The organism is Cognatishimia activa (assembly GCF_001458335.1).
Classification (GTDB): domain Bacteria; phylum Pseudomonadota; class Alphaproteobacteria; order Rhodobacterales; family Rhodobacteraceae; genus Cognatishimia; species Cognatishimia activa.
Genome location: NZ_CYTO01000024.1, coordinates 619,254 through 676,414 on the forward strand (window position 1 = coordinate 619,254; position 57,161 = coordinate 676,414).

A 57,161-nucleotide genomic window follows, 5' to 3' on the forward strand; every position below is an offset into this window, starting at 1 on the left:
GATCGCGTTTTGTTGGCGGTGCCCGGTGGTACAACGCCGGGGCCTATCTTTGATGACCTCTGTGCAGCGGATTTGGATTGGTCTCGGGTCGACATTATTCTGACCGACGAACGTTGGGTGCCCGGCGATCACGAACGCAGCAACACAAAGCTCTTAAAAGAACGGCTGCTGGTGAACCGCGCCACGGATGCGACTTTGCTGCCGCTTTATGTGGCGACAGATGAGCCGGAAGAGGGGTTGCCTCAGCTCATTCCTGGCATTGAAGCGCGTTTGCCGATTGCGGTTGCCGTCCTTGGCATGGGCGCGGATATGCATACGGCGTCTCTGTTCCCGGACTCAGCAGAGTTAGATGCGGCGCTTGCGCATAATGCACCCGCTTTGATCCCGGTGCGCCCGGAGAGCCAACCAGAAGCACGGATCACCCTTGCGGCCCATGTGTTGAACGGTGCGCTTCACAAACATGTTGTCTTTAAGGGGCAAGATAAGCGCGACGCGCTAGACAAGGCGATGACGCTCCCGCCACAAGACGCCCCCATCCGCGCTGTTCTGGACGGGGCAACAGTACATTATTCGGAGAATTAACCCATGTGGGACACGTTGAACGCACTGCACGCGGCCAATAAAGATCGCAAGATCACGGACTTGTTTGATGAGAATCGGATTGACGATTTCGGGATCGAGACCGATGGCCTGTTCTTTGACTTCTCCAAGACCAATATTGACGCGGCGACCTATGAGGTCTTGATCCAATTGGTTCAAGAAAAACAAGTGGTTGCTAAGCGCGACGCGATGTTCTCTGGTGCGAAGATCAACGAGACTGAGGATCGCGCGGTTCTTCATGTCGCGTTGCGCAATCTGGATGGCGATGCGATCTTTGTGGATGGCGAAGATGTCATGCCGAGCGTAAAAGCTGTGCTGGCAAAGATGGCCGGTTTCGCAAATGCTGTGCGCTCTGGGGACTTCACCGGGCAGGGCGGCAAGATCACCGATGTGGTAAATATTGGTATTGGCGGCTCTGATCTCGGTCCTGCGATGGCTTATCCGGCGCTTGCGCCTTTTGCTGACGGTCCAAAATGCCACTTTGTAAGCAATGTAGATGGTGCAGATCTGGCCGATAAGCTGGCGGGCTTAAACGCAGAGACCACGCTGGTTTTGGTGGCGTCCAAGACGTTCACCACCATGGAAACCATGATGAACGCCAAAAGCGCGTTTGACTGGATGGCGAAGAAGGTCGCAAACCCTGCTGATCAATTCGCGGCGATCTCCACGGCCGAAGAAGAAACCGCCGCATTCGGCATTCCAGCAGAGCGCGTGTTTGGTTTTGAGGACTGGGTCGGCGGTCGCTATTCCATGTGGGGGCCAATTGGGCTTTCGATAATGCTGGCTGTGGGGCCCGAGAACTTCACAGACTTCCTACGCGGCGGTCAGGCGATGGATCAGCATTTCCGCACCGCTCCTATTGAGAAAAACATGGCATTCGCGCTGGCGCTGACAGGCATTTGGCACCATCAGGTGTGTGGTTATGGCACGCGCGCAGTACTGCCATATGAGAACCGCCTGTTGCGTCTGGCAGCCTATTTGCAGCAGCTAGAGATGGAATCAAACGGCAAAAGCGTTAGCCTTACGGGCGAAGCCTTGGACCAAACTGTCGGTCCAATCGTCTGGGGTGAACCGGGCACAAACGGCCAGCACGCGTTTTATCAGCTAATCCACCAAGGCCGTCAGGTTGTGCCTTGTGAGTTTATCGTCGGTGCTGAAGGCCATGAGCCGCATTTGGCTCACCACCATAAAGCCTTGCTTGCCAATTGCTTAGCACAATCTGAAGCGCTGCTTCTGGGCCGTGATTACGCGACCGCAGAAGAGATGATGAAAGCCAAGGGCCATGAAGGTGATGCGCTAAAAGCCCATGCCATGCAGCGGGTTTTCCCGGGTAACCGGCCATCCACAACGCTTATGTATCAAAAACTGACGCCGTTTGTGTTGGGGCAGATCATCGCGCTTTATGAACATCGCGTGTTTGTCGAAGGTGCTTTGTTGGGGATCAACTCTTACGATCAATGGGGCGTAGAGCTTGGCAAAGAGCTGGCTGTTAAACTGTCGCCAGCAGTCGAAGAAGGTGGATCGACCGAGGGTTTGCATGTTGGCACCGCCGCATTGGTGAACCGCGCAAAGGCGCTTCGCGGGGATTAATTCTCTGCTTTAAGTGAAATGAAAAAAGCCTCGCAAACAATGGTTTGCGAGGCTTTCTTGTTTTGCGGTGTAAGCTTTATCCGCGGCGACGGCGGCCACCGCCGCGACGACCACGGCCGCCACCAGCCGCGTCATCGTCAGATGCGTTGAATTTGATCCATTCCGCGCCACCTTCATCGTTGTTGGTCAGGAAGTTCGCCGCACGGATCGCTTCCATCTCTTTACCAGCGCGTGGCTTCGTAGAACCCATACCGAAGAGTTTCACGAATGCTTCGTCATCCATGCCTTCTGGAAGGATCACGCCAGCCGCTTCAACAGCCGCTTTCTTTTCCGCGATCTTCTTAGGACCAATTGGCAGGGCAACCGGGTTCATGATTGCAGAGGTCATGCCCGCTTCCATTGCCATTGGCAGGAATGCGTTGTTCACGCCGTGGCGGTTCGGCAGGCCGAAAGAGATGTTTGACGCGCCACAGGTGGTGTTCACGCCCAGCTCGTCGCGCAGACGACGGACCAGAGCAAACACCTGCAGGCCCGCAGTGCCCATTGCGCCAATTGGCATAACAAGCGGATCCACCACAATGTCATGGGCCGGAATGCCGAAGTCAGCGGCGCGCTCAACGATCTTTTTGGCGACTTCAAAGCGCACATCTGGGTCTTCAGAGATGCCGGTGTCGTCGTTTGAGATCGCAACAACTGGGACGTTGTATTTCTTCACCAGTGGGAGCACCAGTTCCAGACGTTCTTCTTCGCCAGTCACAGAATTCAACAGAGGACGGCCATTTGCCGCTTCTAGACCCGCTTCCAAAGCGCCGGGAACAGAGCTGTCGATACACAGAGGGCAATCGGTGACTTCTTGAACCGTTTCAACCAATTGGCGCATTAGTGTTGGTTCAACAAAGTTGTTGTCCGCATAGCGCACGTCTTCGGCCATTTTGTTGGAGAAGACTGCACCGGAGTTGATGTCCAGAATGGTCGCACCCGCCGCAACCTGCGCCAGAGCGTCAGATTGCACGCGAGAGAAATCGCCTGCTTCCAGCTCTGCGTTCAGGATTTTACGGCCTGTTGGGTTGATGCGCTCGCCAATAACCGAGAACGGTTGGTCAAACCCGATAATCGCGGTTTGGGAGTTTGATTCAACGATAGTACGGGTCATTGTTGGTCCTTAGTTGGTTTGAGACGCAGGCACGTCAGCGCCATTGTCTTGGGCCCATTGGGCGTTTGTTTTGATGCCGCCGAGCGGGAAGAAATGCACGGATTCAATGTTGAAATCCGGGTTCTCGGCTTTGTGGTTCGCAAGCTCGGTGATCACTTCTGTTGGCTCATATGGCAACATCAGCTTTGTCACATCCATCGCACGCTTTTGCAGCACTTTCAAAGATGGCCCAACGCCACAGGCGATGGCGAATTTGATCATGGTCTGCAGTTTGGCAGGGCCTGCGATGCCGATATGAACAGGGATATCAATGCCAGAGGCTTTCAATCCGTTTGCCCATTCGATGATTGGCTTTGATTCAAAGCAGAACTGCGTGGCCAAGGCCATTTTCGCGTCGGTGCGCTGCGAGAATTCTTGTTTCCAGCTCAGCGCTTCGCTGACATTCTTGGTGGAGCCATCCGGATCAATGTCTTTGTTGCCTTCTGGGTGACCCGCCACGTGCAAGCGCGTGAAGCCAGCCTTGTCAAAAAGACCGGTTTCCAGCAGCTGCATAGAGCTATCAAAGTCGCCATGCGGTTTCGCGACACCACCGGCAAGCATCAGGGCTTGCTTCACACCTGCTTCGCCTTGGTACATCGCGATCCAGTTCGCCAAGGTCGCTTCATCTTTGATGATGCGGGCAGGGAAGTGGGGCATCACGTCAAAGCCTTCTTCAGACAGACGCTTTGCAGTGCCAACCATGTCTTCAATCGGCGTGCCTTCGATATGCGCAATGTAAACGCGTGTCTCTGCGGGCAGAATATCGCGGAAATTCTCAACCTTGGTGGCCGTACGCGGCATAACCTCAATCGAAAACCCTTGCAGGAAGTCTGACACGTTTGCATTGGCCGGCATCCCGGTCTGAGCTTTACGTGAGAAATTCAAAAGCGCCATCAGCCTTTTCCTTATGCCCTCAGACATCAGAGCGTATCGCCCTATGCCCGACCGTCGTTGTTCACCAGAGCGATAATTCGCTCCCGATCATATTCCGCTTCGATCTTCGCAGCTTCTGCTTCTGCGATCTCGGCAGGATCTCCATCAACAACATAGGGAGCAGCCTTGCGCCATTCAGCCAAATAGTCATCGGTTTCCGCTGCGCCAGATTTCATGGCTGCGCGGTCGATGGCTTGTTCAAACCGCTCATCGAGCTGTTTTTTCGCACCACGACGACCTTTGCCAACGATCACCTGCGCTGGGATATCGCGCCAATAAACAATGGTGACGTCTGGCATGGTTTGATTCCTCTACGTTGTCTGATCTTTGGTAGCGTGGGCTTAGATCGTTTTGTGGCGTGTTTTCGACTTAATGGCCGCTATCAGCGACTTCGGCTTTGTAGCGGTGATAAAGCGCTGGGGCGAGGGGGCTAAGGCTGAAAAATCCTAATGATCATAATGAATGCAGGCTGTTTTACGCAACAAGACTGCGATCCGAGTGATGTCGGGCATCAGCACATAACACAGGGATTGCGTGAGCGACGTCTTGCCTCTAGGTTGAGGGTAACTCGAAATGGAGGGCGTGACCATGGCGCCCAAGCGTCCCAAAGGTGCGGGCGCCTTCCCGAAAGCGGTAGAGAGCCCCGCGCCTAAAAAGCCTGATTCTAGCGAGCTTTACGCCGCTTTGGATCTGGGAACCAACAGCTGTCGCATGCTGATTGCCCAACCGAAGGGCAACCAGTTTCATGTGGTTGATAGCTTTTCCAAATCCGTCCAGCTTGGCTCCGGTCTTGAGAAGACTGGGCGTCTGTCACGCGGCTCTATGCGGCGGACTATTCAAGCTCTGCGCATCTGCCAGCAAAAGCTGAAGCGTCACCGCGTGAAGCATATGCGCCTTGTGGCGACCGAAGCCTGCCGCCGTGCACGCAATTCCCGCGATTTCATCAAACAAGTGCGCCGCGAAACCGGATTGCAGCTGGAAATCATTCCACCAGAGGAAGAAGCGCGTCTGGCAGTGATCAGCTGCGCACCGTTGGTGTCCACAAAAACCGAGCAATTGCTGGTGGTGGATATTGGCGGCGGCTCGACCGAACTCGTGTGGATTGACCTTTCCAAGGTGGACCGCATTGAGCGCCCCAAAGCGATTATGCGTATGCATCATGGGTTGCAGAACATTGAAACAATGTTCCCAGCCGCACGGGTGGTGGACTGGATTTCGGTCCCGCTTGGGGTGGCGACACTGCGGGATCAGTTCAACGATGTTGAAGATGACGCTGCGCGTTTTGCTTTGATGAGCTGGTTCTTTGAGGAAAACCTTGCGGAATTCGCGCCTTACAAAGACGAGCAAACCCGAGATGGGTTCCAGATCGTCGGGACATCCGGAACCGTGACCACAGTTGCCGCAAGCCATCTGGGGTTGCGTCGCTATGATCGCACCAAAGTGGATGGTCTGCGCATGACGTCTGAACAGATCGATGCGGTCATAAATGATTATCTGCGTCTTGGCCCTGCGGGGCGTCGCAAAGACCCGCGGATTGGGCAGGACCGCCATGCATTGATCATGTCTGGATCGGCAATCTTGCAGGCCCTTTTGCGCGCCTGGCCGACAGATCGTCTTTCCGTCGCGGATCGGGGGCTGCGCGAAGGCCTTCTCTATGCGCAAATGTCTGCAGATGGTGTCTTGGAAGACGGGCCGTTCTAAGGCATAAGCCGCGCCCAACCCATATTGGATAAAGAAATGCCCAAGAGCAAAAATACATCCGGCCGCGGTCAACGCGATCTAAAGGTCAAAGTCAAAACCGCTCGCGGTCGTAGCCTGAGCTCGACCCGTTGGTTGCAACGGCAGTTAAATGACCCGTATGTGAAACGCGCTCAGGCAGAAGGCTATCGGGGTCGGGCTGCCTTTAAGATTCTGGAACTGGACGATAAATACCGATTTCTCGTGCCCGGCGCTCGCGTCGTTGACCTTGGCTGTGCCCCCGGTGGCTGGCTGCAGGTCGCTGTGAAGCGTGTGAATGCGCTGGGTGAGAAGCAGGGCAAGAAGGTCGGCACTGTGCTTGGGGTCGATTTGCAAGAGGTAGAACCCTTGGCGGGCGCAGAAGTGCATCAATTGGACTTCATGGAAGATGATGCGGACCTGAAAGTGAAAGACTGGCTGGGCGGCAATGCAGACGTGGTCATGTCAGACATGGCGGCGGCCTCTTCGGGTCACAAACAGACGGACCACCTGCGCATCATTGCGCTGTGTGAGGCAGCGGCCTATTTGGCGTTTGATGTATTGGAAGAGGGCGGCACGTTTGTTGCCAAGGTTTTGGCAGGCGGTGCCGAAGGCGATTTGCAAAAACTTCTGAAGCAGAAATTCACAAAAGTCGCCAATATGAAGCCGCCATCCTCTCGGGCGGATTCATCGGAAAAATTTGTGGTTGCGACTGGGTTCCGGGGTTAACGGATTAAAACCGCAGGGAGGCGCAAGCCATATCGCGGAAAGCTTCCATCGCCGCGGCATTCTCTTCATGGGGAGCGCTGCTTCCGGTGCAGGCATTGCTTTGTCGCATCAACTCAAACAGGCGAAAATGCCGTGCTTTTGGGCTGACGGATTGCTTTGGGTCGCGAAAATCGCACTGACGGATATGCATGGCGGGTCTCTTACACCTATTGACGAACTAACAGATGAAAGTTTGCGCGGAAATCTGTCTAAATTTGCGCCGAATTGGGACGGTTCAGAGAAACTTTGGCGACATACAGGTCCGGAACTTCAGGAGATTACGGCGCTAGCGATGCGTCGAGGGGTCAATAAACTCGGCGTCGAGTTCATCGACGATGCTGCCGGTCGCAAGGATCGGCGCCGCGTCAATATTATCGGCGTCTAACAGCGACGCGATGCGCTCAGCTGCGGCGAGCAGCATAGACTTCTCCCAGTCTGCCAGCTGCTCAAATCGGGACGCAAATATCTTTTGAATTGGGTCAGGCGCATTCTCAATCGCAATGCGCCCCTTCGGCGTTAGAGAGATCATTTTTTGTCGGCGATCAAAACGGTAAACGATCCGATCAATCAGACTGCGCGCTTCAAGTTTGTCGAGAAGTGTGGTGACGGTCGCTTGCGATACACGCATTTGAACAGCCAAGGATTTTGCTGTCGCACATTCGCATTCACCAATGAATTTTAAGAGGCGCAGTTGGACCGGGGTCAGCCCCACGGATTGCGCAACATCTTTGCTATGCAACTCAGTTGCTCGCAGGATGCGGCGCAAGGCTGTCAGGGTTGCATTCGTTCGATCCATTGACGCTACGTCTTTCGAATATATTTGCACACACTAAGGATATTTTGGCCAAGCACACAGTATAGAAAAATGTCGCTTTTCAATTGCTTGTGGTCGCTTAACACTAGTGAATGCTTCATTTGGTTATAAAACTTGATTCCACGATAAATACAAATGTTTAGGTTTACTAAACAAATGAACCGCCATTAAGATGGTTCTACCAACAGAGGGTAATATCTATGAAAAAAATGATCGGAGCCGCGTTTGGCTTGATGATGGTGCCAGGTTTGGCAGCTGCTGAAGACTGTGGTGACGTATCCATCACAGAGATGAACTGGGCGTCCGCCGCGATTGTAACCAACGTCGCAAAGTTCATCCTAGAGCAGGGTTACCAGTGTAATGTACAAGTTGTTCCATCTTCTACAGTGCCTGCGGTGACATCTTTGGCCGAAAACGGCGAGCCTGACATTGTAACAGAAATGTGGACCAACGGTGGTGGCCCAGCATATATCAAACTGAAAGAAGAAGGCCGCGTGGCTGAACTGGCACCAGTTCTGAGCCCAGGTGGTGTTGAAGGCTGGTTCATTCCTAAATGGCTGGCGGACAAGCACCCAGAGCTGGCAACCATTGATGGTATCAAAGCGAACCCAGAGCTGGTTGGCGCACGGTTCAACAACTGCCCAGAAGGCTGGGGCTGCCGTATTCTGAACGACAACCTGCAGCGCGCGCTAGGTGTCGAAGATTCTGGCATCGAAATCTTTAACCACGGTTCCGGCGAAACTCTGGCGACCTCCATCGCAGCAGCGTTTGAGGATGAAGAGCCATGGTTCGGCTACTATTGGGCGCCAACAGCGGTTCTCGGTAAGTACGAAATGGTTAAAGTTGAGCTGGGTCCAGTGGATGCAGAAGTGCACGCACGTAACCAAGACAAAGACCGTGACAACCCAGAAATCTCTGACTTCCCACCATCCCCAGTTTGGACTGTTGTGACGTCTGAATTCAGCACCGAACGTCCTGCGATCGCATCTATGCTGTCCCAAATGACATTCGACGTTGGTGTCATGAACGGCATTCTTGCATGGCAAGACGCAAATGGCGCATCTGCAGAAGAAGCGGCTGTTAACTATCTTCTGAACAACAAAGACCAATGGTCCGCGTGGTTGAACGAAGATGCGACAGCAAATCTTGCGAAGATCTTGCAATAAGCTGATCACCGAAATCAGAGGTCGCCTTCGGGCGGCCTTTTTTATTTTGCGTTTGATTTGATTGGCGTAAGCTAAAGATCAGCGCCAAGAGCCAGCTGCAGGGGATACATGAATGGCCAGTTACGATTTTTTATTCAATTCAACAGGGTTAGAAGGCTGGTGTGATACAGAGCAAAGCTCTGCACCAACGTCTATGGCCGACTTGATGGCTGCTGCACAGGGCACCGAAGTTGAAATAACTGCATGGGATTTTCCGTTTCCTTCGTTGGATGCGTTAAACGAATCCTGTGGCAAAATTCCTGAAACGCGAGATCTGACAAAGGGCCTGGAAGACGGTTTCTTGGCCATGAAGGACTCGCTGCGTTTCGTGTTGGATCCGATTACAGAGCCGCTGAGCTGGATGCTGGATGGCGCGCTTTATCTTGCGGAAGTCACCCCATGGTGGATTGTTATCCCACTCTTGCTGCTGATCACCCGCATGATCTCCAAGTCTTGGTCCCTGACCATTGGCGTTGGCGCATCGATCGTTGGTCTCGCATTCATTGATCACTACAGCTATGCGATCCAAACCCTTTCGATCATTTTCGTTTGTGCAGCGATATGTGTGCTCTTAGGGGTGCCCATAGGGATTGCCATGTCGCGATCTGACAGATTGCAACGGGCTATCATACCGGTGCTCGATATGCTGCAAACGCTTCCGACCTTTGTTTACTTGATTCCGCTGATTTTCTTGTTCAGCGTGACCGAGTCCAAGCTCTACGGTATTGCGATCATTCTTTATGCGATTGTGCCCGTGGTCCGACTGACTGACTTGGGTATTCGCATGGTGGACAAAGACGTCTTGGAAGCAGCTCAGGCTTTTGGCATGACGCCTCGCCAAAAACTGTATCAAGTTCAGATCCCACTTGCGTTGCCAAACATCATGGCTGGTATCAACCAGACCATTATGATGAGCCTCGCGATGGTTGTGATCGCCTCGCTGGTGTCTGCACCAGGTCTGGGTGTTCTGGTTCTGCGCGGCATCCGCTCGCTTGAACTGGGTGTTGGCCTCGTGGCTGGCCTTGGCATCGTTATCCTTGCGATCATTCTGGATCGTGTCACCAAAGCAGCTCTGGCGCGTGTAAACGCATCTCAACACTAAGGCGCACTTATGACTGAACCAATGATTTCTATTCGTAACCTGTACAAGGTTTTCGGTTCCGACCCTAAGGCTGCCATGAAAGAAGTGCATGCGGGCATGGGCAAGGAAGAACTGCGCGAGCATAACGGGCATGTTCTAGGCCTGAAAAACATCAACGTGGATCTGCAAGAAGGCGAGATTACCGTCATCATGGGCCTGTCTGGCTCTGGTAAATCCACGCTGGTGCGCCATTTCAACCGACTGATTGACCCGACCGAAGGTCAGGTGTTGGTCAAAGGCGAGGACGTTCTGGCCTATGACGAGCTGCAACTGCGCGAGATGCGCCGTAAGACCATGTCGATGGTTTTCCAGCACTTCGCATTGCTGCCGCACAGAACCGTGCTCCAGAACACAGCGCTTGCCCCTGTGGTGCGTGGTGAAGACAAGTCTGAGTATGAACCGGAAGCCAAAAAGTGGCTCGAGCGGGTCGGTTTGGCGGGCTATGAGGACAGCTATCCGCACCAGCTTTCGGGCGGCATGAAACAGCGTGTGGGTATTGCCCGCGCTCTGACCTCGAACGCGCCGATCATGTTGATGGACGAAGCCTTCTCGGCGCTTGACCCATTGATCCGTACTGACATGCAGGACTTACTGCTTGAGCTTCAGGTTGAGCTGAACAAGACCATTGTCTTCATTAGCCACGACTTGGACGAAGCGCTGAAACTGGCAGATCATCTCGTCATTCTGAAAGATGGCGAAGTGGTTCAACAGGGCGAGCCGCAGCATATTCTGCTGAACCCAGAAGACGACTACATCGTTGACTTCATCTCCGACATCAACCGTGCGCGGGTTCTGCGCGTGCGTTCCATTATGGAACCGTTGAATGAGAAGATAGAACATTCCGGCGAAATCCAACGCGAAGACACGCTGGAGCAGGTGATTGCCCAAACCGGCGGTGAATCAAGCGGGACCTATCTGGTGAAGCACGAGGGTGAACCGGTGGGTGAGCTTCAGATGTCGACGCTGGTGCGTTCTTTGGTGCCGCAGAAGCGCAGCGGCCATTAAACGAAAGGGCGTGTTTTGTTAGGCCTGGCTTTGTTGGGATTGCTTGCCGTTTTTGTTTTCGTTTTTGTGCTGGGTGGCCTGACTTAGGTCACCCATCGTAAAAGAAAACTACGGTGCCATATCAATAAAGCTGATGCTTTCGACGCGCTTGTTCGTCCCAAAATCAATGAACGCGCGCCATTTGGAGAATGCCTCATTTGGCGCGCGGCATAGAGGCAACTCAAATCGATCTGCCGAAGACGCCTGACCGATTGGTGTATCACCCAAAATTTGAAGAACATCGCCTCGCGTCGTTCCAACCGTGATCCCCGATGGCATTTCCGCCCAAGCCTCGGTAGCAACAATCTCCACAACTCGATCTTTATAGGTATCGACGGTCATCCCAATGTGCGTGATCCGGTCAAACTGTAATCCGCTGGCGCGGGCAGGGGTCGGTTCTGGGGTGCCAAACTTCCCAAGCGTGTCCAGCGATACGCCCATACCAATCCCGCCGAGCGAGAATTCTTCTGCCGGCAGGCAGCTTTCGGTCACGTCGTTCAGGGTCTGTTGCAAAAGGATGGGCCCACTGGAATGCGTGCCTAAGGGGTGCATCAATGTCCAAGAGCGATGATCCCATTCCAAACCAGCGGCAACCTTGGCGTCATAAATCCCGCCGCCCCAACCGTAGGACACGGTTTCGGGGATACATTCCAATTGGGCGATAGGTTCGCCATTCTTCGCCACCTCAAGCCAGCCAAACTGAAAATTGCCCGCCTTCATCTCTTCCTCGGAAAAGGGGCGGTTGATGCCGCCACCGACTTGATAGCTGTATTCCCCATTATAAAAGGTCACGCTCTCATTGATCGCACGGCCAATTCCGTTCCAGGGCACGTAATCGACCTCAGCAATGGGCTCTGAAAGGAAAAGCTCTGGGCCGCCGCCGATTGGTCCGTATTGGTAGGTCGCCAGCTGATCGTCAAAACAGACAAAGACCTCGGCATTGCGGCCTTCAATTTGACAGGAATTAAACGGCTCTTGACCCTCCGGGCATCCGGCGATGGCCGTTGAGCCCCAGAAAACCATCAAGCCAGCCGTTGAGCCAAGTCGCTGCCACATAAGAATAACTACCCACGCCACGTTTAACTGGCGCGACTATGGCGGGCGCGATTGTCAAAGTCTATCGCTTGATGTGAGACGCTATGGATAGAGAGGAATGGTGGGTCGTGAGAGGCTCGAACTCCCGACATCTTCGGTGTAAACGAAGCGCTCTACCAACTGAGCTAACGACCCATAAGTCATGCCGGTCTTAAAACCAGCTGTCATTCCAAATCACCCTTGGTATCGCCGCCAAATCAAAGCGGGGGATGATGGTGGGTCGTGAGAGGCTCGAACTCCCGACATCTTCGGTGTAAACGAAGCGCTCTACCAACTGAGCTAACGACCCGGTGACGCAGGTTTTAATCGTTATGTCAGGGGGAGGGCAAGAGCTAAAAACAACTTTTTTGTCAAAAAGATTTTTCGCGTCGAATTCTGGGTTTTCTTTATCTTTTCCAATGGCTTCGACGATCTGTACGCGGGCCTATAAGTAATCGAAACAGCCGTCAGAGCGGAATTTACCTTAAATTATTGGTGCGTGGCTGACCGCCAGAAGCGGCGAAATTCTTTTGTGTGAAAAAAATGCAAAATACCTCTCTCAAACCGCTTGACGATGCCAGCGCCTAAGCATAAACCCCTCTCACCGCAGCGACGGCAACGGCGCTACGGTTCTTTCAGAGAGCGGTTGTAGCTCAGTTGGTTAGAGTACCGGCCTGTCACGCCGGGGGTCGCGGGTTCGAGCCCCGTCAACCGCGCCACTCTGAAGGCCCTGATCCGGGAAGGATAACATAGGTCGAAAGATCAAGCGCGCGGTTGTAGCTCAGTTGGTTAGAGTACCGGCCTGTCACGCCGGGGGTCGCGGGTTCGAGCCCCGTCAACCGCGCCACTTTCGATTGAGATGCGAGCTACGCATGAAAGCACCCTGAGGGGTGCTTTTTGCGTTTTGTGTTTGTCAGTTTTACGAGTTTGCAGGGGAATATCACGCTATAAAGGCGGCGATCCAAAGCAACCCAGCCATGAAGCAAGACACTAAGACCGCGAGGGAGCCCAAGTCTTTTGCGAGCCGAGAGAGATCATTTCTTTCTGGCCCGATGCGGTCAATGGCTGCTTCGATTGCGGTGTTCAGGATTTCCGTTAGCAGCACTAAAAGGAGAGAGGCGATCAATACCGCTGAGATAAAGGGATTATCGGTGATCCAGAATGCAAGCGGTGTGCAGGCTAAGAGTACGTAGCATTCCTGTCGAAAGGCTTCTTCGCTTTGCCAGATGGATTTCAGCCCGGCCATAGAATTTTGCCATGCAGCTAACAGCCTCTTGTGACCTTTAGGTGCCTTATTCGCCATGTTGAAACCACTGGTCGTGTTAAATGTTCAGTCAAACGGGATACAAACTCATCGCTCCGCTTGAAGCAAGAGAAACACTTCAAGGTAGCGCTGTCTACAATTATGGGTGCTCGTAGGGATAATGGCGGAGAGACAGGGATTCGAACCCTGGGTCCCCGTGAAGGGACAACGGTTTTCGAGACCGCCCCGTTCGACCACTCCGGCACCTCTCCGCGGGGAGTGTTCGGCGGATGTATAGCGGAAAAGTGACCCGTGCAAGCGGGTTTCGCGTTGTAACAAGCGCGTTCTACATTAAGTTGAAAGGAAGCAAACTGATCGGAGGTTCCCTTTGCTGACATCCGCTTTCAAAACCGTCGCCAAAACAGCCGTTTCTTGCGTTGCGGCCACCGCATTTTTGGCCACATCTGCCTTTGCCGCAAATCGCGAAGACGTAAAATCCTTCCTTGAGACCACTGGCTTTGACGTCGCGATTGAATCCATTGCGGTCGGGGCAGGGGGCGCACCGGCGATGCTTGGGCTGGAAGGCAATGAATTCGGCCAAGCCTGGACCGATCTCACGGAAAAGACATTTGTTCCGGAAGAGATGGTCGAACAAGCGCTTGATCTCTTAGAAGAGCGGCTGGATCAGGACCTTTTGCAACATGCGGCGGACTTCTATGGCTCTGATCTAGGCCAGCGTCTGGTTCATACGGAAAACCTGTCTCATATGGATGATGACGAGATCAAAAACCTTGCCGGACGCCAGATCGTCGCCAAGATGGTGGAAGAAGGTGATCCAAAGATCGGGTATTTCCAGCGCATGCATGTGGCCATCGACCCAGAAGGGCTGGGGTTGAAAGCGGTTCAAGTGATCCAAGTGCGGTTCATCCTTGCAGCCTCGCGTGCCGGTGTCATTCGCGATGACCTTGATGAAGGCATGCTTTGGGCGCAAATCGAAGCAAATGAGCCGGCAACCCGGCGTGCTATTCTTGAGAACTCCATAGCCAGTGCGGCCTATACCTATCAGGGTTTCACGGGCGAAGAGCTTGAGGCCTACACAGAAGCCTTGGAAGACGAGCGCATGCAAACGGTCTATCAGGTGATGAACGCGGTGCATTATCAGATCATGAGCGACCGGATGGACGCATTGGCGCTGCATTTGGATCGGCTGATGCCGAGCGAAGAACTATAGGCTGAAAATTCGCGTGAATTCTTTTAAGAAAACACGCTTTTTGGGCTTTGTTTGCTTGACTTAAACCTTTGATGGGAACATAAGCCCGCATCGGCGTAAGGATTCCTTGCGCCGTGTTTTGTTGTAACAACGCTCTGAGAAGGGCGCGCAGTTTGAGGCGGCTTGTCTGAAAACCAAGCCAAAACGCCTGTAAATCAGGGGCCAAATGACGCGGTCAAATGAAGGAAAAGGGACATGTTCGCAGTCCTGAAAACCGGTGGCAAACAGTATAAAGTACAGGCAGGCGATGTTCTGCGTGTCGAAAAACTGGCTGCTGACGCGGGTGAAAAAATTCAATTCAACGAAGTTCTGATGCTCGGCGGTGACAAAACCGTTGTGGGCGCACCTCTCGTTGATGGTGCAGCGGTTCAAGCCGACGTGATCGACCAGATCAAAGGCGAGAAGCTGATCAAATTCGTTAAACGTCGTCGTAAGCACAGCTCTAAGCGCACCGTCGGCCACCGTCAGAAACTGACTCTGGTTCGCGTAACAGACATTCTGTCCACTGGTGCAGACAAGTCTGGCGTTAAAGCAGCGATCGGTGCGGGTTCCGTATCTGGCTCAGCTGTTGAAGCGGCAGCTCCTGCGAAAAAGGCGCCTGCTAAGAAAGCAGCTCCTAAAGCAGCAGCCCCTGCAGCTGAAGTCGCAGACGATCTGAAGAAACTGTCTGGCGTTGGTCCGGCTCTGGAAAAGAAACTTCTGGAAGCAGGCGTCACCACATTCGCGCAAATCGCGGCGTGGGGCGAAGCAGAGATCGCAGAATTCGACGAGAAGCTGTCTTTCAAAGGCCGCATCGAGCGCGAAGGCTGGGTTGAGCAAGCCAAAGAGCTGGCGAAGTAAGCGAAGTATAGGAGACACACGATATGGCACATAAAAAAGCTGGTGGTAGTTCCCGTAACGGTCGCGACTCCGCGGGTCGTCGTCTGGGCGTTAAAAAATATGGTGGCGAGTCTGTAATCGCAGGCAACATCATCATGCGTCAGCGCGGCACAAAGATGTGGCCGGGCGAGAACGTAGGCATGGGCAAAGACCACACAATCTTTGCTACCACCGACGGCAACGTAAAGTTCCACAAAGGCCTCAAAGGCCGCACCTTTATTTCGGTTCTCCCGGTGGCGGAGGCCGCTGAATAAGCCGACCTTAAGGTTATGAGATAATTGAGGGATCGGCTTTAGGGCCGGTCCCTTTTCTTTTTTCGCGTTGCGCGATGTTGGTCTTGGGTACGGGGTCACATGAATGCCCCATTATCCGCCTATGAGATGAACGAGTGCGTGAGCGAGACTTGTAAGACGATTTCATCGCATCCACTTAGGGTGCACTACTAACGGCAGCCATTCGGGGGCGACAACCAGGTTTGGGAGGACCCAGATCGCCATAAAGACCAAATGAGCCGCTCAACAAAGATCCGATTGGGGTGAAAGGACATCTCAAAACGGGTTTCATTGGAGGATAGCGCAGATGATGCACGATATGATTGTGAACCAGCCGGTTATCGAAGCGGAACGCTTCGTCCTGCGCCCCCTGCGTCGCTCAGATCAGGGGCTGATTGAACATTATGCGAGCGATCGTACCTTGGCACGTATGACCACATCGATCCCGCACCCGCTGCCACCAGGCGTCACGGAAGCGTTTATTGCCCGCTCTCATTCTGAGGATCGTGTTGAAGACGTGTGGGCGCTGGACGGCACCGGCCATGAAAATGCCGAAGTGATGGGTGTGATCTCATTGGAACGCGTTTCTGAGGACCAAGCCGAGATCGGCTACTGGGTTGCACCTCCGTTCTGGAACATGGGTTTTGCCTCTGAAGCGGTACGCACATTGATCGCAGCAAACCCGCTGGGCTCCAAAACCCTCTTTGCCAGTGTCTTTCAAGACAACGCGGCCTCCGCCCGTGTCCTGACAAATGCAGGCTTCCAATACCTGGGCGATGCGGAGAACTTCTCGGTTGCACGCAACGCCCCGGTGCCAACATGGACATATAGCCTAAAACTCGATTGAGCTTGCCCCCGTCTATGCTGTAACAGGCGGGGACACCCCGCCTGAAAGGACTGCCACAATGAAATTTCTTGATCTGACAAAGGTCTACATCCGCTCGGGTGGCGGTGGCGGTGGCTGCGTGTCTTTCCGCCGCGAGAAGTTCATCGAATATGGTGGGCCTGATGGCGGTGACGGCGGCAATGGCGGCTCGGTCTGGGCAGAGGCGGTTGAAGGCCTGAACACGCTGATCGATTTCCGCTATCAACAGCACTTCTTTGCCAAATCCGGCCAAGCGGGTATGGGCAGTGGTCGCACCGGCGCGCGGGGCGATGACATCGTGCTGCGTGTGCCCGTGGGCACGGAAATCATGGATGAAGATCAAGAAACCGTGCTGGATGACCTGACCGAGGTCGGCCAACGGGTTCTTTTGGCCAAAGGCGGCAATGGCGGCTGGGGCAACCTGCACTTTAAGTCCTCAACAAACCAAGCGCCGCGTCGTGCAAATCCGGGTCAGCCGGGCATTGAGCGCACCATCTGGCTCCGTCTGAAACTGATCGCAGATGTGGGCCTGTTGGGCCTGCCAAACGCCGGTAAATCCACCTTCTTGGCAGCCACATCAAACGCACGCCCCAAGATCGCCGATTATCCATTTACGACCTTATATCCAAACCTTGGTGTTGTGGGTGTTGATGGCGTTGAATTTGTGGTCGCAGATATTCCGGGCCTGATCGAAGGTGCCTCCGAGGGCAGGGGCCTTGGCGACCTGTTCCTAGGTCACGTGGAACGCTGCGCGGTCCTCCTACACCTTGTGGACGGCACCTCAGGCGATCCTGCAAAGGATTACGAGACCATTATTGGCGAACTCGAAGCCTATGGCGGTGTCTTGGCTGAAAAGCCCCGCATTACGGTGCTCAACAAGATCGACACCATGGATGAAGAAGAGCGCGCTTTCTTGAAAGAAGAGCTCGAAACCGCCATTGGTGGCCCTGTTATGCTGATGTCCGGCGCGAGCCAAGAAAACGTAACCGACGTTCTGCGCGCTTTGCGCAGTCAGATTGACGACAACCGGCTTCGGATGAAACAGGCCGAAGAAGAAGTCACATCGAATAGTACCAATGAGGATGAAGGCGACACAACGTGGCAGCCCTGACCCAAGCAAAACGTCTGGTCATTAAAATCGGGTCTGCCTTGCTTGTAGACCGGAGCAGCGGCGCTTTGCGCAAAGACTGGCTCCTTGGTTTGGCAGAAGACGTTGCTTGGTTAAAGTCTCAAGGTACCGATGTGGTGCTGGTCTCATCTGGGTCCATTTCGCTGGGCCGCAGCGCTTTGGGGCTTGCGACCCAAGACCTTCCTTTGGACCAATCTCAAGCCGCCGCCGCCGTGGGCCAAATCCGATTGGCGCGCGCCTATGAAGAGGCGCTTGCGCCCCACGACATCATGACCGCGCAGGTTTTGGTGACGTTAGAAGACAGCGCTAACCGTCGGAGATATTTGAATTCTCGAGCCACCTTAAACCACCTTCTGAAGATGGGTGTGGTGCCGATCGTGAATGAAAACGACACGGTGGCGACTGACGAAATCCGCTACGGCGACAATGACCGCTTGGCGGCGCAAATCGCGCTGACAACCGGTGCGGATCAATTGATCCTGCTTTCCGACGTGGATGGGTTCTATTCGGACAACCCTCAAAGCAATTCGAATGCGAAACGCTTTGATGTAATCAAAGAGATCACGCCGGAGATCGAAGCCATGGCGGGTGACGGTCTCTCAGGCCTGTCCAAAGGTGGCATGATTACCAAGCTCTTAGCCGCAAAAACCGCCACCAGCGGTGGCTGTGCTATGGCGATCACAGAAGGTTCGGTGCATCGCCCGCTGACCGCTCTTGAGAATGGCGCAAACGCCACTTGGTTCACGGCCCAAGGCACTCCGCAACTGGCGCGCAAACGCTGGATCAGCTCTATGAAACCTCAAGGCACCATCACGGTGGACCAAGGTGCCGAAGGTGCGCTCGCCAAGGGCAAAAGCTTGCTCCCCGCAGGCGTCACCCAAGTAACGGGCCGGTTTGAACGCGGTGATCCGGTGGAAATCCTCGCCACCGATGGACGTAAACTTGGGCAAGGGCTCTGCACCTACACCGCCTATGAGGTGACCCAAATCAAAGGTCGCCAATCCAAAGACATCGAGTCGATCCTCGGCTACCAGGGCCGCACCGCCCTTATCCACCGAGACGATATGGCGCTCTAAGTTTCTTTTTGGCATAAATATCCCCGCCGGAGGCACGCTTCGGCACCAACACAAAGCAAAGGACAGATCTGATGAAAGACATCGCAGATATCGCCGCCCTGATGAGCGACATTGGCACCCGTGCCAAAGCCGCAAGCGCAGAGCTCGCCTTTGCCCCGCCGGAACAGAAGGAAAAAGCGTTGAATGCGGCGGCCGACGCCGTATGGGCGCAGCGCGCTGACATTATTGAAGCGAACAAAAAAGACTTGGAATTTGGCCGCGACAAGGGCCTTAGCCCTGCCATGATGGATCGCCTGATGCTTGATGAATCGCGCATTCAAGGCATTTGCGATGGCCTACGCGCGGTGGCGTCGCAAGACGACCCTGTTGGCGAAGTGCTGGCAGAATGGGACCGCCCAACCGGCCTCAACATCAAACGTGTGCGCACACCTTTGGGTGTGATCGGCGTGATCTATGAAAGCCGCCCCAATGTGACCGCAGACGCGGGTGCGCTTTGCCTGAAATCCGGCAACGCCGTCATCCTGCGCGGTGGCTCTGAAAGCTTCCATTCCTCAGGTGCCATTCACGCATGTCTGGTCGAAGGTCTGAAATCCGCTGGCTTGTCAGAAGATGCAGTCCAGCTGGTGCCAACGCGCGATCGCGCAGCGGTTCAGGAACTTCTGACAATGGTTGACACCGTTGACGTGATTGTGCCGCGCGGTGGCAAAGGCCTTGTCGGTCTTGTGCAGCGCGAAGCGCGCGTGCCGGTCTTTGCGCATCTTGAAGGCATCGTGCATATCTACCTGGACAAAGACGCAGACGCGCAAAAAGCCATGGATGTCATCTTGAACGCCAAGACCCGCCGAACCGGCATCTGTGGCGCAGCCGAATGTCTATTGATCCATGAAGATGTCGCGGCAAGCCTTGGAAAAGACGTGATTTCTATGCTTCTGGAAGCAGGCGTGACTGTCCATGCGGGCCCATCTCTTCAATCCATTGAGGGAACCGTTGCCGCGACGGAGGAGGACTGGGGCAAAGAGTATCTGGACATGGATATCGCCGCCAAAACCGTCTCCTCGGTGGATGACGCGATTGCGCATATCCGCCAATACGGGTCAAACCACACGGACTGTATCATCACCGAAGATGAGGCCACGGCCGCGCGCTTTTTTGAGCGTTTGGACAGTGCCATCCTGATGCGCAACGCATCGACCCAGTTTGCGGACGGCGGAGAGTTTGGCATGGGCGCAGAAATCGGCATCGCCACGGGCAAAATGCACGCACGCGGCCCTGTGGGCGCGGCGCAGCTGACCAGCTTCAAATACTTGGTGGAAGGCGACGGCACCACGCGCGCCTAAAGCCGTCTAAAACTGCATCAGTATCCGGCTTTCTGTAAGCCGGATACACATGCGCCGCCCGATCTGCCGCAGTGCGACGGGCAACAATGCAAACGACACTGTTGCTGGGAGAACTTCTTCGGGCGCACGCCCGTCCGCGAGGGGTGTCCACAATGCGTCTGTCACCAAAAGATGGTCGGTTTCAGCGGTCACGGTCCAATTGGAATCTAGATGCTTGATCGTGACATCGCCCCCCCGTGGCATGGCGCGCTCTAGGCACAAAAGCGCAAGACACAGCGCTTGAGCATCTTTACGCGAAACGTCCGATGCATCCTCCCAAACCACCGCAATTTTCTTGCTCGCGATTGCCTTCATTGCAGTTCTGAGTTCGGATGCCGAAACAACCTGCTGCCCATCCGACAACCCAAAAGCAAAACGAAAGAACCGCACGCGTGACACAGCATCTTCAGCGCTCTCTTTAATCAATGCGGTTTCATCGCCACCACCGCCCATTGCCATCAATTCTACCCCATTGGCGCAAGCGCCGATTGGGCTGATCAAATCATGGCAGATACGCGAGGCGACCAATTCGTGAAGTTTGGGCTTAATCATAGGGAAAATTCCCGATAGGAGGGATGTATGGATGATCTAAATGCATTTTTGGAGCCGGGCATGCTTGTGCGCCACCCGCAAAAGCCCGAATGGGGCACAGGACAGGTGCAATCCAATATTGCTGGGAAGCTTACTGTAAACTTCCAAGAAGCTGGTAAAGTGGTGGTCGACAGTCGTCGTGTGGGGCTCATGCCGGTCATAGATGACTTTACGCCTTAAAATGCTGAATAAAGAATTAAATAAACGAATCTTTTAGTATCACCGTGAAACTTAGATCATTTTCTCCAGTAATCCAGCATGTTGCCAACGGAGATTGTGGCACCTAAAACCGCATAAAATAAATTCGCAGGATCCATGCGCACAGCCACTGACAATCTCATCCTCAAGCTCGCCAACAGTGACGAGGACATTCGCGCCGCGCAGCATTTGCGCTATCAGGTCTTTGTCAAAGAGCTGGGCGGGCAGGGGACCCTGGTCGACCATGACGCTCAACTCGAGCGTGATGAATATGATCCCTATTTTGACCATCTCATGCTGCTCGACACAGATCGCGGTGATGATGTCCGCTCACAAACCATCGGCGTCTATCGCTTGCTGCGCGATGACATGATGCCGAAAGTTGGTCGATATTACACCGAAGCGGAATACGACTTAACGGTCCTCAAAAATAGCGGGCGCAAGTTGATGGAACTGGGTCGATCCTGTCTGCACGCTGATTACCGAGGGGGCGCGGCCATGTACCTTCTATGGAATGGTCTCGCCGATTACGTGCGTGAGCACGGTGTTGAAGTCTTGTTTGGCACCGCAAGCTTTCACGGCACGGATATTGATGCCTTGAAAGAATCCTTATCGCTCTTACATCATCGCCATCTCGCGCCGAATGAACTGCGCGTTAGGGCTGTTGAAAATCACTATCAAAACATGAACTTATGCGCCGAAGATAACCTTAATCGCGTCAAGGCAATGCGTGAGGTTCCAGCGTTGATCAAGGGGTATTTGCGCCTTGGCGGTTTCATCGGGGACGGCGCATTTGTGGACCACGATTTCAACACCGTGGACGTATGCCTGGTCATGGATACCGCAAAACTCAACGCGACCCAGCGCAGCATTTACACGCGGGGCGCTTAAGATGAGTTCGCCAACTTGGACCGGAGATGAGGACTATCCAGCGCCGATCAAGATTTCCGCGATCGGATGGTGCCGTGTGCTGCTGCGTGGTTTGCCAGTGGTTGCGATCTTGCTTGTCGGAATTTTCACCCTCACGCTAATCCGTTTGATTGAGCGGCCAATCTTTGGTTTGCGCCGGCCAATCGGAGGCCACGTCCCATCAATCGTCTGCCGCATAATCCTCTTTGTCCTAGGCATTCGTTTTAGGGTTTCAGGCAAGCCCATGGCTGGGGGTGGGGCGGTTGTGGCCAACCATTCTTCATGGCTTGATATCGTGACCCTGAACGCCGGCAACCCGGTGTTCTTTGTGTCCAAATCCGAAGTCGCGAAATGGCCCGGCATTGGATTTCTGGCCAAGATCACTGGCACGGTCTTCATAAATCGTGACCGCAAAGAAGCGCGCCAACAAACCAAGGTCTTCGAAGACCGTTTGGCGGCTGGGCAAAAACTCCTGTTTTTTCCAGAAGGCACGTCAACAGATGCCATCAGAGTTCTGCCATTTAAATCAACGCTCTTTCAGGCGTTTCTGTCTGATGAATTGAAACCTAAAATGCGCATTCAACCGGTCACGGTGAACTACATCGCACCGGAAGGCGAAGATGCTCGCTTTTATGGGTGGTGGGGCGACATGGATTTTGGTGCCCATATGCTTCAAACCCTATCAGCACAGCGCCACGGCAATGTCGAAGTGGTTTACCATACCCCTATTCAGGCAGCGGATTACGCCAACCGTAAAACCCTTGCCGCTTACACTGAAGCAACGGTTCGAAATGGCCATTTTCGTACCAAACACTCCCAGTAGGACTGCGTTCACCGCTTCTTCTTTGCAAAAATACTCAAAAATCCCCAAAATAACTGCAAAACAAGCCATCTCGGCCCTTGCCAGCCCCCTAAAACCGATGTAATTCGCGCCCATTCAATCCGCAGGCGAGGGTTGGTCCATTTGGGGGAGACATCCCCAAAGGTCCGCCGGTTGGAGCATCCGCTCTCACTTTCCCTCGCTCAGGCGTAAACCGGAAAAGGAAGAAAAGCATGGCTCACGTAGAGTTCACCATGCGCCAGCTGCTTGAAGCAGGCGTACACTTTGGTCACCAGACTCAGCGCTGGAACCCACGCATGGCAGAGTTTATTTACGGCTCTCGCAACGGCATCCACATCATGGACCTGACACAGACCGTTCCAATGCTGGACGCGGCTCTGAACGCAATCCAAGAAACTGTTGCGAAAGGCGGCCGCGTTCTGTTCGTTGGCACCAAGCGTCAGGCTTCTGCACCTGTGGCTGAAGCAGCAGAGAAATCTGCGCAGTACTTCATGAACCACCGCTGGTTGGGCGGCACACTGACAAACTGGAAAACCGTTTCTCAGTCCATCAACCGTCTGAACGAGATCGACGAAAAGATCGCGCAAGGCGGCGAAGGCCTCACCAAGAAAGAGCGCCTGAACATGGAACGTGACCAGGGCAAACTGCAAGCGTCTCTGGGCGGTATCCGCGAAATGGGCGGTGTTCCAGATCTGCTGTTCGTCATCGACGTGAAAAAAGAAGCTCTGGCGATTGCTGAAGCAAACAAACTGGGTATCCCAGTGGTTGCTGTTGTTGACACCAACTGTTCCCCAGATGGCGTTGACTATGTAATCCCAGGCAACGACGACGCGTCCCGCGCGATCGCTCTGTATTGCGACCTGGCAGCACGCGCTGCTCTGGAAGGCATGTCCGCACAGCTTGGCGCCGCAGGCGTTGATCTGGGCGAATTCGAAGAAGCTCCAGTTGAAGAAGCTGTTGCTGAAGAAGCGGCAGCTGAAGCTCCGGCAGAAGCGTAAGCTTAAGCGTTACAAAATCGACATGAGGGCAGGGTAAGCCCGCCCTCATTAAGACTTCTCAAATTCTCAGGAGAACCAAGATGGCTGTAACTGCCAAGATGGTGAAAGAACTGCGCGAGATGACCGGCGCAGGCATGATGGACGCGAAAAAAGCACTGACTGAAACTGATGGTGATCAAGAAGCAGCAATCGATTGGCTGCGCACCAAAGGTCTGGCGAAAGCGGCAAAGAAATCCGGCCGTACCGCAGCAGAAGGTCTGGTTGCTGTTAAAGTTGAAGGCGGCAAAGGTGTTGCTGTTGAAGTCAACTCTGAAACCGACTTCGTTGGTAAGAACGCTGACTTCCAGAACATGGTTGCAGGCATCGCAGGCGCAGCCGTGAACGTTGCAAACGTTGAAGAGCTGGCCGCTGCAGAGCTGAACGGCAAAGCTGTTTCCGAAGTGATCACCGACGCAATCGCGACCATCGGTGAAAACATGTCCCTGCGCCGCATGGCATCTGTGGAAGGCGATGTCGTCACATCTTACGTCCACAACCCAGCAACTGACGGCATGGGCAACATCGGTGTTCTGGTTGCGCTGAAAGGCGGCGACGAAGCATTCGGCAAGCAGGTTGCAATGCACATCGCAGCGGCAAACCCACAGTCTTTGTCTGAAGCAGACCTGGACCCAGCGGTTGTTGAAAAAGAGAAGAACGTTCAGATCGAAATCGCTCGTGAATCTGGCAAGCCAGAGCAAGTGATCGAAAAAATGATCGTTGGCCGCATGAAGAAATTCCTCGCAGAAGTGACTCTGCTTGGCCAAGACTTCGTGATCAACCCAGACCTGACCGTTGAAGCAGCTGCAAAAGAAGCAGGCGCGGAAATCGTTGGCTACGTGCGTATGCAGGTTGGCGAAGGCATCGAGAAAAAAGAAGAAGATTTCGCAGCAGAAGTTGCAAAAGCAGCTCAGGGCTAAGTCCTCGACTACAGAATTTCGGAAACGCCGTCCAAATTGGGCGGCGTTTTCTTTTTGCGTGGCCCAAAAAAGAAAAGCGGCGCTTCGGATCGGACCAAAGCGCCGCCAAATTAACGAACCCAAAATTGGGGATGACGAGTTCGAAAATTCTAGACATGTCTCCGAGGCGACGGAGACAAATCATCCTGTTCACGCTGCATACGACACCGCATATGACAAAGAGCGCAGAGCCCAGAAATCGCTGAGGGTGCGCCCTTTATGTCCCTGGCCAAAGCCATACTCACGGGAACGTCTCATTTTACAACGTATCCGAGCAAAGGGGAGGTAAGGGAATCCTTACCTTTGATGAAATCTCACAATAATTTGGCACATTTAGGCGTCTGTTGAGAAGATTTGGTTGAGAAAAGTGGCTTTCAGAACCGCCTGTGCGGTTGTTTCTACGCCCAGAGTTTCGCGCGCTAGGCGAAGATGTTTCTCAACCGTCGCCGTCGTGCGCCCCATGAGCGTGGCAATATCCTGCAAGGTTTTGCCATCTGACACCCATTCCAACACCTCACGCTGGCGTTTCGTCAAGGCACGCTCTGGATAAACGTGGGGCAAGTTGAGCAGCTTCAGATGCAACACATTATTCATTAATATGAGGTCGTGTCCGTGTTTTCCCCAGATCGCATCCAATTCCGATTGTGGCACGCCAGGTGCACCAATCAGACTGATCGCGCCTTTTGCACGCATCGATACGGACTTAAAACTCACGGTATACCCACAGGTCACACCGCTGGCCTGATTGAACTCGATAACTTCCAAACCTTCGCGACATGGTGACTTGTCTAAAGCGGCCTGCGTGATCCGTTCCCAGCTTTCCGCTCCGTCGTGTTCAAGGGCCCATTTGATAACGGGTCCATGTTTGAACATCTGGTCATCCACAAAACGCTTGAGATAGCTGCGATCCAAGTTGGACAGGATTACAAAATCTTCAGGGTCACCCAGATTATTCTCGACGCGAAAATTCGTGTAGCCATAGAACAAACGAGTGAACCCATACTCGGCCATCTTCGCAAGATGCATGCTCCAGAGCGCTTCCTGGGTCGTCGCATTTGTGATTTCAGAGATATAACGCAGCGTGGCGTTGTCCATGTCGCGCCTAACTGACTATCGAATGTGATCGACCATCGCCTCGATCGCCAAGCGATATCCGGTTGCGCCAAAACCGCAGATCTGACCGATCGCCACCGGAGCGATGAATGATTTGTGGCGGAATTCTTCACGCGCATGAATGTTTGAAAGATGTAGCTCAATGACGGGCAGGGCGACAGATGAGATCGCGTCCATCAAAGCAACAGAAGTGTGGGTATAGGCGCCGGCATTCAAAACGATGCCGTCATGATCGCCTTTGGCATCATGGATCGCATCGATAAGTTCGCCTTCGTGATTGGACTGTTTGCAGACAATTCCAACCCCAAGCGCGCGGCCATGGGCCTCACACATATCTTCTATATCTTGCAATGTGGTCGCGCCATAAACCTCCGGCTGACGCGTTCCCAGCAAGTTCAGGTTCGGTCCATTTAAAATCAGAATGGAAGCCATGGCGGTATCCTTAGGCGGTGCATTTCACATAAAGTCTCTAAGAAAGACTGCATTTATAATTGTTTAGCGCGAAGACTTCGACAAAGTCTACCATTTGCGCTGAAAATCTAATTTCGCTGAAAACCTGCGTCGGGCAGGGCACAGAATAACGTCTTTTCTCCCCAAAACCCTTGCAACACTGGGGTTTCACGTATAGGACGCGCTGTCCGTCTTTGACGGCGCGAGTCTCCGCTACCTTGTTAAAAAACGGCTAAAATCATGACACGTATCCATATTCCTGGCGTTATCGCCATGGCGGCCATCGTGGTCGCATCCAACATTTTTGTGCAATTCCTGTTCGGCAATTGGCTGACTTGGGGTGCATTCACATATCCGCTGGCATTCCTCGTGACCGACGTGATGAACCGCGTCTATGGCGTTCAAGCGGCCCGTAAAGTGGTTTTCGCGGGCTTCCTCGTTGGCATCATCTGTTCTGTGATTGGCACGCAAATCATGCTTCAAGGCGATGGGTTCACATACCCAGCCGTGACATTGCGCATCGCAATTGGGTCTGGTCTGGCGTTCCTGACAGCGCAGCTGCTGGACGTAGCGATCTTTGATCGTCTGCGCGACGGCGCATGGTGGCGCGCGCCACTGGCATCAACGCTGATCGGCTCATCCATCGACACAGCGTTGTTCTTCACAATCGCATTCTCCGCAGGGCTGAGATTCATTGAGCCAGCGAACGACGTATCTTGGGCAAATGAAGCGCTGCCATTGTTGGGCGCAGGTCCAATCGCGCCGCTGTGGGTGTCGCTGGCAATTGCAGATTGGGCCGTCAAGCTGAGCCTTGCTTTGATCGCTCTGGTACCGTTCCGTGTGATTGTTGCGCGTCTTATGGCGTCTAAAGCCTCTGCATAAGCAGAGCCTGTTAAATATTTAAAGTTAAACGCGTTTTGATCACTCAGGGCGCGTTTATCGCATATCACTAAATTAACATAATTAACATTATGCGATGCATTGTTGTCGGATTACGGTCAGCATATGACAACACCTTTGGTTGCCACCTACCGGACCAAAATCGCCAATCTTAGCTTTCAAATCGCTTCTGAATACTCATCAACGCCTCGCGCTTTAATACGCCGGCAATCTCACTGAGATCCGGCAAAGATCCATTTGCCGCATCTCTTAGCGTCATGTGAACGTCAGCGCGGATTGGATCGAGCCCAAGTTCTTTATGAAACGCATCCACAGCCATTGCGCCGGGTTCCACATCGCCATCCACCAAGATCAACGCATGTCCCAACAGACGCACCCGACCCTGCCGCAGCGGTCGCAGCCGTTGTGCGGTGCCGACAATCTTTCGACCTTCAAACGACAGGTTCCAGTCGCCATCACAATAGCTGTCTGGTGTCGCGCCCGGTTCAAGATGTAAGCCGAGTTCGTCTCCGAGCTGAATGATCGGCTCACAAAGCATCTGGTATCCGTTCAAGATCCCAAAGCTCTGCGGCACAGTCAGCGCCAAGACCATATTCAGAACCCCAGGCCCCAATGGCACGGTGCCACCGCCTGATGGCCGCATGAATACGGGCCAACCGCGTTCAGCGGAGTTTTCAACGGCTGCTTTAAAGCCATCGCGTTTGCGGTATGTCCGCGGACAAACCAAAGCCGGTTTGGCAGATTGCCAGAGGTGAACGCCCTGCCCGGTTTCCGAAAAAAGCCCAGCTTCCAACGCCAGTCCTTCTTCTACATTGGTGACCGGTGTCCAGTTTTCCGTCATTTCCACAGCCTTTTTCTTTCGGCATTTTCCAAACAAGGTGTACCAAGCGTTTGGACATGGTCAATGGCGCGCCCTACCCTCATTTTTGGCGTATATTCGTCTGTGAAGGGTGGTAAACGCACCATTTAAACAAGCTAATCGTTGGAAATTCTCCAGAAAAACTAACCGATAAATAACTGATAATAAACACTTTTATCAATAAATGTAAAAAACATTCACATTAGCCCTTGTATCACAGCGCTGTGACCCCAAATTGATTGATGTGAAAGGCATTCACATTAACACAAACTCACTTACGGAGACCCAAATGACACCTGTTGCCACCGCCACCCCAAACACCACTCATATGGGTTGGTTCTCCCGGAGCGAGGCATGGCTGGACAGTAAAGGCAAAGGCGCCTGGATTGCGGCTATGGTCCTTGGCTTCGTATTCTTCTGGCCTGTTGGCCTGGCCCTTCTCTTTTACATGTTGTGGAGCAAAAAAGGCATGTTCGGTAAATCCTGTCGTACAAAATCCCGCCATCGGATGCATGTGATGGCCTCTTCGGGCAACTCTGCCTTTGACGCATACCGCGATGAAACCATCCAGCGTCTGGAAGAAGAGCAAGCAAACTTTGAAGCGTTCCTGGAGCGTCTGCGCGAAGCAAAAGACAAATCCGAGTTCGACCAGTTCATGGATGAGCGCGCGAAAAAAGCTGCGAAAGACCGCGAAACTGAGACCGAAGACGCCTAAGCTTGGACGTCAGATAGAAACAACGGACGGCTCCCGATCCTCGGGGGCCTAACATTTCAAACCTTCTTTATTAAGAGCCTCGGAGAGACATGAACACCCGCGCTTACGCCCTTCCTGATCCACAGACACAACCAGAGTTTTATGCCGATGTGCCGATGAAACGCCTGCTGGCCTGGGTCTTGGATATGATCATTATTGGCATGATCTCGGTTCTGATCCTTCCGCTGACCCTGTTTACCGGCATCTTCTTCTTCGCCGCCCTGTTTCTGGTGGTAAGCTTCGCCTACCGCGTTGTGACCTTAACAGGTGGTTCCGCCACCATCGGCATGCGCTTCTTTGGCATCGAATTTCGCACCCAACACGGCGAGAGGTTCGAGCTGGGCCACGCTTTCTTGCACACGCTGGGCTACAGCATTTCGCTGACCTTCGGCATCCTGCAGGTGATCTCGGTTGTGCTCATGCTGACCACGTCTCGCTCCCAAGGTTTAACAGACCACGTTATGGGGTCGGTCGCGATCAACAAAGCGGCACGGTATTAAGCCGAACCCCTTAGAACATTCCTCAGCCTTTTCTAGGCTTGGCGGGACCGCAAACCGTTGTTAGAGTTCTCCCAGCTTTAACAATGTTGCGGTCCTAAATGCGTCATTCCCTTCCTCTTGCTCCGCAGTTCTATGTCACGGCGCCACAGCCGTGCCCTTACCTGCCCGGCCGGATGGAACGGAAACTGTTTACCGCGCTGCAAGGCGACAATGCCCAACAGATCAACGACGCGCTTTCTGGACAGGGCTTCCGTCGATCTCAGAACGTTCTTTATCGTCCGACCTGCGCCAATTGCGGTGCTTGTCTTTCGGCGCGGATCAACGTGGCGGATTTCAAGCTTACCAAGAGTCAGAAGCGCGTCTTGAAGCGCAACCAATCCCTGACCCGCAAAGCCACCTCGCCTTGGGCCACAGAAGAGCAATATGAACTCTTCCGCACCTATCTAGATGCGCGCCACGCCGATGGCGGAATGGCGGATATGGATGTGTTTGAATTTGCGGCCATGATTGAAGAAACGCCGATCCGCTCGCGCGTTGTGGAATATTGCGAAGATGGCCAAGACGATCTGGTGGCCGTCAGCCTAACCGATGTCTTTGAAGACGGCGTCAGCATGGTCTACAGCTTTTTTGACCCGGCCTATCAGCGCAATTCACTTGGAACTTTCTTGATCCTAGATCACATCCGGATCGCACAAGAGGCAGGCTTGCCCTATGTCTATTTGGGCTACTGGGTGCCCGGCAGTGACAAGATGGGCTATAAAGCGAAGTTCTCTGGTCTTGAGATCTATATGGGCGGAAAATGGAGCAGCGTCGTGGACCCGCAGTCCTTTGATCTGCGCGAAGTCGAAACGCCCAGTGAACCGATCTCTGAGCAGGTTTCCAATATCAGCCTGCCGAGGCCCGGACACAAATTCTAAGAAACCTCAACAGCTTCTGCGAATGCGCTTCGCGTCCTCCTAAGCGACCGGTGGGATGTCTGACCTAATCCCCACCCTTCTTCTTTGTCCAAATACTCAAATTGCCAACTTGCCGGCAAACTCCCACAAAAAAAGGGGCCACCAAGGCCCCTTCTTATTTCTTTTCCCTGATCTGATCAGTTGCCAATCAAGTTTGGCAAGATGGTCACCACCGATGGGAAGAACCACAAGAGCGCCAGACCAAAGACCTGGATCAACACGAATGGTGCAACCCCACGATAGATATGACCCGTTGTTACGCTCTTTGGCGCAACGCCACGCAGGTAGAATAGCGCGAAGCCGAACGGAGGCGTCAGGAAGGATGTCTGCAGGTTGATCGCAACCATGATCGTCACCCATTTCGGATCAAACGTACCACCATAAATGACCGGCCCAACGATTGGGATCACGATGTAAATGATCTCCAAGAAGTCGAGCACGAAGCCCAGAACGAAAAGCACCAGCATCACGATCAAGAACACGGTCAGCTCGTTCTCAAAGCTCTTGAGGAACTGCTGAATGTAGTGCTCACCACCGAAGGAAATCACCACCAGGTTCAACAGCTGAGAGCCGATGAGAATGGTGAAGACCATAGAGGTCACCTTTGCGGTTTCACGAACGATCGGGCTTAGAACCGCGCCACGGAACAGCACGAAGCAGCCGTAGAGAATACCGAACATTGCGAACAGATACGCGCCATAGGCGAAGAAGTAAGCAATGTAGGTTTCAAAGGCGACGGTGTCCTGGTTGATACGCAGATCGAAGTTCACACCGATCAGGATCATAACGATGATCGAGAAGCTCGACCATAGGATCAGTTTCCCGGATTTCTGCTCATCCGCCAGCTTACGATAGGCTGCCAGCAAAATCGCACCACCCGCACCCAACGCTGCCGCCGGTGTTGGGTTGGTAATACCGCCGAGGATCGACCCAAGCACTGCGATGATCAGAACCAGCGGCGGGAAGACCACCCGCAGCAGTTCGTTCTGAGACAGCATGCCCAATGCATCGCGCAGACCGTACCACATGATCGCCAGAGGAACGGCCATCAACAGAACCGTTGTGCCCGGAGAGGTCGTTGGCGTGATCATCAGGATGTCGATCAAGATCATCAAAGCTGCACCACCCAAACCAATGTACAGTTTGCGGTGATCCGCGCTTGGCTTCACGCCGCGTGCTGTGGTCAGGACCAGTGTAAGCAACAATGTGATGATCGCGATACCGGACCCAATCGGCGCCGCATCTGCAACACGCTCTGCAAAGATCTCTGCACGTTGTTCGTCAGTCAGCTTTTCAGAGGTCTGCAAACCACCGGAATTGTCGATCGCCGCTTGTTCTGCAACGGCAGTATCCCACGCGTCTTGGCCATGCAGTTCAATCATCGAGGCCTTACATTCCTCAGAAACAGACGTCCGCAAGGATGCCGCTTCGCCACGATCGGTAAAGCTGTCCACGACGATATTCTGATTGCCAATCACATTTGCAGAAGACAATGCAATCATGCCGCCAATCAAAGCCGCAGGCACAAACAGGAACCAAGTCAGACCCTCATTGCGCGTGATGACTTCACCGGACTTGTTCTCAACAACAACCGCCGGTGCTTTGCTTGGGTTCAAAAGCGCATAGCCAAAGGCATAGGCCGCATAAAGAACCGCCAGCATGATGCCCGGCAGAAGGGCCGCTTGGAACAAGGTGCCCACGGACAGAACCGCTGGTTCACCCAAGAAGGTCAAAGCATCAGTACACCCAGCCACCTGAGCGCGGGATTCCTGCGCTGCAGAGTAAAGATCACCCGCCAGCGTGCCCAAAAGAACAATCACGATGGATGGCGGAATGATCTGACCCAGAGTACCTGAAGCCGCAATCACGCCGGTTGCCAATTCCGGAGAGTAGTTGTTCTTCAGCATGGTTGGCAGGCTGAGCAGACCCATGGTCACAACAGTCGCACCAACGATACCAGTGGACGCTGCGAGGAACGCACCAACCACAACAACGGATACAGACAGACCGCCTGGCAGCGGACCAAAGACCCGTGCCATGGTTGTCAGTAGGTCATTAGCGATCTTGGAACGCTCCAGCGTGATACCCATAAGAACAAACATCAGAACCGCAAGAAGGGTTTCGATTGACTGTCCCGCCAAGACCCGCTCGTTCATCCGGTTCACAACAAAAGAGATGTTGCGATCCATCGCGCTTTCCCAACCGTTCGGGAAAACCGGGGTCTCATATATGGGCAGTTCCGGATAGTTAAATAACGATATGGTGTCCGCTTTGATCCCTTGCGCGACCAAATCTGCATACATTGCAGACGACGTATCAATCGCCTGGTGAATAAGAAGTCCTGCGCTGTCCAGCGCGGCGATAATCCCGAAGGAAATCACCCCTGCCCCACCGATCGCAAACGCAACCGGGAAGCCTGATAGAATGCCGCCAAAGAGGCAGAGGAAGACGATAATCAGGCCGACTTCGACCCCATCAAGTCCGAATAACATAGTGTAAGTTCCCTACCTCAGTGTGTGCCTTCATAGGCTTCTTCGCCCTCGCCGAGTGAATCTCGGTCCAGGTGTTTGCCTTCACTCTCAGGGCCTTCCACATACTCTAGGTAAGAGCGGTAGAAGAACGCGATGGAGTGCAGGAAGATAAGACCTGCAAAGGCAACCAGAAGCATTTTGAAAAGGAAATACGCGTCAAATCCGTTTGGAGAGAAACCGATGGTTTCAACGTTCCATTTCAAGATCCGAGACTTGCGCATCAGAAGGTCGATATTGTCAGATGCAGAGACTTTCGGTGTCACCAGGTGGCGCCACATGAAGTACCAGCCATACATCCACATCAGAACCGCCGCAGGCATCATGAAGATCAGCGAGCCGACCATGTCGATGATCTTTTTGGTGCGGTATTTGACGACGGAGTAAACCAGGTCAACACGCACGTGGCCGCCTTGTACGAACGTGTATGTCGCACAAAGGGTTACGATGAGCGCGTTGTAGAATTTCAGTTCTTCAGCCCACCAGCTCACATCGCGGGTGAAGGCAGAGCCGAAACCGAAAGAAATCTGTGCGGATGTAAAGATCCGCTGCATGAACACAATCACGATCTGCTGCAGAACCATCAATAGGCCTGCCCATGCAAACAAACGACCGACGGTGTTTGCGATGGTTTCCAGAGCGATCACTGCGCCCCACATCACCGAACGGCGCCAGATGCCGACCGCTGTTAGAAGAAGAAACGCCGTGAAGACGACGAAGAAAAACTCTATGGATCCGCCATAGTAGACGAAGCGCATCAGAGCTTGCTTGGTTTCAACAGTGGTCAATCCGCCCATCCAGCTCAGCCAAAGCGAAGGCTGAACAAGAGCACTTCCGAAATTCACGAAAGCGGCTCCGATATTGGCAAATAACCAGACGATAGCGTCCAGCATAGTGCACAGTCCCCTTAGTATGTAAGTAATGCTGACATTTATAGAAAGAAGGCCCGCAGGATATTCCTGCGGGCCTCCTTAGTCAGCCGTTCGGCTTAGCCGAGAACGCGGTCACGCTGTGCGCGGTATGCGCCAACGGAGTCGGTCAGCCAGCCAGAAGATGCCTTCATAGACGCGGTGTAGTCGTCGTAGATCTTCTTGAACAGGTCGTCGCCCATGAACTCGTCATAAACTTTCTGAGACGCGTCACCCATTGCATTCCAAACGCTGTCTGGGAATTCCAGAACCTTAACGCCACCGGCTTTCAGACGCTCAAGCGCCGCACCGTTGTTGTTCAGGTACTGAGACAGGTTCCAAACGTTCGCGTGGCCCGCTGCAACTTCGACCGCTGCCTGCTGAGATGCAGTCAAGGAGTCAAACACTTCGCGGTTCATCACGGCGGATAGACCTGCTGCTGGCTCGTGGAAGCCCGCTGTGTAGTAGAACTTGGTGATTTCTTGGAAACCAGCCTTTTCGTCTGCCCAAGGACCGATCCACTCGGTACCGTCCAGCGCGCCAGACGCCAGCGCTTGGTACACTTCAGCACCTGGAAGGTTCTGAACAGATGCACCCATGTAACCCAGAGCTTTACCGCCCAGGCCTGGCATACGGAACTTCAGACCGTTGAAGTCTTCTGGGCCAGTGATTTCCTTGCGGAACCAGCCGCCCGCCTGCGTACCGGTGTTACCGGCCAGGAAAGATTTCAGACCAAAGATCTCGCCCAGCTCGTCGTGCAGAGCGTGGCCGTTGCCATGGTAGTACCAGTTGTTCAGCTCTGTCGCAGTCATGCCGAAAGGCACGCCTGTGAAGAATGCGAAGCCTGGGTGCTGGTTGACGAAGTAGTAGTCAGCCGCGTGATACATGTCAGCCTGACCCGCAGTCACCGCGTCAAATACTTCAAACGCACCTACGAGCTCGCCTGCCGCTTTTACGTCGATGGTCAGCTGACCATCAGTGATTGCCGTGATGTTGTCCGCAGTCTTTTGTGCCGCGTCAAAAACACCTGCCAGGCCACGGCCCCAGGATGTTACCATGGTCAGCGTACGCTTACCTTGTGCGTATGCTGGTGCCGCCAATGTAGACGCCGCTGCTGCGGTGCCGCCAAGTGCAGATGTTCTCAGAAAAGAACGACGATCCATATATTGTCCTCCCAATTTTTCGCTCAGGCGGAGTTGTCCCCACCCAAGTTGGATCAAAGTATGGGGATCGTAGACGCAGGGTCGCTTTGTGGAAAATACCAACTACTACGTAAAATCATTCAGACGGCGCTTAAAACATGCGCAAAGCCCTGTTTTTTGGGGCAAAAAAAATAGCGGAATGAAACATTAGTTAACTATGCCTATAAGCTTGGGGTCTGAAACATCGAATCGAATCAGCATGACTCAAGTTACTTCGTCGTCACCTCTGTCCTATGCGCAAAAGCTTTTTTTGCTGGCGACAGTCCCTTTGATCCTCGCGGTGGCAGCGATTTCAATTATCGTGGCACATCAAAGCCGACAGTTGGCTGAGCGCGAGATTCAGACCCTAGAAGAACAACTTATTGAGGCAAAAAAAGCTGAGCTCAAAAACTACCTTTCAATCGCGCGTACGGCGTTCGGCAATATCTATGGCCTCGCCCTGCCCGATGATGAAGAAGCGAAGCTTCAGGTCTCTCAAATATTGGCGGCTCTGATCTACGGCCAGGACGGTTATTTCTTTGTCTATGACTATGACGGCACGAATATCGTGAGCCCGCGCCAGACCGAACTTATTGGAAAAAACTGGATAGACCTCACAGACGCCAATGGTACGCCGATCACGGAAGAGCTTATTCGTATCGCGCGCACCGGCGGTGGATATCACAGCTTTGAATGGCCCAAGCCCAGCACTGGGGAAACAGCAAGCATGGTCACGTTCGTTCTGGGACTGCAGGACTGGCGGTGGGCGGTTGGCACCGGTATTTTCATTGATGACATCCAAGAAGAAGTTGCCGCTGCGCGTGCAGGTGTTGAGGCACGTATCCAACGCACCTTCTATTACATCGGCGGCATTACCTTGGCAGCTGTGCTCCTAGTGTTTTTCTCAGGGATTGTTATCAACGTGCGCGAACGGCGGCTCGCTGACGCGAAGCTTAAGAAACTCACCCAACGCGTGTTTGATGCACAGGAAGAAGAACGAGGCCGCGTGGCCCGCGAATTGCATGACGGAATATCTCAAATTCTCGTAGGGGTGCGCTATGCGCTTGATAGCACGCGTCGCCGCATGAATGCCGGGGATGACCGTGCAGAGGATACGTTGGATCGAGGTATGGAACATCTCACGACGGCCATTCACGAAGTGCGCCGCATTTCGCGTGATTTGCGGCCGGGTATTTTGGATGATTTGGGTTTGGGCCCCGCCCTGCGCGGACTGATCGACGAATTCACGACGCGCACCGGAGTCGAAACCGAAATCCACACAGTCCCCTTCCGAAATCGCCTTAACCCAGAAGCCAAATTCTCGCTTTACCGCATCGCCCAAGAAGCGCTCACCAATATTGAACGCCACGCCAACGCTACCAAAGTTGTCGTCGACCTACGTGGCCACAAACGCGGAGCAACCATGCGGATCAGCGACAATGGCACAGGATTCCCGCAGCACCTGTCTCGCAGTGAGCATATTGGCGGCCTAGGACTTCGAAATATGCAGGAACGCGTCGAGCAATTGAACGGCACGCTCAAAATCATGACCAATAAATCAGGCACCGTTATCGTCGCTGAAGTGCCCCTGAACCAAATGCTATCCCCTGAAGCGGATATTGAAAGCCAAGTGGAGACTACCGGATGAGCACGAAAACATCAGTCGTCATAGTTGATGACCACCCGATGGTGGCGGAAGGCATCCAATCCATTTTGGAAAGCTATGATGACATTGAAGTGGTCGCGACGCTGACCACTGGCGCAGAAGCCGTGGCCTACCTCAAAACAAATTCTGTAGATGTCGTTCTCATGGACCTCAACATGCCAGACATCGGGGGCCTGACCGCAACCGAAATGGTTTTAGAAAGTCGCCCTAATACGCGCATTCTCATTCTGACCATGCACGATAGCCCAGAGTATATCTCTACCGCGCTAAGCCATGGCGCGCGCGGTTACGTGCTAAAAGATGTGCCGACGGACAAAATCAAAACCGCCATTGATACGGTGATGCGGGGTGAACGCTACCTTTGCACCGGTGCGAAAGGATCGCTGGAGCCCGTGGATAACGGCGAACGGGAAACTCTGACCAGCCGCGAGCAAACGGTTCTGCTCCAATTGGCTCAAGGTAAATCCAACAAAGAAGTGGCCAACGAGCTCAATATTTCTGTGCGCACGGTGGAGACCCACCGCAAAAACATCAAAGCAAAATTAGGTATCAGCTCAACCGCGGGACTGACCCGATATGCGATTGAACACGGTGTTTTGCAGCAAGGCGGGCTTCAAATGTAAGATTTCGGGTGGATTTTTACGAAAGAAACCCAAAATTCCCCCGGTCGCGCAATATTCGAAAAGAAAAAACGTCACAAACGGATATAAAATTCGCTTTTTGCCTGTTGACGCCCCCTAAAGCTCCACATAATGTCCGCTTCAACGCAAAAAGGACCTGACGGATGCTAGAACTTGTCGTCATTGTAGGATTTAGGCGCATGGGCCGGTAACGGTAAACCAGAATAAACCCCATGCGCCCCCGAAATCCTCGGGGGCTTTTTTGTTGGAAACTAGAACTAAGCCGTTGCAAGTGGAGAATGAAATGACGCGCAACATGACCGGAGCAAAAATGGTCGTTCAAGCCCTGAAGGATCAGGGTGTGGACACAGTCTTTGGCTATCCCGGCGGTGCGGTGCTGCCGATTTACGATGAGATCTTTCAGCAAAACGACATTCGCCACATTCTCGTGCGTCACGAGCAAGGGGCTGTGCATGCCGCAGAAGGCTATGCGCGCTCTACCGGCAAGGTTGGTGTTGCGCTGGTGACCTCTGGTCCCGGAGCCACCAATGCGGTGACCGGCCTGACCGATGCGCTTTTGGACTCCATTCCGATCTTGGTGATTTCTGGCCAGGTTCCGACCTTTATGATCGGCTCTGATGCTTTCCAGGAAGCGGACACTGTTGGCATCACCCGCCCATGTACGAAACACAACTGGTTGGCAAAAGACACAGACACCTTGTCTGAAACCCTGCACCAGGCGTTCCACGTGGCGCGGTCTGGTCGTCCCGGTCCGGTTCTCGTGGACATCCCCAAAGACACGCAATTTGCGAGCGGTGAATACACCGAACCACGTGCGGCGCGCGTGGATCACTATCAACCGCAGTTGAAGGGTGACATTACAGAAATCACGCAACTTGTTGAATTGATGGAACAAGCCGAGCGGCCGGTGTTTTATACTGGCGGCGGCGTGATCAACTCTGGTGACGCGGCCAGCCAATTGCTGCGCGAGCTTGTGGACACCACCGGTTTCCCTATCACCTCCACGTTGATGGGTCTGGGCGCCTACCCTGCGTCTGGCAAGAACTGGTTGGGCATGCTCGGCATGCACGGTCTTTATGAAGCCAACATGGCGATGCATGACTGCGATCTGATGATCAACGTCGGCGCGCGCTTTGACGACCGGATCACCGGTCTGGTTTCGGCCTTCTCTCCGAACTCAAAGAAAGCGCATATCGACATCGACCCAAGCTCGATCAACAAGGTGATCCGCGTTGACGTGCCAATCGTTGGCGACATTGCCCATGTTCTGGAAGACCTGCTGAAGGTTTGGAAATCTCGCGGTCGGAAAACCAACGCGGATGCGGTCGCAAAATGGCAGGCTCAGATTGACGAATGGAAAGCGGTTCGTTGCTTGGACTTCAAACAAGAAGGCTCAACCATCAAGCCACAATATGCGCTTCAACGTCTGGAAGAGCTGACCAAAGACATGGATCGCTATGTCACCACGGAAGTGGGTCAGCACCAAATGTGGGCCGCGCAGTATTTGGGCTTTGAAGATCCAAACCGTTGGATGACCTCCGGTGGTCTGGGCACCATGGGCTATGGCTTCCCAGCCTCTATCGGTGTTCAAATGGCGCACCCCGATAGCCTCGTGATCAACGTGGCGGGTGAAGCGTCTTGGTTGATGAACATGCAAGAAATGGGCACCGCGGTGCAGTTCCGCCTGCCGGTGAAACAGTTCATCCTGAACAACGAACGACTGGGCATGGTGCGCCAGTGGCAAGAGCTGCTGCATGGCGAACGCTACAGCCATTCTTGGTCTGAAGCCCTGCCCGACTTTGTGAAACTCGCCGAAGCCTTTGGTGCCAAAGGCATTCTCTGCTCTGATCCAAAGGATCTGGACGATGCGATCATGGAAATGATCAAACACGACGGTCCAGTGATCTTTGACTGCCTCGTAGAAAAACACGAGAACTGCTTTCCGATGATCCCATCAGGCAAGCCTCACAATGAAATGCTTCTGGGCGAAGCGTCGACGCAAGGCGCGATCGAAGCCGGCGGCGCGGTTCTGGTGTAAGGAAGAGACAAATGGCTGCTTTGAAAATCAAAAAAGGCTCCACGAGCCACTCCGCCTATAACCTGCGCCCGACCTTTTCGGATGTCACGGAACGCCACACCTTGGCGGTTGTTGTGGACAACGAACCTGGCGTGCTCGCCCGCGTGATTGGTCTGTTTTCCGGCCGCGGCTACAACATTGAAAGCCTGACAGTGGCCGAGGTGGATCACACCGGCCACCAGTCACGCATCACAATCGTGACCACTGGTAAACCACAGGTCATTGAGCAGATCAAAGCACAGCTGGGCCGTATCGTCCCGGTCCACGACGTGCATGATTTGACAGTAGAAGGCCCATCAGTCGAGCGCGAGCTTGGCTTGTTTAAAGTGGCTGGTGAAGGCGACAAGCGGGTCGAAGCGATGCGGCTCGCTGACATCTTCCGCGCCAATGTTGTGGACACAACCCTTGATAGCTTTGTGTTTGAAATCACCGGCGCGCCAGAGAAAATCGACGCCTTCGCTGATCTCATGCGCCCTCTGGGATTGCAGGAGGTCGCCCGAACAGGTGTCGCGGCACTGTCTCGCGGCAGACTTTAACTACACCGAATATACAAACAAATTTGGGGGCTTACGCCCCCTTTTTTATGTCCTGATTAAAGCGTAGAGATGCCAGCTTGCATGGCCGAGCACCGGTAATATCAGAAATAGCCCCAAGAAGCCGGGCAACATCGCCATGAACACTGCCACAGCAATTCCCGCCCCCCAAACTACCATTGGAACGAAATTGGCTGATACCGTTTTAAAACTCGTGATCATTGCCGTGACAAAATCCACTTCCCGATCCAAAAGCAACGGAATGGAGATGACCACAAGCATATAGAGCAAAAGCGCAAACGCAGCCCCGACCACCGATCCAAAGCCCAACATCATGAGGCCATTTGTGGTGAAGTAGACCTCTAAGCTGCTTGAAACATTGGTCATGGTCGAAAGCCCCAAAAAAAGCGCAAAAATCATATGGGCTAAAAAGAACCAGAAGAGAAAGACAATCACGATCACGGCACATAACGACGGCAATTGCCGACGCCCCTGATCAAGCACCACCCCAAATATCCGACGAGGAGAGGGCAAGCGCCCCATTTGCCTTTGATGTGATGCCTCATAAAGCCCCGTCGCTGCAAAGGGTCCCAGAAGCGGGAACCCAATCGCAGCAAAGACCAGCCAATAAGTCTGTCCTGTCGCCACAGTCACCCAGGTGATCAACCAGCCACCTAGAAAATAGACCGCAGCAAAGATCAAACCGTAGACCGGTAAAGCGCGAAAGTCCTGCCAACCCAACTTGAGCGCTTCGATCAAAGTGGAAAACCCCACAGCGCCCAACTCGGGCACGCCAAGCGGTTTGCTGGCTGCCTCGTTCATACAATCCTCCATTGTATGTTCGCGCAGCCCCATGAAAAGCAAAAGCGCCCCGCATTGCAAGCGAAGCGCGCATCCGTCTTCTTCTTTGTAAAATACTCTGGGGTGAATTGGCCGATGGCCAAGAGGGGCAAAGCCCCGACCACCCCCTAAAGCACAAAACCTACTCGCTTTGTGCGTCAGCCCGGCTTTTCCCTGCTACATCCATCGCCAGTGTTGCCGCCATGAAGCCGTCCAGATCCCCATCCAACACACCTTTGGTGTCCGAGGTCTCGTGGTTGGTGCGCAGGTCTTTCACCATCTGGTAAGGCTGCAGAACGTAGGACCGGATCTGGTTACCCCACCCCGCATCCCCTTTGCTCTCATGCGCCTCGTTGATGGCCGCATTCCGGCGATCCAGCTCCAACTGATAAAGCCGCGATTTCAACGCCTTCATGGCAATATCGCGGTTTTGGTGTTGTGACTTTTCTGATGATGTCACCACGATCCCCGTGGGGTTGTGGGTGATCCGAACGGCAGAGTCCGTGGTGTTCACGTGCTGACCGCCCGCGCCTGAAGAGCGATAGGTGTCAATACGGATATCCGCCGGGTTCACTTCGATCTCGATATTGTCGTCCACAACGGGATAAACCCAGACGGAACTAAACGACGTATGACGCTTCGCAGCGCTGTCATAGGGCGAAATACGAACCAGACGGTGCACACCGCTTTCAGATTTCAGCCAACCATAGGCGTTGTGGCCAGAAATCTTATAGGCAGCGGACTTGATCCCCGCCTCTTCGCCTGCGGTCTGAGACTGAAGCTCGACAGTATAGCCGCGCTTTTCTGCCCACCGAACATACATGCGCGCCAGCATGGACGCCCAATCACAGCTTTCCGTGCCACCAGCGCCAGAGTTGATCTCAAGAAACGTGTCGTTGCTGTCGGCTTCACCGTTCAGAAGCGCTTCCAGCTCTTTTTCAGCGGCGACTTCTTTCAGCTTAAAGATCGCCTCTTCGGCGTCTTTGACGACTTCCTCGTCTTCTTCCATTTCACCGAGCTCGATCATCTCGATATTATCAGAAAGATCGGTCATCAGGGCTTTCACCCCATCAATGGAATCCACCAATAGCTGGCGCTCGCGCATAAGTTTCTGCGCGCCCTCAGCGTCGTCCCAGAGGTTTGGATCTTCCACTCGGGCATTGAATTCTTCCAAACGGAATTCCGCGGTTTCCCAGTCTAGGCGCTGCTTAAGAAGATCAATCGACTTCTCAATCTCGGTCACCGTGTTTTGAACTTCTGCGCGCATGGCTGGCCTCGGTTATTCGTTATGGACTAGGGTGATAAACCACCCAAAAGACGCGGACAAGGTCACCCTGCCCCGCGCCATGCATTTTAGAGAATTTGTTAGTAAAGACCGCCGGAACTCAAGGTACCAAAGGACGCTTTTGGCCCAACCACAGTGGTCTCACCCGTGGAAGTGGTCACCGTCTGCCCACCTTGCGCGGCATCTTCAAAGAGCGGCAAGTTTGAACCCATAGCAAAGCCACCATCAAAGCTCACACCAAAGATTGGCTCTTCACCAAGACGGAAGTACTCAGCAACGACGGTTTCACCACTTGCATCATTTGGCAGACGCGCCCCCGTGAACCGGTCAATTTTGATAAATTGACCACCGGGCGGCACCCGGAACTTTCCGGCGCCGTATTTTTCAATGGCAGCGGACATGAACTCTTGGAAGACCGGGCCACAAGTGTTGCCCCCAAAGGTTCCCCGACCCAGTGGACGTGGTTGGTCATGGCCGATGTAACAGCCTGCAACCATCGTGTTGGTGAAGCCCACAAACCACACGTCGCGCGCCTCGTTCGTGGTACCGGTTTTGCCTGCAACAGGAACGGGCAGGTTGATGGCACTGGCCGCGGTCCCGCGATCCACAACGCCGCGCATCATGGAGGTCAGCTGGTAAGCGGTGATGGCATTCATCACCCGCTCGCGGTTTGATGTGATTTTCGGCGCGCGGTCCACGGCAATGCGCGGATCCAGGCATTCCTCGCAATCGCGTTGATCGTGGCGATAAATCGTGCGGCCATATCGGTCTTGAACCCGGTCCACCAAGGTTGGCTCAACGCGCTCGCCGCCATTTGCAAACATGGCGTAAGCAGAGACCATATTGAACAAAGTGGTCTCTTCAGACCCCAATGAGTTCGCCAGATACAGCCCCATATTGTCATAGACCCCGAACCGACGCGCATAATTCGCCACCGTGTCCATGCCGACCTCTTGCGCAAGGCGAATGGTCATCAGGTTCCGGGACTGTTCGATCCCTGTGCGCAGCGGAGTTGGGCCATAGAATTTATTGGACGAGTTCCGTGGACGCCACAGGCCTTGCGGCGTGTTGATCTCAATCGGCGCGTCAATCACGATGGTTGCGGGCGAATAACCGCTGTCCAGCGCTGATGCATAGACAAATGGCTTGAAGCTCGATCCGGGCTGACGCTGCGCTTGGGTGGCGCGGTTAAACACCGAGTCCTGATAGGAAAACCCACCCTGCATGGCGATAACCCGGCCGTTGTTTACGTCCATGGCCATAAAGCCACCCTGCACTTCTGGCACCTGCCGCAATGTCCAACGAACGAAGCTGCCATCGCTGTCGCTGGTAAGCGCTCGCACAAGCACCACGTCACCAACTTCTAGCAAATCGCCCGCGACACGCGCTTGGCGTCCCAGGCTGCCATCTTCCAACTGTTTACGCGCCCAGGTCACATCTTTGGCAACGATGAAATGACCGTCTTCGTCATCCGGAACATCTTCAATACCGATCTGAGCGTCATTGTTACCGACCCTGAGGACAACCGCTGGATACCATTGGCCATCAGCCTTCACATCGCGCGGCACGGATACTTTCTTAAGCTCTGCGCGCCAGGTCTCTTCATCAGCCAATGCTTCCGCCGGTAAAGACTTACCCGTGCCGCGCCAAACACCTTGAGAACGGTCATAACGTTCCAGTGCATGTTGCAATGCCACAGCGGCCACGTCTTGAAGTTCTGGATCAAATGTGGCGCGTACAGCCATGCCACCGGTAAAGAATTCCTCTTCACCAAAGTCCCTGCTCAGCTGGCGGCGGATTTCATCCGTGAAGTAATCCCTTGGTGGCAAAGCAGATTTGAAGCTTTCATAATCACCTGCTTGAACTGAAAGCAAAGGTTGAGAAATGGAAGCTTCATAAATATTTTCAGTAAGATAGCCGTTTTCCTTCATCTCGCGCAGGACAAAGTTCCGACGGTTGATCGCCGCTTCTTTGTGGCGCACTGGATGCAGGTTTGACGGCTTCTTTGGAAGGGTCGCCAAATAGGCTGCTTCGTGAGGCTGCAATTCCGCTAGCGTCTTATTGAAATAAGTCTGCGCTGCCGCAGCAACACCGTAGGAGTTCTGGCCCAAGAAAATCTCGTTCAGATAGAGCTCAAGGATTTTCTCTTTGTCCAGGACCCCTTCCACACGGTTCGACAGGATCAATTCCTTGATTTTCCGTTCGGCAGACCGATCGCCGGACAACAAGAAGTTCTTCATCACCTGCTGAGTGATTGTGGACGCACCACGGAGGCGTCCCCCTTGGGCCGCTTCAATTGCCGCGGCGGCCATACCGCGCGCGTCATAGCCTTTGTGATTATAAAAGTTCTTATCTTCCGCAGAGATAAACGCCTGCTTCACCAGATCTGGAATCTCTTCTGCCGGAACAAACAAACGGCGTTCACGGGCGAATTCGTCGATAATTTTACCTTCACCGGAATAAATCCGGCTGATCGTCGGCGGGCTATATTGTGCCAAAGCTTCCGTGCTCGGCAGATCCTGCCCGTAGACATAGAACACCGCGCCAATAGAGATCGCAACCAGTGCCACGCCCATGGTGATGAGCGTGAAAAGACTGCCAAAAAAGGACAAGACAAAACGTATCAAAGGAGGCCCCGTGTGTTCTTTAAGACTCTATACTGCGTCCGTGGGGGTGGGTCAAAACACAAGGCGGGGAATTTCGGGCGAAATCTCGCTGTTTTGATCGCTGTTTTGACAGCAAACTTACTGGCGCACCAAATCTTTGGCGGCCTTATCAGCGATCACCCAAGCCTGCAGCCCGTCGCGAATACCTTCCGCCATGCGATTGCGCCATTCGGGATCTTTGAGGTTTGTCAGGTCCTTCTCGGACGACATAAATCCAACTTCGATCAACACAGAAGGGATATCGGCGGCTTTCAGCACCGAAAACCCAGCCTGACGGTAAGGTTTACGATTTAGATCACCAACCGTTCCCTTCATACCAAGAACCATGGCTTGCGCGAGGCGCTGCGAGCGAGGTTCCGTCTCTTGCCGCACCAAATCCAGCAATACGTTGGCGATCAGATCATCCGTACCAGTCAGGTCAATACCGGCAAGAACGTCTGCCCGGTCGTGGCGTTCCGCGAGATATTGGGACGCCGCATCACTGGCTTCTTCCGAGAGCGTATAGACCGTTGCGCCTTCTGCATTGCCCTGCTGAACCGTATCCGCATGAAGGGAAATGAAAATATCCGCACTCACTTCGTGCGCCTTGGCAACGCGGCCTTCTAGAGAGACAAAAATATCCTCATTCCGCGTCATGAAAATCTCAAAGCCGCCAGCACGGCGCAACGTGTCGCGCAATTCTCGTGCAAAGGTCAGCATAATGGCCTTTTCCTGCACACCCGCTCGCTCTGCACCGGGATCGATGCCCCCATGCCCTGGATCTAGTACCACCACGGTTGCTGCCCAATCCGGTTTTGGCTCTTTGGCTTCGATCTTCACCGATGGCTCAGGCAGGTCCCAACGCGGATCATGGGGCGCACCGGTTTTAGCGGCGAATGCATCTGCGTCACTTGCGAACATTTTGACGGATAAATGTGCCTTTCCCGTCGTTTCATCCACCTTCATCTCGGCGCTTTCCACAAGCAAAGGTTCCGCGAGATCCGCCACCAAACGGCTCCAGCCTGGGCGGAATGCGCCGACGCGCACGGCTTCCACGCGTTCACTCTCCAGCAATGCGGCGCCCGAGACACCGGTCCAATCAATTTCACGGAAATCAATTACCAAGCGGCGCGGTTCATCCAAGGTAAAAATCCGCCATGGGACACCCTGTGACATCGCCAGATCAACGGTGACGCGTTTGCGACCCTGATCGGCAATTCGGCTTTCCGCAAGATCGAGCCGCGCCAATGCGCTGAAGTCCTGCGCGGCTGCTGGTAAGGCTGCCAACATCGCACATGCCATTAAGATGGATCGAAAAAATCTGGTCATCGCCCGCTCGTATTGCCTGTTTTGTCGGCTATTTCATTTCAGTTTAGCCTGTCACCGGTCTTCGCGAAACAGCGAACTGTCGCTGATCGCGCAGTGATCGGCAAAGAAGCGCTTCACAATGGGGAGATCACGACGGATGTGGCTTGAGTTCTAGAGATTTTTCCGCCCTAGTGCCCCCATGATGTCGAGTTTTCAGTTCATGACTTTTTCAAAACGCAGTGCATTGGTCGCATTTCTTTTTGCGGCATTTCTGACGGTTCAAGCCAACGTAGCAAAAGCTGTTACGCTGTTGCGTGACCCTGATATTGAATATTCACTACAGCAGCTTTCAAAGCCCATTCTGAATGCCGCTGGCTTGGGAAATTCGGTGCGCGTTCTTGTGGTCAAGGACAGCAGCTTGAATGCATTTGTTGTTGATAACAAACATATCTTTATCCACTCCGGTCTTTTGATGCGCATGGAAAATTCTGACATGCTGCGTGCGGTCATCGCCCATGAGGCGGCGCATATCGCAAACGGGCATTTGGCACGGCGTTATCAGAACTTTGGGAATGCGCGCACCATCGCTGGGCTTGGGGTTGCGCTGGCGGCGCTCACTGCCGCAGCGACCGGGAATGGCGAAGCGGCGGCTGGCGCTGCGCTTGGGATATCCAGTTCAAGCCAGCGCGTGTTTTTCGCCCATACCCGGGCCGAAGAAGCATCGGCGGACAAGTCAGCTCTGAACTACATGGTACGCTCTGGGGCCGATACCCAAGGCGCGGTGGATGTCTTTGATCTTTTCCGTGGACAAGAGCTGTTGCGCACCGAGCGCCAAGACCCTTATGTGCGCACCCACCCACTGACGCGCGACCGTTTGCGCAACGCGAAAGCTGCGGCGCAAGCCTATGCCGGGAAAGCCAAAAAGGATCCGACAGCGGAATACTGGTTCGGCCGGGCACAGGGCAAACTCTCGGCTTTCCTGCGTAGCCCGAAATGGACCAAACGGACACTGAAGAACAGCCCGTCGGAAGATGTGCGCCTCATGAGGGAAGCAATCCTGTTTCACCGCCAGTCAAACAGTAAGAAAGCCATCTCAACAATAGATCGCGCCATTGCAATGCGCCCAAAAGATCCGTTTTATTATGAGCTGCGCGGTCAGTTCCTGATGGAAAGCCGTCAAGCCAAAGCGGCGGTCTCCGCCTACAAAGGCTGCGTAGACCGCGCACGTAACAATGCATTATGCTTGGGAAGCTATGGGCGCGCCCTGCTCGCTTCTGGCCAAACCAAAGCAGCGCTCGGTTTGTTAGAACGTGCGCGTAGCATTGATTTCCGGGATGGACGTATTTTACGCGATCTCGCCACCGCTTATGCAAAATCCGGAAATGGCGGTATGGCGGCAGTGGCATCGGCGGAAAGATACGCCTTGCAGGGACGCATGAAAGATGCAGGTATTCAGGCCAAACGAGGCGCTGGATTGCTTGCGGAAGGATCAAGCGGCTGGCGCCGCGCACAGGATATTATCTTGGCCGCCAAACGGGCGGAAAAGAAAAGATGACAGGAGTAGATCGTATGAAAACCCCACTGCTAGCCGCAGCCTTTGCGGTGCTTGCCATGCCGAGTTGGGCCTTGGACCTGGAGAAAATGAGCGACGAAGAGCGCGCCCTCTTCCGTGAAGAGGTCCGTGCCTATCTGTTAGACAATCCCGAAGTGATTATGGAAGCGGTTGCAGTGCTCGAAGAGAGGCAAGCTGCCGGCCAAGCGCGTCAGGACTTTGATCTTGTCGCCATCAACGCCGATGACATTTTTAACGACGGCTATAGCTATGTTGGTGGTAACCCAGACGGTGACATCACATTGGTAGAATTCGTGGATTACCGCTGTGGTTTCTGTCGCCGTGCGCATCCTGAAGTTCAAGAACTGGTGGCCAGCGACGGGAATATCCGCATTATTACCAAAGAGTTCCCAATTCTGGGCGAAGCTTCAACACAAAGTTCACGCTTTGCGATCGCAGTAAAACAGATTGCAGGTGACGACGCTTACGAGGCCGCAAATGACGCGCTTATTAAGATGCGCGCGGATGCGAACCCAGTGACATTGAAGCGCCTTGCAAAAAACCTTGGTCTCGATTCCGATGCGATCATCGCCCATATGGGCTCAAATGAGGTCACCGAGGAAATCCGCAAAACCCGTGAGCTGGCGCAACGGTTGCAAATCACCGGCACGCCGACCTTTGTTTTGGAAGATGAAATGCTACGCGGCTATCTTCCACTGAACGAGATGCGTCGCATGGTGGCCGCAAAACGCGGCTAACCTTCGTCAAATCGCAAAAAACAAAACGGCGGATCGTTCCGCCGTTTTTTCGTTTCAGTTGTTCAGATTTGTTATTCGCTGACTTCTACCGATTGCGCGGCTGCCACCGCGACAAAATCTGCAAGAGCTTCATCGCCAGAAATATCCGCAACAGAGAACGTATCTTGAACCTCGTCGATTCCGATCGGTACGTTACGTACGACGGACGTCCCCTGCCCAACAGGGCCTCGGATCTCGCCGTTTAGCTGGAAATAAATCGAGCCGGACATGCCCGCTTGCAAGGTTGGCGAAATCTCTGTGTTAGGAACTACAAATTCGTCGCCTGCGTTAAGCGTTCCTTCGAAAAGCACAGATCCGTCTGCGGATCGGACGCGCACCCAAGCAGGACGCACAGCGATCATCACCACTTCTGGTTCTGCATCTTCCAGAACCTGCGGCACAATTGGTGTCGCAGGAATGGTAGACTCAGCAACCGTCAAACTTGGCGCATCAGGCACGAAGCTTCCCACAGATTGTGGGTTCAACGTCGAAATCGGCGCATCCCGCGCTGTTAGCACTGGGACATCCAGCGCTTGCGGACGGTACAGCCGATCCAAAGTATTCTCTGGCGGTGTAAACACGCCGCTTGCTTCCGCGGTTTGATTGCCATTCAGAGGTGTCGCCGTCGCTTCATTCAGCGGGTCCAGATCCGAAAGAACCACAGGGGTTTGCTCTACTGGAGCAAGGCTCACGCGCTGGACTTCATTCAGCACGCTCCAGCCGCCATAACCAATGCCGGCGATCAAAGCGAGCAGCACCAGTGACGATCCGATTGCGCGAGGTTCAATCCGCGCCAAAATGCTTTCTTGTGCTGGAATGAATGGGGCTGCTGGAGCTGAAAACGGATCACGGTCTGCGCTTGCAATAATCGCAGCCGCATCAGTCTTGCGTTTGCCGGATGCTTCAGAGGACATGCCATGTGCAGTTTGAAAACCGCTCTCTAGGCAGAACTTCTCAAACGTCGCGTCCGGATCCATGTTCAAATAACGGGCATATGACCGCACATATCCAGCGATAAAACCCTGAGTTTCAAAAGCGGAAGGATCGGCGTTTTCAATGGCAGCGATGTAAGATGCTTTGATGCGCAACTCGCGCTGAACATCCAACAGGGATTTACCCATCGTGGCTCGTTCACCACGCATTTCGTCCCCTAGTCGAAAGTCATAATCGTCGAACCCTTTGGGCCCGTCTTCCACGACTTCAGTTTTGCGCCATTTGCGCCTGATCATACGTCTCGCCTCACTGTCGTTCAGCCCGAGTTCTGTCCCCGATTCGAGCTGACTCCATTTAATTGAGACTTACATACCACAGTGCAAGTTAATTTGCACCAAACAGCGGGTTAACCCGCCAATTCGGCGCGATTCAGCGCACAATGAGACCAGAGCTCATCCATAGCGCGAACCAGTCGATCTGTCTCTTTCGGACCGTGTACCGGCGACGGTGTAAAGCGCAGGCGCTCAGTGCCGCGTGGAACTGTCGGGAAATTGATCGGTTGCACATAGATACCGTGGTTTTCCAACAGCATATCGCTCAGCTTTTTGGTATGAACCGGGTTACCAACATGCACAGGCACAATATGTGTCCCATGATCGATGATTGGCATGCCCAATGCTTTCAAACGCATTTTCAAAATACGCGCAGCCATCTGGTGCTGATCCCGCAGACCTTGATCTTGCTTGAGATGCGCGATTGATGCCGCAGCACCTGCAGCCACGGTCGGCGGCAAAGAGGTCGTAAAGATAAAGCCTGGCGCGTAAGAGCGGATCGCGTCGCACATTTTATCGCTTGCTGCGATGTAGCCACCCATAACGCCAAAGGCCTTACCGAGTGTACCGTTGATAATGTCAATGCGATGCGCGAGACCATCACGTTCAGAAATACCGCCGCCGCGTGCACCATACATGCCCACCGCGTGCACCTCATCAAGATAGGTCAGCGCGTTAAATTCCTCGGCCAGGTCACAAAGCTCTGCGAGAGGCCCGATATCACCATCCATGGAGTAAACAGATTCAAACGCGATCAGTTTAGGCGCGTTCGGATCGTCAGCTTCCAAAAGCTCACGCAAATGCGCGACGTCATTGTGGTGGAAGACCCGCTTTGCACCACCGTTACGGCGGATACCTTCGATCATCGACGCGTGGTTCAGCTCATCAGAATAGATGATCAGACCCGGGAACAGCTTTGGCAGCGTTGACAAGGTTGCGTCATTGGCAATGTAGGCGCTGGTAAACAACAGAGCTGCTTCTTTGCCATGAAGATCTGCCAGCTCCGCTTCTAGTCGTTTGTGGTAAACCGTGGTGCCAGAAATATTACGTGTACCGCCAGAGCCTGCGCCGGTTGCATCCAACGCTTCATGCATGGCGTTCAGCACAGCGGCGTGTTGACCCATTCCAAGATAGTCGTTGCCACACCAAACTGTGATCTCTTGCTGCGTGCCATCCGGACGGTTCCAAAGCGCATGCGGGAACTGGCCCTTTTTGCGTTCGATATCAATGAATGTGCGATAACGGCCTTCTTCATGAAGGCGATTGATAGCGACATCAAGTTTATCGGAATAGTTCAATCCCGTTCCTCCGGTAGGCTGGCAAACAGCTTGCGATCCCAAGGGTGTCACCGTCGCGGTGTCGGTTTGGTTAGGTGTTGGATATAGCGCGATTTTTTCCATGTGGCCAGAATGCATTTATTGCTCCGCGACACTTTGATCCACATCAATGTCAGGCTAATGTCGCCGCAAACCGACTGGTTTGAGACCTTGAAATTTCCGCCGGAAAGACGACTAAATGACTCTGGAAAACGTTTTATCTCGTATCGACAATAAGATGCCCGCAGCGACTGATCGGCTACTTGATCTCTTGCGCATTCCATCAATCTCAACCGACCCTGCGTTTAAGGCTGATTGTGACCGTGCGGCAGATTGGCTTGTGGCGGATCTACAATCCATCGGAATCAGCGCCGAGAAGCGCGCAACACCCGGCCACCCGATGGTGGTGGGTCATGTAGAAGGCGACGGACCCCACGTTCTGTTTTACGGCCACTATGACGTCCAACCGGTGGACCCGCTTGAACTCTGGAACTCAGACCCGTTCGATCCGGCTCTTGAAGACACCGCAAATGGCAAGGTGATCCGCGGCCGTGGTTCTTCTGATGACAAAGGTCAGCTCATGACTTTTGTCGAGGCTTGCCGCGCGTGGAAAGCAGAGCATGGCACCCTGCCCTGCAAGATCACATTCTTCTTTGAAGGCGAAGAAGAAAGCGGGTCTCCATCCCTTGTGCCCTTCATGAAAGAAAACGCGGACGAGCTAAAATCTGACATCGCGCTGATCTGTGACACCGGGCTGTTTCAATCCAAGACACCGGCGATCATTACCTCCTTGCGCGGGCTATTGGGCGAAGAGCTCATCATACACGCAGCCAACAAAGACCTGCATTCCGGCATGTTCGGTGGCGTGGCCATGAACCCGATCCGCGTGCTGACCAAAATCATTGCTGGGCTGCATGACGAAAACGGCCGCGTGACGGTTCCAGGTTTTTATGATGGCGTACCAGAGCTGCCAGCAGAGCTGGCCGCACAATGGGACGCTCTGAAGTTTGACCACAAGACCTTCCTTGGCGATGTGAACCTGTCAGAACCTGCCGGTGAGAAAGGCTATACACCGCTAGAGATGAACTGGTCCCAACCCACCTGCGAAGTGAATGGCATCACTGGCGGCTACACAGGAGAAGGGTTCAAAACCGTTCTGCCTGCCGAAGCGTCAGCCAAGATCAGTTTCCGCCTTGTCGGCGAACAAGACCCACACAAAATCCGCGAAAGCTTCCGCGCCTATGTGGAAAGCTGCCTGCCAGCAGACTGCACGGTAGAATACAAAGGTCACGGTGCCTCAAAAGGGTCTGTGATGGCCACAGACCACCCAGCCTTTGAACAAGCCCGCGCGGCCCTGTCTGATGAATGGCCCGAGGCAGCGGCCTTTGCCGGTTGCGGTGGCTCAATCCCAATCGCGGGTCATTTCAAAAACATCTTAGGCACCGATGCCATGCTGATCGGCTTTGCAAAGGATGACGACCAGATTCACTCTCCAAATGAGAAATACGATCTGGAAAGCTTCCACAAAGGCATCCGCAGCTGGGCACGCATTCTGGACGCGATGACCAAAGCCTAACCAAAACCGCGCGCCCGGCTTTCCGTTTCGGGCGCGCAACCATTTGAATTCCTGCGAAAATTCACACATTTCGCGGCTCTTAAAAAAACTTTTCAAGAATATGACATTTGCCCCTTGCACCCCCCCGGTGCTTTTGGCTAAACAGCGCCTCACGGAGAGGTGGCCGAGTGGTCGAAGGCGCACGCCTGGAAAGTGTGTAGGCGGGAGACCGTCTCCAGGGTTCGAATCCCTGTCTCTCCGCCATTACCCCAGCCATTGACTGAAGCGCTAGGTTTTTACGCGGTACATGCGTTCCTGAAGCTCGACATACCACGCTTTGAAATCGCGAGAAGGTCGGTACAGCAACCATGGGATCTGTGCGATCCCTCCCAAATAGGCTCGTGTTGTTGGGAAACTGAACCGTTTTTGTAAGGGGTCGATCAAGCCGTAAAGCCCTGCAAAAAAGGCAAACGACCCGGCCAATCGAAATGCAGAGCGCAAACGATTGTCAGAATGCACACGATGTAGCGCAATCAGGTTTCGCACCCGGATCAGGTTGACCCGATAACGCTGATAAATCCGCTCATTGCCGTCCGCATGGAACATTCGTGCTTCTGGCATCACTGCGAGCCGACCCATCTGCGACATCCGGTAGGAAAAATCGGAATCCTCATGGGTCGCGTAATACCGCAAGATTTCTGACCAGCCGGAATTTAGCGCAAATTTACGTCTGAAAGTGGTGCGACCTCCATTCACCAGCCCACCGGCCATGACCCCTGGACTGGTTGATTGTTCTGGAAGCGCTTCTTGAGAGATCGGTGCCCAATAAGGTACAAAATGTTTGTCTAATGAAAACTGAGCGCGCATCCAGTCTTCCAGACGTTGTTTTAGACCGCGCTTCACCACGACATCTTCGGTATTTGGGTCATCCGGCACTGCCATATCCCCATCAGAGGGTCCGGGCTCTACAAAGAAAGCAGCAATCATGCTGATGTTTTCTTCTGCATCAGCCTCATAGGCAGACATGATGCGTTCTGCGGTGTCAGGGAAGAGGTGAATGTCGTCATCAAGCGAGAAAACGATATCGCCTTGCGCCAAACGCAGCGCTTGATTGCGTTGCGCAGTCAGAGAGCGCACGTCAGCAGGCACATAGCGCAGGTTCACTTTGTCCCAAAGTTCAGGATAGGTTTCCTTGACCTCTTTTTGGGTGCTCTCCCAATCATCAGAGGCATCCACAACCACAACTTCCAGAGGCAAACGCTGTTGCGTTGCAACAAACCCAAGCGTCGGCACAAGATGCTGCGGACGATTGTAGGTGCAAATCGCCAAGGTCCAGCTGAGTGGGTTTTCGGATGATACCATTTTTCTTATGTCGCTCGATCGATCGGAGTTATCACGCAGATGCCCAAAAAATGTGGCCTCAGTATGTCTTATAGCTGATTCATATCGAGTATATGCGAGAAATCCCGCGAGGCGTGATATGATCAATTGCTCTTACCGGAGCGACGGGTTAGCCCTTGGGCATTACAGGTTCAGGAGAGATTTACAAATGCGCATTTTATTGACTGGCGGCGCGGGCTACATCGGATCACATACCTATGTGGCGTTGCTGGCTGCTGGACATGAGGCTGTCATCTTAGACAATTTCTCAAATGCAAGCCCGATGGTGCCTGAACGCCTTGAGACGATCACCGGCACCAAACCGATTGTGATCGAAGGTGACGTCCGAGATCGCGCTTTGGTTTCCAGTGTTTTGGAAGAACATCAGATCGACGCGGTCATCCATTTTGCGGCGAAGAAGGCGGTTGGGGAATCGACCCAGAAACCACTGATGTATTTCGATCATAATATCAGTGGATTTGTCAGCCTCACCCGCGCGATGGAAGATCAAGGCGTTTTCAAACTTGTGTTTTCTTCATCAGCGACGGTTTACGGCGACCCGGAACAGTTACCAATCACAGAAAGCTCCGCGCGCAATCACACCAATCCATACGGTTTTACGAAACTGGTCTGTGAAGAGATGATGGAAGCGATGTGTGCTGCGGAGCCCCGCTGGTCTTGCGGTGTGCTTCGATACTTTAACCCCGTTGGGGCGGATGCGAGTGGATTGATCGGTGAAGATCCCCGCGACATCCCCAATAACCTGATGCCCTACATTGCCAAGGTTGCCGCTGGGGACCTGCCTGAAATTCAGGTTTTTGGCGACGACTATGACACGCCCGATGGAACTGGGGTGCGTGACTACATCCATGTGAGCGACTTGGCGAAAGGCCATGTCTTGTCTCTGGAAGCCCTAGAGCGTGATGGCAAAGGTCATGTGGTGAATTTGGGTACGGGCCAAGGTGTTTCTGTCCTTGAAATGATTAACGCCTATTCTGCGGCATGTGGTCAGTCCCTGCCCTACAAGATCGTGCCACGCCGTGCGGGCGATATTGCGACGTGTTATGCCGACCCTGCATTGGCCAAAGACTTGCTTGGGTTTGAAGCGGATAAAACGCTTGAAGACATGTGCAACTCAAGTTGGGCTTGGTTGCAAAACGGCAAAGTATAGTCCTTTCCGCAGAAGAAAGAATGAACCATTTTGAGCCCGCCTTTGGCGGGCTTAGTCTTCTAGAAAGATGTTCACCCGTCGGTTTTGGCGGCCTTTCTTCTCGACTTTTCCAATCCGTACCGTGCCGATCTCGCCGGTGAAAGCCACATGGGTTCCGCCGCAAGGTTGCAGATCGACCTGATCTGCGCCCTGCCCGATCCGCACAAGGCGCACCCGGCCAGAGCCACGCGGTGGTTGCACTGACATGGTTTTGATGAGGTTCGGATTTGCATCCAGTTCCGCATCGGTGATCCAATCGTCAGTCACCGGCAGGTTCTGCGAAATAAGAGCGTTCAATTGCCCTTGGACGAACTCTTTGTCCTCAAGCGCCTCTGGCATATCGAAGTCCAAGCGACCTTTTTCGGCACTGATCGAGCCGCCGGTCACAGGCAATGGAATAACCACAGACAACAGATGAAGCGCCGTGTGGATGCGCATATGACGGTGGCGACGCTCCCAGTCCAGATGCTGAATGACTTTGGTGCCCACAGGCGGCAAAGCGGATGGTTCCGCCGGCACAAGGGCGATTTTGTCGCCTTCTGCCTTTACGGCTGTGGCGATGCTGATCGTACCCGTGTCCCAAGCCAGATGACCGCTGTCGCCCGGTTGCCCGCCGCCGGTTGGATAGAAGATTGACGCGTCCAAGACGATGCCGCCTTCGGGTGTATGTGCCTCTACATAACCGGTGGTTTCACGTTCATAGGCGTTTTCGCGAAAGAGTGCGTCGGTCATGTCGATGGCTCCTCTTTGTCATCCTTCGGCGCAGATGGTTTTGTGTTCTCATTTGGACGCAACGCTTCAGGGTTACGCAGCCAAATATCGGTTTGTGCGAATGGGATCTCGATGCCTTCATCCATGAAGCGCTTGGCGATCTCGTAGTTCATTTCTGATTTCACCGTCAGCTTCCAGTTCACGTCCCGCAGAATAGCGCGGATTTCGAAATCAAGTGAACTCGCGCCAAACCCCTGAAACACCACCGCCGGTGCTGGATGTGGCAGGACCATCGGATGCGCTTTGGCGATTTCTAGCAAAATCTCCTCAATACGCCGCGGATCTGTGCCATAGGCCACGCCCACAGGAACAATCACACGGCCCACCGTGTTGCCACGGGTGAAGTTGGTGACTGTACCACTGACCAGATCAGCGTTTGGCACAATGACGTCTGTGCGGTCAAAGGTTTCGATCCGCGTGGAGCGTACAGAGATATTGCGCACATAGCCCATATTGCCGTTGACCTCGATCCAATCTCCTTCAGAGACTGGGCGTTCGATCAGCAGGATGATGCCAGACACGAAGTTGGAAACGACGTTCTGTAGACCGAAACCAATACCAACAGACAGAGCACCCGCAACGAGGGCAATGGAGCTTAGATCAAGACCCGTCGTGTTGATCGCAACAAGGGCCGCGATGAAAATACCGATATAGCCAAGACCCGAAACAACGGCGTTTTGGCCGCCGATATCCATGCGTGTGCGCGGCAGGATCGTGTTTTTCATGGCCCCTTGCAGAAGCCGGGTGAGCATGAAGCCCGCAAAGAAGATCAGCAAGAAGCTGAAGAAATCTGTTGCTGAGAGTTGGGTCTCGCCAATTTGAATGCCTTTGCGCAGGCTGATCCAAACTTCGAGCAAGTCCGCGCTGCGCGCGCCCCAAACCATCGCGAGGATCGGAAGTGAAGCGACCACCAGTCCGACGCCGATTAGGACTGGGATAAGGCTGTTTTTGGCGTCCTCAGCACTTCCTGCAGCCAAGGAGAACACGGCCATGACCACGCGTTGCAGAACCAGCACAACCGCGAGCACTTGCAAGGTGATAATGGTGGGGATCATCAAGCGTAGGGCACCATTAAAGTAACCAATCGCCGCCATCGCAACGCCAGCGATGGCAACGGCGAATAAGACGCTGCCCATCAAAGCAATCAGGCGATCGCCATAGCTGACATCCTCCCGATCAATCCGGTGCTGGCGGAGCAAATGGGCAAGTCGCCAAAAGATGACGCCGAGCAGAACAAAGATCGGGAAATAGATCACGGCCTTGGTGACGTCAGACCACGCATCGTAACCCGCAATAGCCCCGATCAAGACTTCAATCGCTAAGACGGCCCCGAGAGCGCTGGCGAAGAAACGGCCGGTGCCACGCTGTTCAAGCGGTAGGCTGACAATTGGGTCCACTGCGAGAGACCGTGGGAACACCTGCGCGCCTAACCAGATCGATCCTAAGAATAGG

Annotated in this window: 54 protein-coding genes and 6 tRNA genes (2 of these 60 cut by a window edge); 34 read left to right on the forward strand and 26 right to left on the reverse strand. The window is 53.8% G+C overall.

Translation table 11 applies throughout. From position 1 onward, the window contains the following. Both pgl and pgi read left to right on the forward strand, forming a co-directional pair. A protein-coding gene (pgl, locus tag TA5113_RS14070) for a 6-phosphogluconolactonase (protein WP_058314484.1) crosses the window boundary here: on the forward strand, positions 1-582 show its 3' portion. It extends 93 nt beyond the left edge of the window; the window shows 582 of its 675 coding nt (coding positions 94-675); the start codon falls outside the window, past its left edge; its stop codon occupies positions 580-582. Positions 583-585: 3 nt separating this feature from the next. After that, on the forward strand, positions 586-2,190 hold the full coding sequence (pgi, locus tag TA5113_RS14075; protein ID WP_058314271.1) for a glucose-6-phosphate isomerase: 1,605 nt from the start codon (positions 586-588) through the stop codon (positions 2,188-2,190). Positions 2,191-2,266: 76 nt separating this feature from the next. Here the strand turns inward: pgi and TA5113_RS14080 are convergent, their stop codons facing one another. Genes TA5113_RS14080 through TA5113_RS14090 form a run of 3 tightly spaced genes read right to left on the reverse strand, consistent with a single transcriptional unit; the run spans position 2,267 to position 4,614 of the window. Then, complete coding sequence (locus tag TA5113_RS14080; RefSeq protein ID WP_058314270.1) at positions 2,267-3,343, reverse strand: methyltetrahydrofolate cobalamin methyltransferase; 1,077 nt, start codon at positions 3,341-3,343, stop codon at positions 2,267-2,269. Positions 3,344-3,352: 9 nt separating this feature from the next. After that, positions 3,353-4,276, reverse strand: coding sequence for a methylenetetrahydrofolate reductase (locus TA5113_RS17470; protein ID WP_058314269.1), 924 nt, complete (start codon positions 4,274-4,276; stop codon positions 3,353-3,355). Between the two features lie 41 nt (positions 4,277-4,317). Next, entirely contained in the window at positions 4,318-4,614 is a 297-nt protein-coding gene (locus TA5113_RS14090) for a virulence factor (RefSeq protein ID WP_058314268.1), read from the reverse strand. 289 nt (positions 4,615-4,903) lie between these two features. On the opposite strand from TA5113_RS14090, the gene TA5113_RS14095 reads away from it, so the two are divergent. Both TA5113_RS14095 and TA5113_RS14100 read left to right on the forward strand, forming a co-directional pair. Further along, complete coding sequence (locus tag TA5113_RS14095) at positions 4,904-6,016, forward strand: Ppx/GppA phosphatase family protein (protein ID WP_058314483.1); 1,113 nt, start codon at positions 4,904-4,906, stop codon at positions 6,014-6,016. A 36-nt stretch (positions 6,017-6,052) separates the two neighbouring features. Beyond that, positions 6,053-6,760 (forward strand): RlmE family RNA methyltransferase, encoded by a 708-nt coding sequence (locus TA5113_RS14100; RefSeq protein WP_058314267.1) that lies wholly within the window; start codon positions 6,053-6,055, stop codon positions 6,758-6,760. Between the two features lie 4 nt (positions 6,761-6,764). Here TA5113_RS14100 and TA5113_RS14105 read toward each other — a convergent pair whose 3' ends face one another. Continuing rightward, on the reverse strand, positions 6,765-6,950 hold the full coding sequence (locus TA5113_RS14105) for a hypothetical protein (protein ID WP_058314266.1): 186 nt from the start codon (positions 6,948-6,950) through the stop codon (positions 6,765-6,767). Between the two features lie 135 nt (positions 6,951-7,085). Further along, positions 7,086-7,595 (reverse strand): MarR family winged helix-turn-helix transcriptional regulator, encoded by a 510-nt coding sequence (locus tag TA5113_RS14110; protein ID WP_058314265.1) that lies wholly within the window; start codon positions 7,593-7,595, stop codon positions 7,086-7,088. Positions 7,596-7,813: 218 nt separating this feature from the next. Here TA5113_RS14110 and TA5113_RS14115 point away from each other — a divergent pair, with 218 nt between their 5' ends. The 3 genes from TA5113_RS14115 (at position 7,814) to TA5113_RS14125 (ending at position 10,964) form a co-directional block, all read left to right on the forward strand. Then, on the forward strand, positions 7,814-8,779 hold the full coding sequence (locus tag TA5113_RS14115) for an ABC transporter substrate-binding protein (RefSeq protein WP_058314264.1): 966 nt from the start codon (positions 7,814-7,816) through the stop codon (positions 8,777-8,779). A 112-nt stretch (positions 8,780-8,891) separates the two neighbouring features. Then, positions 8,892-9,920: an ABC transporter permease gene (locus tag TA5113_RS14120; protein ID WP_058314263.1), complete on the forward strand. Its 1,029-nt coding sequence runs from the start codon at positions 8,892-8,894 to the stop codon at positions 9,918-9,920. A 9-nt stretch (positions 9,921-9,929) separates the two neighbouring features. After that, positions 9,930-10,964: a quaternary amine ABC transporter ATP-binding protein gene (locus TA5113_RS14125; protein ID WP_058314262.1), complete on the forward strand. Its 1,035-nt coding sequence runs from the start codon at positions 9,930-9,932 to the stop codon at positions 10,962-10,964. A 108-nt stretch (positions 10,965-11,072) separates the two neighbouring features. Here TA5113_RS14125 and TA5113_RS14130 read toward each other — a convergent pair whose 3' ends face one another. From TA5113_RS14130 to TA5113_RS14140, 3 genes are all read right to left on the reverse strand, one after another. Continuing rightward, positions 11,073-12,059, reverse strand: coding sequence for a hypothetical protein (locus TA5113_RS14130; protein ID WP_058314261.1), 987 nt, complete (start codon positions 12,057-12,059; stop codon positions 11,073-11,075). Between the two features lie 98 nt (positions 12,060-12,157). After that, positions 12,158-12,233: transfer RNA gene (locus TA5113_RS14135), tRNA-Val, on the reverse strand. A 78-nt stretch (positions 12,234-12,311) separates the two neighbouring features. Then, positions 12,312-12,387: transfer RNA gene (locus TA5113_RS14140), tRNA-Val, on the reverse strand. Positions 12,388-12,719: 332 nt separating this feature from the next. On the opposite strand from TA5113_RS14140, the gene TA5113_RS14145 reads away from it, so the two are divergent. Beyond that, positions 12,720-12,796, forward strand: a tRNA-Asp gene (locus TA5113_RS14145). 51 nt (positions 12,797-12,847) lie between these two features. Further along, positions 12,848-12,924: transfer RNA gene (locus tag TA5113_RS14150), tRNA-Asp, on the forward strand. 93 nt (positions 12,925-13,017) lie between these two features. Here TA5113_RS14150 and TA5113_RS14155 read toward each other — a convergent pair. Together TA5113_RS14155 and TA5113_RS14160 are read right to left on the reverse strand one after the other, a co-directional pair. Then, positions 13,018-13,323, reverse strand: a complete 306-nt coding sequence (locus TA5113_RS14155) for a diacylglycerol kinase (protein WP_220387211.1) — start codon at positions 13,321-13,323, stop codon at positions 13,018-13,020. Between the two features lie 179 nt (positions 13,324-13,502). Further along, positions 13,503-13,592 (reverse strand) — tRNA-Ser (locus TA5113_RS14160). Positions 13,593-13,708: 116 nt separating this feature from the next. On the opposite strand from TA5113_RS14160, the gene TA5113_RS14165 reads away from it, so the two are divergent. From TA5113_RS14165 to TA5113_RS14195, 7 genes are all read left to right on the forward strand, one after another. Beyond that, the gene (locus TA5113_RS14165; RefSeq protein WP_058314259.1) at positions 13,709-14,551 is read left to right on the forward strand and encodes a DUF2059 domain-containing protein; all 843 of its coding nucleotides are present in this window, start codon (positions 13,709-13,711) and stop codon (positions 14,549-14,551) included. Between the two features lie 234 nt (positions 14,552-14,785). Continuing rightward, positions 14,786-15,430: a 50S ribosomal protein L21 gene (locus TA5113_RS14170; protein ID WP_058314258.1), complete on the forward strand. Its 645-nt coding sequence runs from the start codon at positions 14,786-14,788 to the stop codon at positions 15,428-15,430. A 23-nt stretch (positions 15,431-15,453) separates the two neighbouring features. Further along, positions 15,454-15,723, forward strand: coding sequence for a 50S ribosomal protein L27 (gene rpmA, locus TA5113_RS14175; protein ID WP_058314257.1), 270 nt, complete (start codon positions 15,454-15,456; stop codon positions 15,721-15,723). Between the two features lie 325 nt (positions 15,724-16,048). After that, complete coding sequence (locus tag TA5113_RS14180) at positions 16,049-16,588, forward strand: GNAT family N-acetyltransferase (RefSeq protein WP_058314256.1); 540 nt, start codon at positions 16,049-16,051, stop codon at positions 16,586-16,588. Between the two features lie 58 nt (positions 16,589-16,646). Continuing rightward, on the forward strand, positions 16,647-17,717 hold the full coding sequence (obgE, locus tag TA5113_RS14185; protein WP_058314255.1) for a GTPase ObgE: 1,071 nt from the start codon (positions 16,647-16,649) through the stop codon (positions 17,715-17,717). Then, positions 17,705-18,811 (forward strand): glutamate 5-kinase, encoded by a 1,107-nt coding sequence (proB, locus tag TA5113_RS14190; RefSeq protein WP_058314254.1) that lies wholly within the window; start codon positions 17,705-17,707, stop codon positions 18,809-18,811. The genes obgE and proB overlap by 13 nt, the downstream gene beginning before the upstream one ends. A gap of 71 nt (positions 18,812-18,882) precedes the next feature. Continuing rightward, entirely contained in the window at positions 18,883-20,148 is a 1,266-nt protein-coding gene (locus TA5113_RS14195) for a glutamate-5-semialdehyde dehydrogenase (protein WP_058314253.1), read from the forward strand. A gap of 6 nt (positions 20,149-20,154) precedes the next feature. Here the strand turns inward: TA5113_RS14195 and TA5113_RS14200 are convergent, their stop codons facing one another. Continuing rightward, positions 20,155-20,739, reverse strand: a complete 585-nt coding sequence (locus TA5113_RS14200; protein ID WP_058314252.1) for a histidine phosphotransferase family protein — start codon at positions 20,737-20,739, stop codon at positions 20,155-20,157. Between the two features lie 27 nt (positions 20,740-20,766). Between TA5113_RS14200 and TA5113_RS14205 the strand changes: the two genes are divergently transcribed. From TA5113_RS14205 to tsf, 5 genes are all read left to right on the forward strand, one after another. Beyond that, the gene (locus tag TA5113_RS14205; protein WP_058314251.1) at positions 20,767-20,958 is read left to right on the forward strand and encodes a DUF3553 domain-containing protein; all 192 of its coding nucleotides are present in this window, start codon (positions 20,767-20,769) and stop codon (positions 20,956-20,958) included. A gap of 135 nt (positions 20,959-21,093) precedes the next feature. Next, positions 21,094-21,867: an L-ornithine N(alpha)-acyltransferase gene (olsB, locus tag TA5113_RS14210; RefSeq protein WP_058314250.1), complete on the forward strand. Its 774-nt coding sequence runs from the start codon at positions 21,094-21,096 to the stop codon at positions 21,865-21,867. 1 nt (position 21,868) lies between these two features. Continuing rightward, a complete protein-coding gene (gene olsA / locus TA5113_RS14215) occupies positions 21,869-22,708 on the forward strand; it encodes a lyso-ornithine lipid O-acyltransferase (RefSeq protein WP_058314249.1) in 840 nt (279 codons plus the stop codon). A gap of 230 nt (positions 22,709-22,938) precedes the next feature. Next, positions 22,939-23,724: a 30S ribosomal protein S2 gene (rpsB, locus tag TA5113_RS14220; RefSeq protein WP_058314248.1), complete on the forward strand. Its 786-nt coding sequence runs from the start codon at positions 22,939-22,941 to the stop codon at positions 23,722-23,724. 80 nt (positions 23,725-23,804) lie between these two features. After that, the gene (tsf, locus tag TA5113_RS14225; protein ID WP_058314247.1) at positions 23,805-24,680 is read left to right on the forward strand and encodes a translation elongation factor Ts; all 876 of its coding nucleotides are present in this window, start codon (positions 23,805-23,807) and stop codon (positions 24,678-24,680) included. A 372-nt stretch (positions 24,681-25,052) separates the two neighbouring features. On the opposite strand, the gene TA5113_RS14230 is transcribed toward tsf, so the two are convergent. Together TA5113_RS14230 and aroQ are read right to left on the reverse strand one after the other, a co-directional pair. After that, on the reverse strand, positions 25,053-25,814 hold the full coding sequence (locus TA5113_RS14230) for a LuxR family transcriptional regulator (RefSeq protein WP_058314246.1): 762 nt from the start codon (positions 25,812-25,814) through the stop codon (positions 25,053-25,055). A 15-nt stretch (positions 25,815-25,829) separates the two neighbouring features. Beyond that, a complete protein-coding gene (aroQ, locus tag TA5113_RS14235; RefSeq protein ID WP_058314245.1) occupies positions 25,830-26,264 on the reverse strand; it encodes a type II 3-dehydroquinate dehydratase in 435 nt (144 codons plus the stop codon). Positions 26,265-26,522: 258 nt separating this feature from the next. Here aroQ and TA5113_RS14240 point away from each other — a divergent pair, with 258 nt between their 5' ends. Beyond that, positions 26,523-27,164, forward strand: coding sequence for a queuosine precursor transporter (locus TA5113_RS14240; RefSeq protein WP_058314244.1), 642 nt, complete (start codon positions 26,523-26,525; stop codon positions 27,162-27,164). 169 nt (positions 27,165-27,333) lie between these two features. On the opposite strand, the gene TA5113_RS14245 is transcribed toward TA5113_RS14240, so the two are convergent. Beyond that, positions 27,334-28,023, reverse strand: a complete 690-nt coding sequence (locus TA5113_RS14245) for a lipoate--protein ligase family protein (protein WP_058314243.1) — start codon at positions 28,021-28,023, stop codon at positions 27,334-27,336. 307 nt (positions 28,024-28,330) lie between these two features. On the opposite strand from TA5113_RS14245, the gene TA5113_RS14250 reads away from it, so the two are divergent. The 3 genes from TA5113_RS14250 (at position 28,331) to TA5113_RS14260 (ending at position 30,212) form a co-directional block, all read left to right on the forward strand. Then, entirely contained in the window at positions 28,331-28,756 is a 426-nt protein-coding gene (locus tag TA5113_RS14250; RefSeq protein ID WP_058314242.1) for a DUF2852 domain-containing protein, read from the forward strand. 89 nt (positions 28,757-28,845) lie between these two features. After that, positions 28,846-29,295 carry an RDD family protein gene (locus TA5113_RS14255; RefSeq protein ID WP_058314241.1) on the forward strand — a complete coding sequence of 150 codons (450 nt, stop codon included), beginning with the start codon at positions 28,846-28,848 and terminating at the stop codon, positions 29,293-29,295. A 98-nt stretch (positions 29,296-29,393) separates the two neighbouring features. Continuing rightward, positions 29,394-30,212, forward strand: coding sequence for an arginyltransferase (locus tag TA5113_RS14260; protein ID WP_058314240.1), 819 nt, complete (start codon positions 29,394-29,396; stop codon positions 30,210-30,212). A gap of 176 nt (positions 30,213-30,388) precedes the next feature. On the opposite strand, the gene TA5113_RS14265 is transcribed toward TA5113_RS14260, so the two are convergent. The 3 genes from TA5113_RS14265 to TA5113_RS14275 all read right to left on the reverse strand — a co-directional run bounded on the left by TA5113_RS14265 (position 30,389) and on the right by TA5113_RS14275 (position 34,850). After that, positions 30,389-32,743, reverse strand: a complete 2,355-nt coding sequence (locus TA5113_RS14265; RefSeq protein WP_058314239.1) for a TRAP transporter large permease — start codon at positions 32,741-32,743, stop codon at positions 30,389-30,391. 17 nt (positions 32,744-32,760) lie between these two features. Next, positions 32,761-33,672: a TRAP transporter small permease subunit gene (locus TA5113_RS14270; RefSeq protein ID WP_058314238.1), complete on the reverse strand. Its 912-nt coding sequence runs from the start codon at positions 33,670-33,672 to the stop codon at positions 32,761-32,763. A gap of 95 nt (positions 33,673-33,767) precedes the next feature. Further along, positions 33,768-34,850, reverse strand: a complete 1,083-nt coding sequence (locus TA5113_RS14275; RefSeq protein ID WP_058314237.1) for a TRAP transporter substrate-binding protein — start codon at positions 34,848-34,850, stop codon at positions 33,768-33,770. 238 nt (positions 34,851-35,088) lie between these two features. On the opposite strand from TA5113_RS14275, the gene TA5113_RS14280 reads away from it, so the two are divergent. From TA5113_RS14280 to ilvN, 4 genes are all read left to right on the forward strand, one after another. After that, positions 35,089-36,516, forward strand: a complete 1,428-nt coding sequence (locus tag TA5113_RS14280) for a cache domain-containing protein (RefSeq protein ID WP_058314236.1) — start codon at positions 35,089-35,091, stop codon at positions 36,514-36,516. Further along, positions 36,513-37,157, forward strand: coding sequence for a response regulator transcription factor (locus tag TA5113_RS14285; protein ID WP_058316779.1), 645 nt, complete (start codon positions 36,513-36,515; stop codon positions 37,155-37,157). Before TA5113_RS14280 ends, TA5113_RS14285 begins: the two co-directional genes overlap by 4 nt. Before the next feature lie 301 nt (positions 37,158-37,458). Then, the gene (locus TA5113_RS14290) at positions 37,459-39,213 is read left to right on the forward strand and encodes an acetolactate synthase 3 large subunit (RefSeq protein WP_058314482.1); all 1,755 of its coding nucleotides are present in this window, start codon (positions 37,459-37,461) and stop codon (positions 39,211-39,213) included. A gap of 11 nt (positions 39,214-39,224) precedes the next feature. Then, entirely contained in the window at positions 39,225-39,788 is a 564-nt protein-coding gene (ilvN, locus tag TA5113_RS14295) for an acetolactate synthase small subunit (protein ID WP_058314234.1), read from the forward strand. Between the two features lie 45 nt (positions 39,789-39,833). Here ilvN and TA5113_RS14300 read toward each other — a convergent pair whose 3' ends face one another. The 4 genes from TA5113_RS14300 to TA5113_RS14315 all read right to left on the reverse strand — a co-directional run bounded on the left by TA5113_RS14300 (position 39,834) and on the right by TA5113_RS14315 (position 45,884). Next, positions 39,834-40,607, reverse strand: a complete 774-nt coding sequence (locus tag TA5113_RS14300) for a DUF2189 domain-containing protein (RefSeq protein ID WP_058314233.1) — start codon at positions 40,605-40,607, stop codon at positions 39,834-39,836. Positions 40,608-40,767: 160 nt separating this feature from the next. After that, positions 40,768-41,892: a peptide chain release factor 2 gene (gene prfB, locus TA5113_RS14305; protein WP_058314232.1), complete on the reverse strand. Its 1,125-nt coding sequence runs from the start codon at positions 41,890-41,892 to the stop codon at positions 40,768-40,770. 98 nt (positions 41,893-41,990) lie between these two features. Beyond that, positions 41,991-44,537 carry a penicillin-binding protein 1A gene (locus TA5113_RS14310; RefSeq protein ID WP_058314231.1) on the reverse strand — a complete coding sequence of 849 codons (2,547 nt, stop codon included), beginning with the start codon at positions 44,535-44,537 and terminating at the stop codon, positions 41,991-41,993. Between the two features lie 117 nt (positions 44,538-44,654). Further along, positions 44,655-45,884, reverse strand: a complete 1,230-nt coding sequence (locus TA5113_RS14315; RefSeq protein ID WP_058314230.1) for an N-acetylmuramoyl-L-alanine amidase — start codon at positions 45,882-45,884, stop codon at positions 44,655-44,657. A 199-nt stretch (positions 45,885-46,083) separates the two neighbouring features. Here TA5113_RS14315 and TA5113_RS14320 point away from each other — a divergent pair, with 199 nt between their 5' ends. Beyond that, positions 46,084-47,418: a M48 family metalloprotease gene (locus TA5113_RS14320; RefSeq protein ID WP_082638128.1), complete on the forward strand. Its 1,335-nt coding sequence runs from the start codon at positions 46,084-46,086 to the stop codon at positions 47,416-47,418. 14 nt (positions 47,419-47,432) lie between these two features. Continuing rightward, the gene (locus TA5113_RS14325; RefSeq protein ID WP_058314480.1) at positions 47,433-48,173 is read left to right on the forward strand and encodes a DsbA family protein; all 741 of its coding nucleotides are present in this window, start codon (positions 47,433-47,435) and stop codon (positions 48,171-48,173) included. A 71-nt stretch (positions 48,174-48,244) separates the two neighbouring features. Here the strand turns inward: TA5113_RS14325 and TA5113_RS14330 are convergent, their stop codons facing one another. After that, a complete protein-coding gene (locus TA5113_RS14330; RefSeq protein ID WP_058314229.1) occupies positions 48,245-49,441 on the reverse strand; it encodes a helix-turn-helix domain-containing protein in 1,197 nt (398 codons plus the stop codon). Positions 49,442-49,551: 110 nt separating this feature from the next. Further along, positions 49,552-50,775, reverse strand: coding sequence for a 5-aminolevulinate synthase (gene hemA / locus TA5113_RS14335; protein WP_058314479.1), 1,224 nt, complete (start codon positions 50,773-50,775; stop codon positions 49,552-49,554). A gap of 217 nt (positions 50,776-50,992) precedes the next feature. On the opposite strand from hemA, the gene TA5113_RS14340 reads away from it, so the two are divergent. Continuing rightward, positions 50,993-52,369 (forward strand): M20/M25/M40 family metallo-hydrolase, encoded by a 1,377-nt coding sequence (locus TA5113_RS14340; RefSeq protein ID WP_058314228.1) that lies wholly within the window; start codon positions 50,993-50,995, stop codon positions 52,367-52,369. 153 nt (positions 52,370-52,522) lie between these two features. Then, a tRNA-Ser gene (locus TA5113_RS14345) sits at positions 52,523-52,612 on the forward strand. Between the two features lie 24 nt (positions 52,613-52,636). Here TA5113_RS14345 and TA5113_RS14350 read toward each other — a convergent pair. Beyond that, the gene (locus tag TA5113_RS14350) at positions 52,637-53,710 is read right to left on the reverse strand and encodes a glycosyltransferase family 2 protein (RefSeq protein ID WP_058314227.1); all 1,074 of its coding nucleotides are present in this window, start codon (positions 53,708-53,710) and stop codon (positions 52,637-52,639) included. A 187-nt stretch (positions 53,711-53,897) separates the two neighbouring features. On the opposite strand from TA5113_RS14350, the gene galE reads away from it, so the two are divergent. Further along, entirely contained in the window at positions 53,898-54,899 is a 1,002-nt protein-coding gene (gene galE, locus TA5113_RS14355) for a UDP-glucose 4-epimerase GalE (RefSeq protein WP_058316780.1), read from the forward strand. Positions 54,900-54,950: 51 nt separating this feature from the next. On the opposite strand, the gene TA5113_RS14360 is transcribed toward galE, so the two are convergent. Beyond that, on the reverse strand, positions 54,951-55,670 hold the full coding sequence (locus TA5113_RS14360; RefSeq protein WP_058316139.1) for an alanyl-tRNA editing protein: 720 nt from the start codon (positions 55,668-55,670) through the stop codon (positions 54,951-54,953). Then, positions 55,667-57,161, reverse strand: the 3' portion of a protein-coding gene (locus TA5113_RS14365; protein ID WP_058316138.1) for a DUF3772 domain-containing protein. The gene runs 842 nt beyond the window's last position; the window shows 1,495 of its 2,337 coding nt (coding positions 843-2,337); its start codon lies beyond the right edge, outside the window; the stop codon is at positions 55,667-55,669. Before TA5113_RS14365 ends, TA5113_RS14360 begins: the two co-directional genes overlap by 4 nt.

Coding starts and splice junctions, on each gene's coding strand:
- TA5113_RS14095 (WP_058314483.1), top strand. CDS start 4,904: ATGGCGCCCAAGCGTCCCAAAGGTGCGGGCGCCTTCCCGAAAGCGGTA.
- TA5113_RS14325 (WP_058314480.1), top strand. CDS start 47,433: ATGAAAACCCCACTGCTAGCCGCAGCCTTTGCGGTGCTTGCCATGCCG.
- TA5113_RS14280 (WP_058314236.1), top strand. CDS start 35,089: ATGACTCAAGTTACTTCGTCGTCACCTCTGTCCTATGCGCAAAAGCTT.
- TA5113_RS14080 (WP_058314270.1), bottom strand. CDS start 3,343: ATGACCCGTACTATCGTTGAATCAAACTCCCAAACCGCGATTATCGGG.
- tsf (WP_058314247.1), top strand. CDS start 23,805: ATGGCTGTAACTGCCAAGATGGTGAAAGAACTGCGCGAGATGACCGGC.
- olsA (WP_058314249.1), top strand. CDS start 21,869: ATGAGTTCGCCAACTTGGACCGGAGATGAGGACTATCCAGCGCCGATC.
- TA5113_RS14120 (WP_058314263.1), top strand. CDS start 8,892: ATGGCCAGTTACGATTTTTTATTCAATTCAACAGGGTTAGAAGGCTGG.
- TA5113_RS14360 (WP_058316139.1), bottom strand. CDS start 55,670: ATGACCGACGCACTCTTTCGCGAAAACGCCTATGAACGTGAAACCACC.
- rpmA (WP_058314257.1), top strand. CDS start 15,454: ATGGCACATAAAAAAGCTGGTGGTAGTTCCCGTAACGGTCGCGACTCC.
- TA5113_RS14255 (WP_058314241.1), top strand. CDS start 28,846: ATGAACACCCGCGCTTACGCCCTTCCTGATCCACAGACACAACCAGAG.
- TA5113_RS14155 (WP_220387211.1), bottom strand. CDS start 13,323: ATGGCCGGGCTGAAATCCATCTGGCAAAGCGAAGAAGCCTTTCGACAG.
- TA5113_RS14205 (WP_058314251.1), top strand. CDS start 20,767: ATGGATGATCTAAATGCATTTTTGGAGCCGGGCATGCTTGTGCGCCAC.
- TA5113_RS14285 (WP_058316779.1), top strand. CDS start 36,513: ATGAGCACGAAAACATCAGTCGTCATAGTTGATGACCACCCGATGGTG.
- TA5113_RS14260 (WP_058314240.1), top strand. CDS start 29,394: ATGCGTCATTCCCTTCCTCTTGCTCCGCAGTTCTATGTCACGGCGCCA.
- TA5113_RS14090 (WP_058314268.1), bottom strand. CDS start 4,614: ATGCCAGACGTCACCATTGTTTATTGGCGCGATATCCCAGCGCAGGTG.
- TA5113_RS14270 (WP_058314238.1), bottom strand. CDS start 33,672: ATGCTGGACGCTATCGTCTGGTTATTTGCCAATATCGGAGCCGCTTTC.
- TA5113_RS14170 (WP_058314258.1), top strand. CDS start 14,786: ATGTTCGCAGTCCTGAAAACCGGTGGCAAACAGTATAAAGTACAGGCA.
- rpsB (WP_058314248.1), top strand. CDS start 22,939: ATGGCTCACGTAGAGTTCACCATGCGCCAGCTGCTTGAAGCAGGCGTA.
- TA5113_RS14245 (WP_058314243.1), bottom strand. CDS start 28,023: ATGACGGAAAACTGGACACCGGTCACCAATGTAGAAGAAGGACTGGCG.
- galE (WP_058316780.1), top strand. CDS start 53,898: ATGCGCATTTTATTGACTGGCGGCGCGGGCTACATCGGATCACATACC.
- pgi (WP_058314271.1), top strand. CDS start 586: ATGTGGGACACGTTGAACGCACTGCACGCGGCCAATAAAGATCGCAAG.
- TA5113_RS14195 (WP_058314253.1), top strand. CDS start 18,883: ATGAAAGACATCGCAGATATCGCCGCCCTGATGAGCGACATTGGCACC.
- TA5113_RS14330 (WP_058314229.1), bottom strand. CDS start 49,441: ATGATCAGGCGCAAATGGCGCAAAACTGAAGTCGTGGAAGACGGGCCC.
- TA5113_RS14230 (WP_058314246.1), bottom strand. CDS start 25,814: ATGGACAACGCCACGCTGCGTTATATCTCTGAAATCACAAATGCGACG.
- TA5113_RS14125 (WP_058314262.1), top strand. CDS start 9,930: ATGACTGAACCAATGATTTCTATTCGTAACCTGTACAAGGTTTTCGGT.
- TA5113_RS14340 (WP_058314228.1), top strand. CDS start 50,993: ATGACTCTGGAAAACGTTTTATCTCGTATCGACAATAAGATGCCCGCA.
- TA5113_RS14350 (WP_058314227.1), bottom strand. CDS start 53,710: ATGGTATCATCCGAAAACCCACTCAGCTGGACCTTGGCGATTTGCACC.
- TA5113_RS17470 (WP_058314269.1), bottom strand. CDS start 4,276: ATGGCGCTTTTGAATTTCTCACGTAAAGCTCAGACCGGGATGCCGGCC.
- TA5113_RS14290 (WP_058314482.1), top strand. CDS start 37,459: ATGACGCGCAACATGACCGGAGCAAAAATGGTCGTTCAAGCCCTGAAG.
- TA5113_RS14320 (WP_082638128.1), top strand. CDS start 46,084: ATGACTTTTTCAAAACGCAGTGCATTGGTCGCATTTCTTTTTGCGGCA.
- TA5113_RS14240 (WP_058314244.1), top strand. CDS start 26,523: ATGACACGTATCCATATTCCTGGCGTTATCGCCATGGCGGCCATCGTG.
- TA5113_RS14315 (WP_058314230.1), bottom strand. CDS start 45,884: ATGACCAGATTTTTTCGATCCATCTTAATGGCATGTGCGATGTTGGCA.
- TA5113_RS14180 (WP_058314256.1), top strand. CDS start 16,049: ATGATGCACGATATGATTGTGAACCAGCCGGTTATCGAAGCGGAACGC.
- TA5113_RS14130 (WP_058314261.1), bottom strand. CDS start 12,059: ATGTGGCAGCGACTTGGCTCAACGGCTGGCTTGATGGTTTTCTGGGGC.
- ilvN (WP_058314234.1), top strand. CDS start 39,225: ATGGCTGCTTTGAAAATCAAAAAAGGCTCCACGAGCCACTCCGCCTAT.
- TA5113_RS14200 (WP_058314252.1), bottom strand. CDS start 20,739: ATGATTAAGCCCAAACTTCACGAATTGGTCGCCTCGCGTATCTGCCAT.
- TA5113_RS14300 (WP_058314233.1), bottom strand. CDS start 40,607: ATGAACGAGGCAGCCAGCAAACCGCTTGGCGTGCCCGAGTTGGGCGCT.
- TA5113_RS14265 (WP_058314239.1), bottom strand. CDS start 32,743: ATGTTATTCGGACTTGATGGGGTCGAAGTCGGCCTGATTATCGTCTTC.
- TA5113_RS14115 (WP_058314264.1), top strand. CDS start 7,814: ATGAAAAAAATGATCGGAGCCGCGTTTGGCTTGATGATGGTGCCAGGT.
- obgE (WP_058314255.1), top strand. CDS start 16,647: ATGAAATTTCTTGATCTGACAAAGGTCTACATCCGCTCGGGTGGCGGT.
- TA5113_RS14250 (WP_058314242.1), top strand. CDS start 28,331: ATGACACCTGTTGCCACCGCCACCCCAAACACCACTCATATGGGTTGG.
- olsB (WP_058314250.1), top strand. CDS start 21,094: ATGCGCACAGCCACTGACAATCTCATCCTCAAGCTCGCCAACAGTGAC.
- aroQ (WP_058314245.1), bottom strand. CDS start 26,264: ATGGCTTCCATTCTGATTTTAAATGGACCGAACCTGAACTTGCTGGGA.
- TA5113_RS14110 (WP_058314265.1), bottom strand. CDS start 7,595: ATGGATCGAACGAATGCAACCCTGACAGCCTTGCGCCGCATCCTGCGA.
- prfB (WP_058314232.1), bottom strand. CDS start 41,892: ATGCGCGCAGAAGTTCAAAACACGGTGACCGAGATTGAGAAGTCGATT.
- TA5113_RS14275 (WP_058314237.1), bottom strand. CDS start 34,850: ATGGATCGTCGTTCTTTTCTGAGAACATCTGCACTTGGCGGCACCGCA.
- TA5113_RS14105 (WP_058314266.1), bottom strand. CDS start 6,950: ATGCATATCCGTCAGTGCGATTTTCGCGACCCAAAGCAATCCGTCAGC.
- TA5113_RS14100 (WP_058314267.1), top strand. CDS start 6,053: ATGCCCAAGAGCAAAAATACATCCGGCCGCGGTCAACGCGATCTAAAG.